The 57,671-nt window shown below is 41.7% G+C and carries 44 protein-coding genes and 1 tRNA gene (1 of these 45 running past the window's edge); 20 read left to right on the top strand and 25 right to left on the bottom strand.

Translation table 11 applies throughout. The annotated features are described in order from the left end of the window. Positions 1 to 1,164: 1,164 nt before the first annotated feature. The 5 genes from J6I44_RS00005 to J6I44_RS00025 form a co-directional block, all read right to left on the bottom strand. Positions 1,165 to 1,962: an aspartyl/asparaginyl beta-hydroxylase domain-containing protein gene (locus J6I44_RS00005; RefSeq protein ID WP_265763870.1), complete on the bottom strand. Its 798-nt coding sequence runs from the start codon at positions 1,960 to 1,962 to the stop codon at positions 1,165 to 1,167. A gap of 590 nt (positions 1,963 to 2,552) precedes the next feature. After that, positions 2,553 to 5,273 (bottom strand): cation-translocating P-type ATPase, encoded by a 2,721-nt coding sequence (locus J6I44_RS00010; RefSeq protein ID WP_265763871.1) that lies wholly within the window; start codon positions 5,271 to 5,273, stop codon positions 2,553 to 2,555. Positions 5,274 to 5,319: 46 nt separating this feature from the next. After that, entirely contained in the window at positions 5,320 to 5,865 is a 546-nt protein-coding gene (locus J6I44_RS00015; protein ID WP_265764418.1) for a universal stress protein, read from the bottom strand. Between the two features lie 278 nt (positions 5,866 to 6,143). Then, entirely contained in the window at positions 6,144 to 7,001 is an 858-nt protein-coding gene (locus J6I44_RS00020; protein ID WP_265763872.1) for a universal stress protein, read from the bottom strand. Positions 7,002 to 7,124: 123 nt separating this feature from the next. Further along, positions 7,125 to 7,388 carry a hypothetical protein gene (locus J6I44_RS00025; RefSeq protein WP_265763873.1) on the bottom strand — a complete coding sequence of 88 codons (264 nt, stop codon included), beginning with the start codon at positions 7,386 to 7,388 and terminating at the stop codon, positions 7,125 to 7,127. 144 nt (positions 7,389 to 7,532) lie between these two features. Between J6I44_RS00025 and J6I44_RS00030 the strand changes: the two genes are divergently transcribed. The 12 genes from J6I44_RS00030 to J6I44_RS00085 all read left to right on the top strand — a co-directional run bounded on the left by J6I44_RS00030 (position 7,533) and on the right by J6I44_RS00085 (position 17,357). Beyond that, entirely contained in the window at positions 7,533 to 8,021 is a 489-nt protein-coding gene (locus J6I44_RS00030; protein WP_265763874.1) for a MarR family winged helix-turn-helix transcriptional regulator, read from the top strand. A gap of 85 nt (positions 8,022 to 8,106) precedes the next feature. Further along, entirely contained in the window at positions 8,107 to 8,754 is a 648-nt protein-coding gene (locus tag J6I44_RS00035) for a hypothetical protein (protein ID WP_265763875.1), read from the top strand. A gap of 29 nt (positions 8,755 to 8,783) precedes the next feature. Next, positions 8,784 to 9,194 (top strand): DoxX family protein, encoded by a 411-nt coding sequence (locus J6I44_RS00040; RefSeq protein ID WP_265763876.1) that lies wholly within the window; start codon positions 8,784 to 8,786, stop codon positions 9,192 to 9,194. A 26-nt stretch (positions 9,195 to 9,220) separates the two neighbouring features. Beyond that, a complete protein-coding gene (wrbA, locus tag J6I44_RS00045) occupies positions 9,221 to 9,871 on the top strand; it encodes an NAD(P)H:quinone oxidoreductase (RefSeq protein ID WP_265763877.1) in 651 nt (216 codons plus the stop codon). Positions 9,872 to 10,413: 542 nt separating this feature from the next. After that, positions 10,414 to 11,679, top strand: coding sequence for a site-specific integrase (locus tag J6I44_RS00050; RefSeq protein WP_265763878.1), 1,266 nt, complete (start codon positions 10,414 to 10,416; stop codon positions 11,677 to 11,679). A 51-nt stretch (positions 11,680 to 11,730) separates the two neighbouring features. Then, positions 11,731 to 12,963, top strand: a complete 1,233-nt coding sequence (locus tag J6I44_RS00055; protein ID WP_265763879.1) for a hypothetical protein — start codon at positions 11,731 to 11,733, stop codon at positions 12,961 to 12,963. 72 nt (positions 12,964 to 13,035) lie between these two features. Further along, positions 13,036 to 13,332: a helix-turn-helix domain-containing protein gene (locus tag J6I44_RS00060; RefSeq protein WP_265763880.1), complete on the top strand. Its 297-nt coding sequence runs from the start codon at positions 13,036 to 13,038 to the stop codon at positions 13,330 to 13,332. Between the two features lie 102 nt (positions 13,333 to 13,434). After that, entirely contained in the window at positions 13,435 to 14,301 is an 867-nt protein-coding gene (locus J6I44_RS00065; protein ID WP_265763882.1) for a hypothetical protein, read from the top strand. A 69-nt stretch (positions 14,302 to 14,370) separates the two neighbouring features. Continuing rightward, the gene (locus J6I44_RS00070) at positions 14,371 to 14,973 is read left to right on the top strand and encodes a plasmid mobilization protein (protein ID WP_265763883.1); all 603 of its coding nucleotides are present in this window, start codon (positions 14,371 to 14,373) and stop codon (positions 14,971 to 14,973) included. Beyond that, complete coding sequence (locus J6I44_RS00075; protein WP_265763884.1) at positions 14,970 to 16,022, top strand: relaxase/mobilization nuclease domain-containing protein; 1,053 nt, start codon at positions 14,970 to 14,972, stop codon at positions 16,020 to 16,022. Before J6I44_RS00070 ends, J6I44_RS00075 begins: the two co-directional genes overlap by 4 nt. Further along, positions 15,994 to 16,398 (top strand): hypothetical protein, encoded by a 405-nt coding sequence (locus tag J6I44_RS00080; RefSeq protein ID WP_265763885.1) that lies wholly within the window; start codon positions 15,994 to 15,996, stop codon positions 16,396 to 16,398. Before J6I44_RS00075 ends, J6I44_RS00080 begins: the two co-directional genes overlap by 29 nt. Before the next feature lie 50 nt (positions 16,399 to 16,448). After that, on the top strand, positions 16,449 to 17,357 hold the full coding sequence (locus J6I44_RS00085) for a hypothetical protein (protein WP_265763886.1): 909 nt from the start codon (positions 16,449 to 16,451) through the stop codon (positions 17,355 to 17,357). Between the two features lie 246 nt (positions 17,358 to 17,603). Here J6I44_RS00085 and J6I44_RS00090 read toward each other — a convergent pair whose 3' ends face one another. The 12 genes from J6I44_RS00090 to J6I44_RS00145 all read right to left on the bottom strand — a co-directional run bounded on the left by J6I44_RS00090 (position 17,604) and on the right by J6I44_RS00145 (position 39,511). Further along, positions 17,604 to 18,095, bottom strand: a complete 492-nt coding sequence (locus J6I44_RS00090; protein ID WP_265763887.1) for an addiction module protein — start codon at positions 18,093 to 18,095, stop codon at positions 17,604 to 17,606. 440 nt (positions 18,096 to 18,535) lie between these two features. Beyond that, on the bottom strand, positions 18,536 to 20,575 hold the full coding sequence (brxL, locus tag J6I44_RS00095) for a BREX system Lon protease-like protein BrxL (protein ID WP_265763888.1): 2,040 nt from the start codon (positions 20,573 to 20,575) through the stop codon (positions 18,536 to 18,538). Between the two features lie 3 nt (positions 20,576 to 20,578). Further along, the gene (pglZ, locus tag J6I44_RS00100) at positions 20,579 to 23,080 is read right to left on the bottom strand and encodes a BREX-1 system phosphatase PglZ type A (protein ID WP_265763889.1); all 2,502 of its coding nucleotides are present in this window, start codon (positions 23,078 to 23,080) and stop codon (positions 20,579 to 20,581) included. A gap of 31 nt (positions 23,081 to 23,111) precedes the next feature. Then, a complete protein-coding gene (locus J6I44_RS00105) occupies positions 23,112 to 26,660 on the bottom strand; it encodes a cold shock domain-containing protein (RefSeq protein WP_265763890.1) in 3,549 nt (1,182 codons plus the stop codon). Positions 26,661 to 26,692: 32 nt separating this feature from the next. After that, entirely contained in the window at positions 26,693 to 28,387 is a 1,695-nt protein-coding gene (locus J6I44_RS00110; protein WP_265763891.1) for an AlbA family DNA-binding domain-containing protein, read from the bottom strand. 57 nt (positions 28,388 to 28,444) lie between these two features. Then, on the bottom strand, positions 28,445 to 29,929 hold the full coding sequence (locus tag J6I44_RS00115) for a DUF8370 family protein (RefSeq protein ID WP_265763892.1): 1,485 nt from the start codon (positions 29,927 to 29,929) through the stop codon (positions 28,445 to 28,447). A gap of 36 nt (positions 29,930 to 29,965) precedes the next feature. After that, positions 29,966 to 30,946, bottom strand: a complete 981-nt coding sequence (locus tag J6I44_RS00120; protein WP_265763893.1) for a hypothetical protein — start codon at positions 30,944 to 30,946, stop codon at positions 29,966 to 29,968. A gap of 5 nt (positions 30,947 to 30,951) precedes the next feature. Further along, positions 30,952 to 34,395 (bottom strand): BREX-1 system adenine-specific DNA-methyltransferase PglX, encoded by a 3,444-nt coding sequence (gene pglX / locus J6I44_RS00125; RefSeq protein WP_265763894.1) that lies wholly within the window; start codon positions 34,393 to 34,395, stop codon positions 30,952 to 30,954. A gap of 9 nt (positions 34,396 to 34,404) precedes the next feature. Next, positions 34,405 to 37,902: a BREX system P-loop protein BrxC gene (gene brxC, locus J6I44_RS00130; RefSeq protein ID WP_265763895.1), complete on the bottom strand. Its 3,498-nt coding sequence runs from the start codon at positions 37,900 to 37,902 to the stop codon at positions 34,405 to 34,407. A gap of 2 nt (positions 37,903 to 37,904) precedes the next feature. Continuing rightward, positions 37,905 to 38,489, bottom strand: coding sequence for a DUF1788 domain-containing protein (locus J6I44_RS00135; protein ID WP_265763896.1), 585 nt, complete (start codon positions 38,487 to 38,489; stop codon positions 37,905 to 37,907). Then, complete coding sequence (locus J6I44_RS00140) at positions 38,486 to 39,091, bottom strand: DUF1819 family protein (RefSeq protein ID WP_265763897.1); 606 nt, start codon at positions 39,089 to 39,091, stop codon at positions 38,486 to 38,488. The genes J6I44_RS00135 and J6I44_RS00140 overlap by 4 nt, the downstream gene beginning before the upstream one ends. Before the next feature lie 347 nt (positions 39,092 to 39,438). After that, positions 39,439 to 39,511 (bottom strand) — tRNA-Arg (locus J6I44_RS00145). Positions 39,512 to 39,732: 221 nt separating this feature from the next. On the opposite strand from J6I44_RS00145, the gene J6I44_RS00150 reads away from it, so the two are divergent. From J6I44_RS00150 to J6I44_RS00160, 3 genes are all read left to right on the top strand, one after another. Beyond that, complete coding sequence (locus tag J6I44_RS00150) at positions 39,733 to 40,764, top strand: SMP-30/gluconolactonase/LRE family protein (RefSeq protein ID WP_265763898.1); 1,032 nt, start codon at positions 39,733 to 39,735, stop codon at positions 40,762 to 40,764. A gap of 495 nt (positions 40,765 to 41,259) precedes the next feature. Beyond that, positions 41,260 to 43,671 carry a DUF5686 and carboxypeptidase-like regulatory domain-containing protein gene (locus J6I44_RS00155; protein WP_265763899.1) on the top strand — a complete coding sequence of 804 codons (2,412 nt, stop codon included), beginning with the start codon at positions 41,260 to 41,262 and terminating at the stop codon, positions 43,669 to 43,671. A gap of 121 nt (positions 43,672 to 43,792) precedes the next feature. Next, positions 43,793 to 44,320, top strand: coding sequence for a hypothetical protein (locus J6I44_RS00160; protein WP_265763900.1), 528 nt, complete (start codon positions 43,793 to 43,795; stop codon positions 44,318 to 44,320). 31 nt (positions 44,321 to 44,351) lie between these two features. Here the strand turns inward: J6I44_RS00160 and J6I44_RS00165 are convergent, their stop codons facing one another. From J6I44_RS00165 to J6I44_RS00180, 4 genes are read right to left on the bottom strand one after another with little or no spacing between them, the layout of a single operon-like run. Continuing rightward, on the bottom strand, positions 44,352 to 44,882 hold the full coding sequence (locus tag J6I44_RS00165; protein WP_265763901.1) for a hypothetical protein: 531 nt from the start codon (positions 44,880 to 44,882) through the stop codon (positions 44,352 to 44,354). A 59-nt stretch (positions 44,883 to 44,941) separates the two neighbouring features. Further along, positions 44,942 to 45,208 carry a GlsB/YeaQ/YmgE family stress response membrane protein gene (locus tag J6I44_RS00170; protein WP_265763902.1) on the bottom strand — a complete coding sequence of 89 codons (267 nt, stop codon included), beginning with the start codon at positions 45,206 to 45,208 and terminating at the stop codon, positions 44,942 to 44,944. A 16-nt stretch (positions 45,209 to 45,224) separates the two neighbouring features. Next, the gene (locus tag J6I44_RS00175) at positions 45,225 to 46,271 is read right to left on the bottom strand and encodes an ABC transporter ATP-binding protein (RefSeq protein ID WP_265763903.1); all 1,047 of its coding nucleotides are present in this window, start codon (positions 46,269 to 46,271) and stop codon (positions 45,225 to 45,227) included. After that, positions 46,268 to 47,791: an ABC transporter permease gene (locus tag J6I44_RS00180; RefSeq protein ID WP_265763904.1), complete on the bottom strand. Its 1,524-nt coding sequence runs from the start codon at positions 47,789 to 47,791 to the stop codon at positions 46,268 to 46,270. The genes J6I44_RS00175 and J6I44_RS00180 overlap by 4 nt, the downstream gene beginning before the upstream one ends. A gap of 237 nt (positions 47,792 to 48,028) precedes the next feature. Between J6I44_RS00180 and J6I44_RS00185 the strand changes: the two genes are divergently transcribed. The 5 genes from J6I44_RS00185 (at position 48,029) to J6I44_RS00205 (ending at position 52,365) form a co-directional block, all read left to right on the top strand. Next, on the top strand, positions 48,029 to 48,529 hold the full coding sequence (locus J6I44_RS00185) for an SPOR domain-containing protein (RefSeq protein ID WP_265763905.1): 501 nt from the start codon (positions 48,029 to 48,031) through the stop codon (positions 48,527 to 48,529). 45 nt (positions 48,530 to 48,574) lie between these two features. Further along, a complete protein-coding gene (locus tag J6I44_RS00190; RefSeq protein ID WP_265763906.1) occupies positions 48,575 to 49,504 on the top strand; it encodes an alpha/beta hydrolase in 930 nt (309 codons plus the stop codon). A gap of 326 nt (positions 49,505 to 49,830) precedes the next feature. Beyond that, on the top strand, positions 49,831 to 50,190 hold the full coding sequence (locus tag J6I44_RS00195) for an STAS domain-containing protein (RefSeq protein WP_265763907.1): 360 nt from the start codon (positions 49,831 to 49,833) through the stop codon (positions 50,188 to 50,190). An 8-nt stretch (positions 50,191 to 50,198) separates the two neighbouring features. After that, complete coding sequence (locus J6I44_RS00200) at positions 50,199 to 50,621, top strand: ATP-binding protein (RefSeq protein ID WP_265763908.1); 423 nt, start codon at positions 50,199 to 50,201, stop codon at positions 50,619 to 50,621. 7 nt (positions 50,622 to 50,628) lie between these two features. Next, positions 50,629 to 52,365 (top strand): SpoIIE family protein phosphatase, encoded by a 1,737-nt coding sequence (locus J6I44_RS00205; protein WP_265763909.1) that lies wholly within the window; start codon positions 50,629 to 50,631, stop codon positions 52,363 to 52,365. Here the strand turns inward: J6I44_RS00205 and J6I44_RS00210 are convergent. The 4 genes from J6I44_RS00210 to J6I44_RS00225 all read right to left on the bottom strand — a co-directional run. Next, positions 52,362 to 53,870 (bottom strand): MltF family protein, encoded by a 1,509-nt coding sequence (locus J6I44_RS00210; protein WP_265763910.1) that lies wholly within the window; start codon positions 53,868 to 53,870, stop codon positions 52,362 to 52,364. The two genes, J6I44_RS00205 and J6I44_RS00210, sit on opposite strands and share 4 nt — an antisense overlap. A 126-nt stretch (positions 53,871 to 53,996) precedes the next feature. Next, positions 53,997 to 56,429: a TonB-dependent receptor gene (locus J6I44_RS00215; RefSeq protein WP_265763911.1), complete on the bottom strand. Its 2,433-nt coding sequence runs from the start codon at positions 56,427 to 56,429 to the stop codon at positions 53,997 to 53,999. A gap of 102 nt (positions 56,430 to 56,531) precedes the next feature. Further along, complete coding sequence (locus J6I44_RS00220; RefSeq protein WP_265763912.1) at positions 56,532 to 57,443, bottom strand: DMT family transporter; 912 nt, start codon at positions 57,441 to 57,443, stop codon at positions 56,532 to 56,534. 23 nt (positions 57,444 to 57,466) lie between these two features. Continuing rightward, positions 57,467 to 57,671, bottom strand: partial view of a DUF4293 family protein gene (locus J6I44_RS00225; protein WP_265763913.1) — the 3' portion only. Its footprint extends 203 nt past the window's final position; the window shows 205 of its 408 coding nt (coding positions 204-408); its start codon lies off the right edge, out of view — the gene reads right to left on this strand; it ends in the stop codon at positions 57,467 to 57,469.

Here is a 57,671-nt window from a genome sequence, read left to right on the forward strand (position 1 = left end):
TGTTGGATCACGTCCAATTTAAATTCTTTGCTGTAGGTTCGTCTTTTACTCATAATAGGTATTGGTCATAAATTGCGGCGACAATCTATGGCTTAACTGGGTGTCCACCAAAATGTAGCAAGTTCATTAACTCCTTCCTTATAAGTATTTAGCAATATCACTTTTCACAAAGATGTTGATGCACACCGTTGGGATATGAGATATAATATATCATAAAATGCCGCCTCTCTAATTATAGCTATTAGGTACTTATCAACACTCTATTAAATACATATTAATTATATATTAGCTATACATAAGTGCCCTATGATTAGAATGACTTGTTCTGTATAGGTCAATCATCGTATATTATAAATAGTGATTCGAAAAAAGCTCTGCACCCGCAGGGCTTTTGTTTTATTATATCCAACTTCCTTCCCTCTTATTCATCATCTTTACATTTTTCGTAATCACAAAACTGAAATTATTGTGATTTCTACAACTTCAAGGTGGGAATTTAAGATGTGTATCGCTCTTTAGTCATTCCCCACAGCTGAAAGCTTGGCTTTTTTTCGGTCCGGAAATAATAAATTACACTCCCCACTCCAAATAGAACAAACAAAATATTTGTGAGGCTACCTACATAGGGGGATGTTTCTCAGTATTGCTATGATTATCATACCCAAAACTAAACCTGCGTACTGAGATGGGACGGCTACCTTCTCCCTGAAAAGAAAAATGACTTGATTACCCAATACCAGTGCAACCAGTAGATAACTTAGGAAAAGAGCGAAACCATATATCAAAGACGGCAGGATGGCCAGAGGTATAGTAATCAGCGATACAAATAGTAGTATGATAACAACCGGAATAACAATCAGGGAAATTACCCCGATACTCGTATGTCGCCATATACTTTGTACAGCCAAAACTTGCATCTTATCGGCAGTGACTGGGCAAAGCAGGCTACGGCAAGAACACAGCAATCAACACAATATTTTTTAGGATTCGATTTTGCTTCATCTTCTATCCTCTCTCTCCGTTTTTTACCAACCCCATTGAATCGCAAGTTTCCAATCCATTCCCCTTCACTTTTTGAACATCAACATGAGGTAGTAAGGCCCCTGCAGCGAAAGATCCGCAAGAAAATGTTATCATAACCAGCCAACCTGATTTTATCACAATTTACAAGAACGAAGAAGCGCCCAAACTAATTAGAATCATAAGGATCCAGCTATCCAGTGCAACCTCCCGGGAATATTTTTCTTCCCATTGCTCCTGGTTCTTTTTGGCATCCTGTATGTATGCAGACCGTTTTATTAGGCTTAATATCGCTGTATTTAGAATATTCCCCGGGAATTTAAGCGGTCGCAGTATATCCATAAAAAGTACGACTCGTATTTCATCGGAGCTATTCCAGGCTTCATGTAGGTAGGTATCATCAAAAATAAGGCTTTCTCCCTCCTGCCAATGCCGGGTTTCCCCATTGACCTTAATGCCACACTGTAATGGTGGCTGTGGTACCTTTACGCCTAAATGGTAACGGATAAATCCTTTATAAAGCCCCCGGTGTTCGGGGATATGTTTTCCGGGAGCCAGGATAGAAAAAAAAGCCGTTTTCATACCGGGAATACTTTCAACAAGCCTCGTGGTCTCCGGGCATCGGGCACAGTTTTGCTCAGCCTTATAGCCAAAACCATATAAGAAATAGGTTTTCCACTTGTCATCCGTCGTAATGGATTTCTGATCCGTAGAGATTTGCTGGAAATTGGGGATCTGTTCCAGATACTGCAACACCCCATCTAACTCTTTACGGATAATGGGTTGATTCTTTTCCAGTTGTTCGGTCCAATCAAACAGATCGGAGTCAAAGTACGGTGTATTGTCTACTTTCGAGGTTTTAGCAATCAGCTTTTCGATTGTCCAAAGCGCTTTTCCACCCAAATCTTTCATTATTTTCCGCTTTTTCTCCTTGAAATCCATAGTTGTAATCCTTAGTGATGAATTGACTATTAGTACCTACATATTTTTAAGAATATGAAAGATCTTATTCTCGCGTATAGGGAAAAACTTGATCTAAGATGAAGGGAATTTCATTACCTGCTGGTAAACCAAGCGAATTGCCTAACACTTTCAATATCCAACCTTAGCTATTCAAAGATATCATGGATATATCTCAATAAACTACCTCCCCTGTATAATGCTCAGTTGCCTCAAAAAAAGGAAAAGATCTCTTAAAGGACGCTGCCAATTACTACAACTTTTACTACTCCTGATGTATTTTATGGCATTTGATCTACTGGTAATTCTTAATAAGTGCCTTTATTTGGGCGAAGAAATCGCATTTAACCAGAATACATAAGATACGATTGTCTATACTGCTAAGGGAGTATAAATTACTAATTGCCTACGATTTATTTGTACTTATAATTGGGTATAGTAGTATGCGTTTTTTTAAAGAATAGAAATAGTTGCAAGTTATCTGAAATCTGGAACCATAAATTGCTACCAGTTTCTCACCTGTACTTTTCTACATCTATGTTGGACAAGAGACACTAGTAATCAAGTCAAACTCATCCAATGTGATTTTTACGCCAGCGATTGATAAACTTGTCAATTTCACCGCCTAAAATGACTAAAAAACCAACACCGATAATCAACATCCACTGATCACTGCTGAGTGGCATGGTACGGAATATGGCCTGCAAAAATCCTACTTGGAGCACCGCCAGATGGGCAAGCAAAGCGGCAACAAGGCTGACAAACAAAAACTTGTTTGAGAAGAAATTGATACGAAAAATACTCCTGTCTAGTGAACGACAGTTAAGAACGTGAAAAAACTGGAATACGACCATTTGGGTCATCGCTGCCGTTCGAGCCATATCCAAGTTACCTGTTTGTTGGTAAACCAACCAAAATATTCCTAGCGTACCTACAGCCAGAACAAGACCTACTCCACCGAGGCGCTCCATCAAACGGCCTGTCAGTATGCCCTCTTTAGTGGGGCGAGGTTTGCGTTTCAATATGCCCGGCTCCCCGGGTTCAAAAGCCAGGGCTATGTCTTGTAATCCATTGGTTACCAAATTGATCCAAAGAATCTGCACGGCAATAAAGGGGAGTGGCCAATTCATAAGAACCGCAACCAGTATTACAATCAGTTCACCCACCGCTGTAGAAAGCAGGAAGAAGGTCACCTTTCGAATATTTGAAAAAACAATTCTGCCCTCTTCAATAGCGGCGGTAATTGTTGCAAAGTTGTCGTCAGACAAAACCATATCAGATGCCTCCCGGGCAACATCGGTACCACTTCTCCCCATCGCCACCCCGATATGAGCAGCCCGCAGGGCTGGGGCGTCGTTCACGCCATCCCCGGTTACGGCCACCACATGATCCAGATTCTTCAGCCTGTCAACAATGCGGTATTTATGTTTGGGAGAAACACGGGCAAAAATATTGATATTCATCAGCTGAAGATCGAGCTCTTCATCCGAGAGCCGATCCAGTACCTTACCTTCCAGTGCTCCGTGCCCTTCGGGATCCAGGCCAAGCTGTTGCCCGATTGCTACAGCTGTATCAATATGGTCTCCCGTGATCATGATCACCCGGATTCCGGACTCCCGGGCGCTTTGCACTGCTTCTATGACTTCGGGTCGTACGGGATCTTCCATGCCCTGCAGACCTGTAAGCACAAACTCTTCATCCAAAACCGACATGTCATCAAGGTATTTAGATTCTGTACTCCGGTAAGCCATGGCCAGCACCCGGAGTCCCTGGGCTGCCATCTGTTTTGAAACAGCCTTAACTTTTTCGGGTTCAACGGGTACAAGCTGGCCATCCTTAAGTTGGTATTTGCACCGGTCCAGAACCGCTTCTGGGGCCCCCTTCATGAAAATGGTCTGGCCACTCTCGTCCTTGTTTAATGTGACCATAAACTTTCGTTCGGGTTCAAAAGGCAGGTAATCCAACTGTTCTTTCTGCAACCGGATATCAGACAGGCGGATACCTCCTTTATAGGCCGACACATGCAGCGCGATTTCGGTGGGATCGCCCTGCGGCTCACTTCTCTCAACAGCAGTTGTATTGGCCTCATTGGCCAGAGTTCCCGCCAGTAATGCTTGGAAAAGTCCGCTTTCGGTGGAAGGCGTTACCACATTACCATCTTTGCTAATCGTTCCTTCAAGCTGGTACCCCGCTTCGGTCGTCTCGTATAGTTTGTCATCAGCCCAAATTTGACGCACCGTCATCTGGTTTTTGGTAAGCGTGCCCGTTTTGTCTGAGCCAATGACCGTGGTACTGCCCAAGGTTTCAACCGCAGGCAAAGATCGAATGATGGCCCGCCGATTAGCCATCCTGCGAACCCCGATGGCCAGGGTTATCGTAAGAACCACTGGTAATCCTTCTGGAATAGCCGATACCGCCATAGCAACAACAGTAATAAAGATCTCGGAAGGATCCATGTTGTACAGGAGCCCGATCACAGCGATTAGCACTGCAAACCCCAGGATAAGATTGCCAATGTGCTTCCCCAGCCTGTCAACCTTCTCCTGCAAGGGTGTTTTTATAATACCGATTTCTTTGACGGTGGAAGCTATCTTCCCCAGCTCCGTTGAATCCCCCGTGCGTACCACAACCGCTTTTGCCCGGCCCTGGGTAACAATGGTACCGGCAAAAGCCATATTTTTCTGATCAGCCGGGACCAGATTGGCCTTTCGCAACGTATTTACCTGCTTGTTGACCACCTCGGATTCTCCGGTGAGCGCCGACTCATCCATCTCCAGTCCTTTTGACGTTATTATCCGCATGTCTGCGGCCACCCGTCCACCGGAGCTGAGCAATACAATATCACCGGGCACCAGGTCGCGACTCGGAACCTCAATCTCACGGCCGTCACGAATAACCTGCGCTTTGGGATCCGACAATTTGGAAAGTGCCCGTATAGCGTGTTGGGCTTTATTTTCCTGGATATAGCCGATGACAGCATTTAACAGGACCACCACCATGATCACCCCTGAGTCAATATAATCCTGGAGCACGAAGGTCACAAAGGCAGCTGCCAGCAAAATATAAATCAGCGGATCTTTAAACTGGTGAATGAGGATCTGCCAGCGGGTCAACCCGACTTCTGTGGCAATTTCATTGGGACCAAAAAAGCTTATGCGCTTTTCAACCTCCTTATCTTTCAATCCTGTTTCAGGAGTGGTATTAACGATCTCGCATGTTTTTTCCGGGGTAAGAGTGTACCAGGGCTGCTCGGAAATATTAACATCAATCGGGGCTTCCATTTGATCGACCATAAGATATAGACTCTCTTCTTTTGTTTATTTCATTTTAATTTAGGGTTCAATCACCTATCAATACCAATAATGGTATGTTAGAGTTAAAGACCATTTCATTAGAGTGGTTCTTTTCTACTAACTTCTCCCAAAAGGTTTTTTTATACCTGACCATCACCGGCAAGGAACATGGTTTGCTACTTAAGTAATCGGCCATGACTGGAAAAAAATCGGATCCATATTTGAGCTCAAAAGAAATATCCTCATAGTCAGTCTCACCTTTAACTAAGTCCCTGGACCCTCTAAATTTTATTTCATCTAACTGACTTTTCTGTTCCGATACATGTATTATCTCAATATTTGCTTCGAACAGCCTTGCAAAATTGATGGTCTGTTGTAAAATCTGCAAGTCTCCCTCATGATAGTCGGTGGCAAATGTAATATGCTTTATATCATCGGGCGAACCTCCCGGAGGTACGGCTAGTACCGGAACATCAGACATATTTATTATGCTGGAGGCAACGCTCCCAAAAATTATATTTCGTTCTCCGGTAGCCCCATTCGTTCCCAGTACGATCAAATCAGTGTTATATTCATTGGAGATTTCTAATATCCCTGCAACGGCTGCTCAGATTCTACTACTCTTGATATCTCAATATCTCTGTATTGTTCATCATTCTTGAGATCCCCGATAAGCCTATCGAATTGTTGATGGGCTTTATTAGCTACCTTCTCCTGGTCCTTTTAAAATCGGGTGCAAAATCCAAATCAACCTGGATTGCATGGAACAAAATTAACTTAGCCCTGGTGAGTGATGCTATTTTTGCCGCAAGTGGCAGCGCTTGTCGAGCATTGTTCGAGAAGTCTGGTGGGAAAAGAATGTTTTTAATTTCAATAGCCATGGTCTAACTCTCCATCTCCAATTAAAACAAGCAGCGGTACTTTAGTATAAAAAGCCATCTCTTTGGAGTGATTGTTTTCGACCAACTTTTCCCAAAAAGTTTTTTTATATCTGACCATCACCAACAGGGAATTAGGATTGTCAACAAGGTAGTCGGCCATAACAGGATAGAAATCATAATCATAATTAAGCTCAAAATTTATGTTTTCATACTCAGCATGATCTTTTACCAGATCCTTGAATCCTCTGAATTTAATTTCCGTTGACAGACTTCGCTGTTCTGCTACATGGATTACATCAACAGTTGCTCTAAACAGTTTTGCAAATTCAGTGGTTTGCAGTAAGGCCTGAAAATCACCTTCATGATAGTCGGTGGTAAATACGATATGCTTTAAATCATCAGGTGACCCTCCCGGAGGCACGGCTAGTACAGGGATGTCTGATCTATTTATGATACTGCCAGCAACACTTCCAAATAACAGACTTCGATTACCAGTGGCACCTTTCGTTCCCATTACAATCAAGTCAGCATTACATTCTCTGGCTTTTGCAAGTAGCCCAACCGTGGGATGTCCAGACTGCAACACCGTTGATACCTCTAAATACTTGTATTGATCATCTTTCTTCAGGTCTGCAATGAGCTCATCAAATTGTTGACTGGCCTCCCTAATCGCCTTCTTCTTTTGTTTTTCAAAATCAGGTGCAAAATCCAGAGCACTTTGACTGGCATGGAACAAAGTGAGTTTTGAACCCGTAATGGATGCTATTTTTGCAGCAATTGGCAGCGCTCGTTGAGCATTTTTTGAAAAGTCGGTTGGGAAAAGAATGTTTTTTAAATCGAAAGCCATAGCTAACTCTCCTGGATATAAAAAAGCTAATTTAAAATCAATATACTCAGCATATATTATCTTTTTTGTAGGGGCTTCCCTTATGGTTTACTTTACCGCAATAATCATTTCAAATACAATTATTTAGTCCTTTCTCTTTAAATAAAGAGCCCGGTTTTTGGTGGGAACAACAAAATAAGATCTGTGATATCTCCAGCGGTCGACCTTCTGGAACATGCTCAGCATACCGCTGGTTGCAAGCCTGACCATTCCAGTAAGGATCATCCATCCAATCTTGTTTTTTTCGGTAGCACGGGGACTGTAATATGTAATACTGCTAATCAGGGAATAATCACTGGGGTTTTTATATCGCTCCAGGAAGGAAGGCGTTTTGATCCAGCTCAGCATTTCTAAACCTTCTGCAGCTGTTTAATAATAAGTTTTTAAAAGTTTTTTGTATTCATTTTTGTAAAAACCAACAATATTTAAGTTATTACAACTGATGTAATAACAACAGTTGTTTAAACATAGTAATGATTAACGCCGGCAACTATGGAATTCAAACAAGCAATAAAACAGAAACGATTTCCCAGTCCACAAATGGAAGCAATACTGAATATGGTGTATAGCGCCAACCATTTTGAGAATATCATGCGAAAGCTGCTTCATGAATTCGATTTAAGCCACGAGCAATTTAATGTGCTGCGTATTCTCCGGGGTAATCATCCTGGCGCTTATGAGCTCAACCAAATTCGGGACCGGATGCTCAACAGCTGGAGTAATGTATCCCGGCTGGTTGAAAAACTTCGAAAAAAAGGATTTGTGACCCGGCAGCCCAAGCCCGAGAACCGGCGCAAAGTTGAAATTAAAATCACCCAAGATGGACTTGATTTCCTGGAACAAGTAGATGCCAACCTAACCACCGCTGAGCTCATGAAACAAACATTGGATGATGAGAAGGCCGCGCAGTTAACGGCCCTACTCGATGAGCTAAGGACGAACCTTGATAACGTTTTTAACGGCCCCGATAACTTAGAATAGAATATCAACACAACCTCTATTTATTTAAGAGGTTAGCAACTTTTCTACTACTAAACTGATTCCACAACAACAGTCGTACCAACAAATGAAACGAATTATTGTAATAATCACCGCCTTTACCGCCATAGCAAATATCACCACTGCCCAACATTTGCAGCAAGAATTATTGAGTGGAACCGAAAAGATGGTATTCCAGACGACATTCTCGCAGCAGTGGAATCAAAATCCCAACCTCCGGGTCAATGGACTCGCCTTTTTCAATCGGTTTTATGATTCGGCCGATAGAACATTTGATGAAGCGGTCGTCCTCACGTCGGTCACTGGCTCACTCTCGAAGCATTTCAGTGCCGGACCGAAGCTCTTTTACAGTAGTGTGGCCGGCTTGCAACCCGGACTATTACTGAACGCTCATACAAGGGTCGCGGGCATTGATATGAGGCTGACGCCCCAGGCGGCCTACAACGTAGCCAACCAAGCATTCCAGGGAGGCCTTGCCCTGCTGCTGCGGAAGATGGTGCCGATTAGTTCTCAATGGTCCATAGCCGCCGATGCCTTCCTGATGGGTTCCTGGCTGCGATTTGATACCCATGACCGCAGCAACATCCAGGCTCGCATTGGCCCTGTTTATAAAAAGCATTTTCAGTTTGGATTCAGCTACGACCTGGACCAGTACGGTCCGAAAATTTTGCACCGCGACCAGTTTGGGGCTTTTACTCGAATACTTTTCAACTAACTATTTCTAAATATCAATAACCAACCATTATGATGAATACTAACCAACGAAACATCCTACAGTTAATCGCAAGAATACTGCTGAGCAGCATCTTTTTCGTCTCCGTGATCAGTAAAATAACAGGACTTGAGGGAACCATTCAGTTCATGGCTGCCAAAGGCATCCCGTTGCCTTCCATCCTAATCTGGGGCGCGATCATTACCGAATTTGTCGGTGCCCTGGCGCTGATAACAGGCTATAAGATGAAAGAAGCAGCCACTTTGCTTGTGCTTTTCCTGGTACCAGCGACCTTCCTCTTTCACAACTTCTGGACGATGGAAGGCCAGCAGTTCCAGATGCAAATGATGTCTTTTATGAAGAACATCAGCATTATGGGCGGACTGCTACTCCTGGCCAGCTTCCCCGAAAACCACGTTGAACCAACTTTACAACAGCAATAATTAAATCCCAAAACTTACACTAACTTATGAGTACCGAACCAATCAACGTATCAATTATTTTCTACAGCATGTACGGTCACATTCACCAGATGGCCGAGGCCGTTGCCGAGGGAGCAAACTCAATCCCCGGTGTCGATGCCACGATCTACCAGGTCCCCGAACTTGTGCCCGACAAGGTCCTCAAAAACTCCGGCGCCTGGGAAATCAAACAGGCTTTTGATCACATTCCCGAAGCAACTCCCGCCGTGCTGGAAGAATCCGACGCCGTTATCTTCGGCACCCCTACCCGCTTTGGCATGATGGCATCCCAGATGCGGAACTTCCTGGATCAAACCGGCAAGCAGTGGGCCCAGGGAGCGCTCACCGGCAAAGTGGGTAGCGTGTTTGCCAGTGTGGGCGGTCAGCACGGGGGACACGAAACGACCATCCGGAGTTTCCATACGACGCTGCTTCACCACGGGATGGCCATCGTTGGGGTACCCTACTTTGAAGATCGGCTCAATGAGGTCGAAGAGATATCCGGCGGCACGCCCTACGGAGCCACGACGGTAGCAGGTCCCACCGGCAACCGCACGCCTACACAGAATGAACTGGAAATTGCTAAAACCCAGGGCAGACACGTAGCCCAAACAGCCCTCAAGCTGAGTGCCGAACCTTCCCCGGTCGCTGCGGAATAAACAGCCCAAAAACGTATTCATTCGTTGCTAAAGTATACTATATTGAAAAAAGGGAGCACCTATTGGTGTTCCTTTTTTCTTTTTAACACTTTTTCTAAGAGTAAAAAGTTTCCCCACGGGACAGCTTGACCAGCCGAGGATTGTTGGGACTATCCCTCTGGGCTTGGTAAGAAAAGAATAACAATCATTTCAAATTTTCGTCAATTAATGAAAATTTTGACAAAAGTTAGAAATTAGGTGCCTTATGGCTTACCTAAAATAGATTTTGGGATGGGTATACAATAAATGCGTTAAAATGCCGGATAGGAACATTAAAAAATGTATTAGAAAGCTTGAATTCATAATTCTTCATTTTTAATTCAGAATTCAAAAGTACCCCCACCCGGAATCGAATTTTGCACATCAAACAAAGCTTTTGGTGTTCAAAAACCCTCTTCAAATACCATATAGAGCATTTAATGGCCTTTTATTCAAATTAACAACATTCATTATAGGGACTTTAAGTTGTAATTTGTTAGCACCTCATGTTAGCACCTTGTATATTGGAAGAAACAAAAATCACCTACAGAAATCCTTATCCAATGAGTGCAACTTTTAAAGGGACATTAAAGAAAGACAAGAGAAAAAGTAATTTAGAGTATCCTGTTTATCTTAGAATTACATACAACAGAAATAACAGATACTATCATTTAGGGTTCAGTGTACTTGAAACAGATTGGAAACAAAAGACAGGACGGGTCAAATCTAAACACTATAGCTCCGAAGTCTTCAATAATCGTATTGAGAGAGCCGAACATAAAGGGCAAGTAGCTTTTTTTGAATTAGAAGATGAGATTGGTCGAGAAAATATTACTGCCAAAATGATCCTAGATCGAATGCACGGTAAAAATCATAATGATTTTTTTGAATATGCTGAGAAAAGAATAAAACGATTAAAAAACAATGATCAAGTTTCTCAAAGGAAGCAACATCGAACAGTAGTTAATAAGCTAAAACACTTCACTAAGAGCGAAGTACTTCCTTTTGAAAAAATCACACTCCAATTCGTTAATGATTTTGAAGACTTTCTATCAACTAAATATGACAATGCAGTTAACACAATTCACGCTAACCTGAAAATATTTAGACGAATCCTAAACTATGCTATAAAGGAAGACTTAATGGCTTTTGAGGATAATCCCTTCCACAAAAAGAAATTAAAAAAAGAGAGAACCGAAAAAACCAAATTATCTCTAGACGAAATTAAAGCAATTCATTCTGTAGAAGCCGAAAAAGGCACCCGGATTTTTGATGCCAAGAACCTTTTCCTATTCTCGTTCTATTGTGCCGGAATTCGCTTTAGTGATGTTGCTAATCTAAAATGGAATAATATTAAGGATAGCACCTTGAGTTATACAATGGATAAGACCGGAAAAACCAAAACGATTCCTTTGGTAATGCAAGCAATTGACATTTTAAACCACTACGGATATAAATCTAATAATAATAATTCTGACCATTACCTCTTCCCTCTCTTAGATAATAATGATGACTATACTGACTTTGCATATCAAAAACGACAAATAGGTTCCAAAAATGCACTCATTAATAAATATCTTAAGAAAGTGGCTAAAAGTGCCGATATAAATAAAAATGTTTCATTTCATATAGCAAGACATAGTTTTGCTGATTATGCCCGTAAAAGTAAAATGGATCTGTATACGATTTCTAAAGCCTTAGGCCATAGTAATCTTCAAACAACAGAGAAATATCTTAAAAACTTTGATCAAGATGGGCTCACAGAAGAAATGAATCAATTATTTAATTAACAATTAGCCAATATTATTATCAATAGTCTGAGAAAACTACTCCCAAAAAGAGTGACTAATTTCTTCTATGGTTTGAGCCTGAACTTTAAAAAAACCTTACAAGAAAGGGTCAAAAATGAAATTCAACTTCAACTCAATAATAATTGGACTCCATATCAACAATTTGAAGTTTTTTCTTATGATTTTGAATCACCAGAGGTAAAAGGACAAACCTATCCGAAGGAAGTTGTCCATTTTTTAGAATCCAGTCCTGAACTCAAAATCCAGATTGACAAAATTGACTTCCAGGATAATTGGAACAAAATAAACTCTCTATCCGAAGCTAACCTAATAAAGAAAAGAGCTTGTAATAGAAAAAAATTAAAAAATTTAGGATTTAAATATTATAAAACCCTAAATAATATCCCACCTAAGTTGGCAAGTATTTGTAAAGAAGAGATAAATAAAACTACTTCGGTCAGAAGAATCGAAGCCCAAACCTTAATATTAAATCCATTTTATAAACATAGGAAAAAACAGTTCAGACATGGGACGTTATTTAATCTACTTTTATTCTATGCATTGATACTTCAGCTTCTGATTTTAAGCATATTTAGTTTAGGTAGGCCAGCCCATTTCTTAACCTATTATGTTTTGGCTGGAAAAAATTATAAACGAAAAGAAAAACAGCTATTCAAAGACCTTCAAAAACTTTCTGAAAAAATGGCTATGGGGTATGACGGTTCTAACACAGTTCCTTCCCTAATACATTTATTTGGCGAAAAAGTGATCACAATACTTGAAGACGAGTTAAAACAGCTACATCAGATAAAAAGTAAAGCTTCCTCAATTTATGTGGATTACATATTGTCACAACTTGCAAGTAAGAGTTTCAAATATGTTCATGGAATATCCTTTGATAATGGGAAATATCAAGTCAAATTTAATACTTTTAATAAAGCTAATGATAAACAAATAATAGGCCTTTCACATTGGGAGACAGAAATTCGCAGAGGTATTCACGATGGACAAGGTCAATTCAAGGTATCAGCAACTTTTCGATTTCTACTTGAGTGGTTTAATAAAAACGAATTTTTACCTGGCTCAGAAAAAAGAGTCTATGATTTTATATCAGAACAATATAAAAAGAAAAAAATAGTCGACCGAAAACCATCACGTGATACCATAGAGAATAAAATCAAAAAACTTGCTAAGGCCAATACCCTGAGTGAAGTTTCAACCTATTTGCTTGATTTATTTGATAGATATTCTCAGGAAAGTTCAGGAAGCTTGAGGAAAAAATAGCCTTAGCCCATCTTGAGCCATTAGATTTGAAGCAGTTGATCGAACCAGAACCCCAAAACAACTGCTTCAAATATGTCTACAGAAACAAAAGTTATTGTTACTTCAGAAGAAAAAATTCATGAATTACTTAGAGTAACTATACAAAATATATTAGATGACGAACTTCCGCGAATTATCAAGAAAGCTACAAGAAAAGAATATTTATCGCTGGATGAGCTCAAATCATTAACAGGATTTTCATACGGAAAAATTAGATATTTACGCCAGTCTGGGGCAATTTCTCATGTCCGTTCCGGAAAATCTATTATCTATCCTACTGAAAGTATATACGAGTATCTTGAATCTAACAAGATAAGCCCTCCTGATTAAGCAAGTACCCTTCAAAACTTATAAGTGGTTAACTATATCTGACTCTATTTAGGAATAGTGACAGGGAAACTCCGAAACAGTATATAAAAATAAGATAACATCATGAAAGGTTGGATAAAGATTCACAGAAAAATTTTGGAAAGCCGTGTATTTAGTAATCCTGAGCTTTTCAAACTTTTTATGCTTTGCTTAATCAAAGCAAACCATAAGAAAAATTATGTGCATATAAATGGAATAACAGATCCTATTAAAGTTAAACCAGGACAATTCATAACTGGTAGAAATGCTTTACATAGAGAGTTTTATGCAATTCCTGCTAATGATGAAAAAGGGCCAAGGACAATTTGGCGCTGGATGAAGAGGCTAGAGAATTGGGGATCAATATCCATCAACTCTTCCAGCAAATATAGCTTAGTAACAGTAGCAAATTGGGAAAAATACCAAAATAGCACTTCGACTGTCCAAGAGGTTAGCCAGAAACCGACCAAAAGTAGTCCCCAAGCAAACCATCAGTCATCCACTGACAATAATGATAAAAGAAAAGTTAAAAATGATAAGAGTGAATACGCGCGTTTAAAAGAATTCACTTTTAACCTTCCTCCTGAACTAAAAGCTATAGATGATTTTCTGAATAACTATCGTAGATGGTGGAAGTACTTAATAATTACGCGTGACCAAACATTCAATGAGTTTGTAGTTGAAGAAGAGCTAAACTTTTTGGTGAAATGTCAACAAAAGGGACACCCTCCCAAAAAAGTAATAAGCCAGTCAATTAGAAATAAGAATAAATCACTGTATCAATTACGAGAACAAACGATGCATTTGAATGGAGGAGCTAAAAAATTATTTACCTATGCGGAAGTACAGAAATTAAGAGAAGCTGGAACTTATAGTGAAGAAGATTTCAAGATAAGACATGATAAAAAGGATGGACGTGGCAACCCTTTAAGGGAATTAATAAGCAATTGATCCTCTAATGGCTAAAGCCAGAAATATTATTTCTCTTAATCATTCTACCAGAAAAATAGAAAACAGCGTATGAAGTCAAGAATTATTTCAACCCCATATTGGTCGGAGTTTTCAGAAGAAAAAATTCTTGACTTCATGGAAGCTTGTTTTCAGAACCTGCGTGTAGAAGGATTAAGGGAAATAGTAAAAACCCGGTTACAAGCTGCTACAGGCTGCCGGGAGAAGGATGGCAAGCAAGTACCTTTGGTACCAGATTCGCGAGGCGAATTGGCCAAAGGTAGGGGGATTTTTCGCATCTGCGATGCTCTAAATGTAAACCAAAAAAACAATCAAGCTATGGAAAACGACAATAATATCAGCCACAAAAAAGAATCAAATCATAGGCGTGATTATCTGCTAAAGATCTACCTCACCAAGGGAGAAAAGGCCCGGATTAAGAAAATGGCGAAAACAGTGGGAATTAAGTATTCAGCTTTTGGAAGGTCCGTTCTGCTGGATTATGAATTTCCCAAAGACCTGCTTGATCTTCGGAAGATCCGATACGAGCTCAACAAGATTGGGGTCAATCTCAACCAGATAGCAAGGGTGGCCAATCGGAACGGACAACTTCCCAGTGCCAAGCAAATCACTCAGATCGAACATCAATTACTCACAACCTTAGAGGAGTTATGATCGCCAAAGTTGGAGGTTCTACCAGCATCTTACAAACCCAGCATTATTTAGTCGAAAAAGATCCCACCCGCTTGGCCTGGGAGCATCCCCGGCATCTGGCCAGTACGGACCGCGAGTTTGTAATCAGCCAAATGCGGGAGGTGGCCAAAGACAGCCGGACGAATCAGCCCATTTATCATTATAGCCTATCGTGGGACGAATCAGATAATCCCACCCGGCAACAGATGATTGAGGCGGCGACACAAACCCTTAGAGACTTAAGACTCGAGGAGCACCAGGCGCTGCTTGTTGCTCATAATGATCATGACTACAAGCACCTTCATATCATGGTTAACCGCGTACACCCGGTTACCTGTACGGCCTGGGATCGTTATCGAGATTATATCAAGCTCGAGAAAAGTCTGCGGAGGATTGAGCGCAAGTATGGATGGAAAGAAGTACCAGGACATCATCACCAGCTGGACGGCCAGCAAGAGCCGGAATTTGGGAACAGTCTGAACCAATTCGAATGTGCTCAGATAAAGAAAGGCCAAACGCCTTTATTCCTGCTTATCCGGGAACAGGCGGGGCATGACTTCCGGGAAGCCCAAAGCTGGGAAAACCTTCACCATCGGTTAGCGGAAAAAGGGCTCACCATTCAGCGAGGAAGCCGGGGCACCGGCGGCAAAGTCACTGATGGCTTTGAATATACAAATCTGTCGAAAATACACCGGGACTTTTGCATGGGACGATTGGAGAAGCGCTTGGGCCTATTTCAATCGTTGAAGGAGGTACAGCAAGGAAAACAATTAACCGATATACAGCGTGCTTTCGCGCGTTACGAGCGAGCCCACCGGCTTGGCAGGCCCGGCCAGGCTCGTTCGTTTAAAAACGGACTTCAAAAAACACTGAAGGCCTTGGGAACCGCTCGCAAGATCCAGAAATCCCTAAACACGCTGCTGGCCATTAGCTCTCCCGGCAACCCGGCTTTTAAAGCGGTGAGCATGATTGGGAAAACAATGATTAACCACATAAAACAACATGAGCAATCCAGAGGACGAGGATACTAGTATGGCACAAAATATGAAGCAACGACTCAGAGATCAGAAAAAACAAGACCACGAAGAATTCCGCCAACAGATGGTCCAGGATGTCATGGAACAGCTGACTGAATGGAGGGAGGCCACCAATTGCATCATGGCAAAGAACCATAGGGTTATAAAAGATGCGGTCAATCAGATGAAGATCTATGAGCGCCGAGTTAATGAAGTTGGTAAGAATTTGAGCAGTATCGAATATAAAACCCTGACAGAAATTAAACGATTTAAACGGGGCCGAAGTTGGAAGTTTTTCGCGGCCTGCCTGCTGTCCGCCATCATTGGTGGATTCACCACTGTCGTTATTTGGGCGAAGTATTGGGGTACCCTGCGATACCTCTTAGAGTGATAAATAGTGTCTTATACCATAAAACCAAAACATAATACATACATCTTACTATGCTATTTGCTTTTGCCGATTTACAACCCCGCTACATCTATGCACTCATTGAACCGACTAATTTTTTACTTGGCTACGAGTATAATGACCTTCTTAAACCGACATGCTATATTGGAGTAGCCAAAGATCCTTTTGCCGATGTCAGTGATTTAATTAATAAGGCATCTCGAAATAGGAACAAACTATCAACATGGCTTCAGGAATTAGATGGAATTCTTGAAGCTCGTCCCGAATTGGTGATCCTTGAATCGACCATTTCAACCTATACCCATGGAGATGCCCATAAGATACTCAAAGCTTGGCGTTGGGCGGGGTACCTGGCGGGGTATAACCTTGTTTCCAATCAGCGAAGTTATTATAGCCAAGAAAACTTTCACCAGGAAAATTTAACCGTCCGAGAGATGGCTATTGATCGGGAAGTAACGGTTGGTAGCCATACCTTGAGTGTATTTAAAAACATCCTGGGCCTACAGTCCCATAAGAGAACAATAGCATCCATTAAGCCTTATTTTGGCTATTCGTTAGTCTGTGACAATGGTAGTATCCACTACTATGAGGCTCAAGAAGAGCGTTCCGAGGCGCTGAAGCAATATATGGACAACAGAGAAGCCAGACGCATCGAGAAGGATCCCGTACAGTATAAACAGCACTTAGCCATTGTGGATGAACGGGCAGAGCGATGCCACCCATTGAAACTAGCTAAATGGAAAGCCCGGCCTATTATTAAGGAAGCAAGTAGCTGGGAAAAGCTTGAAGAGGAATTATGGGAGTGGCGGTGGACTATTCACCGACTGCCTCGGGGTGGGGTTCTGTTTAATGGAAAATATCCGGTTCGGTTGAAGAAGATTCATCCAGATTTCGCTTTAGAAAAGCTTGAAGAACGGTTTGGACAGGTTTTAATGGGATAATATAGAATAGACATATCATATTGAGCGATAAAAAGAAGGTTCTGTTCACCAAATAATTACCCTAATGACAGGAACACACCCGTTCTAAAATTTTTGTAATATGTAATAGGCTTTCTAAAATCAACTCATCAGACTTTTCTTTATTTAGGCATGAGTATCGATTCAGTAATCGATCCCAAAAGATGGAAAGAAATAACAAAACCTTACGAGCAAAGAACTTTGGCTTCAGAATGAAAAACCTATATTTCATTCTGACAAGCGTTCTCTAATAGAGCGAATTACCTGGTCTCCCGGTATTGTTTCGACCTCACCATTTTCTATCTCGTCCAACCTTCGGTCCGCTTCTTCGGCCCACGCTTGTTCAATCTCAGGATCAGGTGGACGGAGCGTTTTTTGAATGGCTGTTCTTATTTTAATCCGTTCGGTGTCGGAATAGGTTGCTATTTCCTCGATGACTTCTGTTAAAGTCATGGGCTCCTTATTGGTGAATTGCTGCCGAGTATCTCCCGTTTTTTTGTCTTTAAACAAGCGATATAATGTGTTATGTATGTCTTCGCTGGGAATGAGCGCACAAGAGCCGTGATGAACACTATCAATGCGTCGTTGAACTTCATCTTCCCAGGTTTCTTGAATGTCAGAATCATATATAGACAGGCTTTCCATAATATATTCAGAAAACAGCAACAGATAATCGATGGGAAGCATATCAAGAACGTCAAGGACTTTTTCTTTGCTCATGATTCTGATAGTTAAAAATTGCCTGATTTATTCACACTGTTTAGTAAGCTAAATAACAAGATCACCGCTTAGAAACAAAATTTGAGACTTATTTTTAATAAGCATCTAAATATGGATTTTTTTTGCGCTTTCAAGCTCCAGTAGATAGTCTCCAAAAAATGTGATTTTTTTGTCATATGTTTAATGACATCTCTACTCAGTAGTCTCTTAGCCAAAATAATTTAAGCCAACTTTTGACCGACCATAAAGTGCCTGTTTGGCTTAACGACTAAAAGTTAATTGCCCTCAACAATAATCATAACTGAATTAAAAAATTTTCTTTTGTTGTTCTTTACTATCTCTCCAAATTTGAAATACCAGCCAAAGTAAAGCTAATGCAGCTATATAGAAGCCTACATTTTCTGAGAATTTATTCATTTGATACATATCAATATCAAGGTTTAACCTTCTTTTAAATAAGTGATTTCACAACCCTTACACTTTCTAACTTCCTGGTAATGGTCCGCGATATCATACCAGCCGTTTGTTTTTTGGAAAATATCGAGACCTCTACCTAAGATTATTTTCCATCCATTATCTAATTGAATTGAACGGTCATGAATTTCCTCATCAAATTCATAGGTAAACTGAACCCCGATTGGGTCAAGCGAATCCATCATATCAGAGAAAGCCTCTTTGGCATTCTCAATGTAATCCTCATTGTTATTAGTCTTTAAATGGATACTAACCTCCTCTTCAGGCTGTTTCAGATCTGCTACTAAGCGTGCAAACTCCATGAAATTCTTCAACTGGTAGGGAAGACGAATGTAGGGATCAACTACCTCTATCTCTGAAGCTCCTTTTAGATAAATACCGAATAGCTTTTTATAGCTGATACCAGTCTGATTTTCTCTGATTATCTTTTGCCCCGCTTCCGGTTGGACCGTTTCTTCTTTTTCTTCATTGGTTGATTGAGCAGGAATATTCTCTCCGTCTTCACTATCCCCTGCGTCTCCACCAGCCGGTATATCTAGTTTAAAGTCCCCGTATTCAATAACTTCCAAGGTTTCTGTCTTATGGACTTTCCCGTCAGAAGTCTCGTATTGGAACTTAATTATGTCATCATTAAAGGTTTCGTCCATTTTCCGAAGCTGGTCCTTAACCCGCTTTCGACATTCAATCGCGAAATCAAGCAGTTCTTTGCCTTCTTTTTCGTCAAACTCCCCATGAGGATAAATGACTTTTACTAATCCAGAAAAAGTCTTCTCAATAGCCGTTTTATCCCGGGTGGTTATGCTATCAGATAACTCAAAGAATTGTTCATAGGACTTCATGTAATCTTCTTTACGAAGTTCCTTCATGACCTCAGCGAGATAGTCAACTATAAAACCATAGTCACTGGTAAACATTTCATTGCGTAGTTTCTGGACCTCCCAGCCGGGTAAATAACAGTGAACACGGTCAAGGAATGCTGAGTCGTAGTATTCTTCGGGAAGTGCCTCAAAGAGATCTGCATGACGTAACATGTAGGGTACTGAATGATTCGTATTACCTACATAAACCATCGAAGCTTCTGCCTGAAAGACCTGAGTACCTCTTGAAAATGACTTATTAGCCATGTAGTTCTTCAGAATATCAACCAGGGCTCTATCTGTTCGTTTCTTCTTACCCGCGAACTCATCATAAGCAACGACATCCCAATAACCCACGAGCCCAATTTCACCAGTGTTATTGTTGATAAAGAGCTTGGCCTTAGTAACTTCCCCCCCTGAAATGAGGATCCCATGAGGAGAAAGCTCAGAATAGAGATGTGACTTACCAGTACCCTTTGGACCAAGTTCAATTAGGTTGTAGTTCTTCTCGGCAAAAGGTACTAAACGTGTTAACTGGAGAAGTTTAGAGCGATTCGAAAACCCCTCTGGGTTTAATCCAATGGACTGCATAAGCAGATCCATCCATTCCTCTTTGGTAAACTGCTTTCGAGCTTCTTTAAATTCTGAAAGATCAACGCCTGAAACTTGTATAGGCTTGAGCTTCTCAACAGTCCACGGTAACGAATCTCGCTCTTCAGAAACTTGATACCCCAAGGTGGCAATACACCAAACGCCGCCGGTGAGAAGCTTCGGGTGCTTTTTTATAAAAGAATCATTGATAGGAATCTGTTTTAACCCAAGATTCCCAAAGTAGGCTTCATACTGATCTTTTTTGTCATTCAGCTTAACGGCCACCTTATCAATTATGCGATGAGCTCCACGTTCTCGTACAGTCGACTTGATAATCTGGGCCTCATCTCTGTGGACAAAGTGCTTTGTAATAATACTCTTAACCGTTTCAACGCCCTCCTTAATCGTCTCCTCATCATCTGTGGCACAGTACTGACCCAACAGATACTCCAACACATAGGTTGGGATACTCGCATTACCCTTGATCAGACTTGTTAGATCCTTCCTAACGACTCTGCCTGCGAAATGTTCGTTTATTTTGTTGTTGAATGCATCCATTATTTAAAAATCATCAAAGTCATTCGTGAATGAAATATTAACAGTATATGGGAAGCGATCATACTCGATCCACTTGTTACTTCCTTCCACCTGTTCTTCCAGTGTCAAGTAAATAGTTTCATTTTTATATTCATTTTTTGCCTTACTGGAAAGGCGGAATTTGTACTCATACTCTCGATCTTTAGCATTTTTCGAGTCAGAGTCAAATGTATAAGTCATTACATCACTGAGGGTTTCGCCACTCTCACTCTTAAACTGAACCTTTAATGTTCGTCCGAGTATCTTCTCCGAAGTAGGCTCATGCTGATAAAAACTAACACGCTGAATATTAGTACTTATCTTATTATTCCGTTTGTTTAATACATCCACATCGACCTTTTCAACAGTATCTTCCCGCTTTTTCTTGATATGAATCAAAGGTACAATTGTCTCCTGCAAGGTGGCTCCGCCGTGGACAAACCGAGACCCGGCTCCCTGAACACGTAAACGATTTATGCCTTTTGGAATTAAAATCTCAATATCTCCTTCAATACCTACTTCCGAAGAGTCATACTTAAAAACACTTTCATTATGAGCGAGGTTATTGCCAAGAACAAATCTGCGGTTTGTTTTTATGATATCACCTGAGACCTCCGCATCAGCAAAGTCACTCTCCTCTAACACATCATTTTGATAGATAAAACCGTGATCAGCAGTTACAATAATATTATACCCTCCCATATTTGTGGCCTTCTTGACAAGATCTACGAGAAAGCTGATTTCATCTTTTGCAGCACCAATTACCTTTTCTTCTGAGCTTTTATCGTCTCCAAGCTTATCGATTCGATTATGGTACACGTATATCAAATCGTGACTGGTAACCAGCTCTCGGGCCTCATCACTTTTTGATGCCATTTTCATCATATCTTCGGCATCAATGACAGTGGCATCAACACCAGAATGGGATTTCAGAACTTTCTCTCGTTGACGAGAGCCTTTGGTACTGTCTCCATCGATTAATATGTCATCCGATTCATCAAACGAAAGCTTATTGTGTGGAAGCAAGAAAGCCATTCCAAGCTTTGTATAAGATGGTAGGGATGTCACCTGATGGTCTAGCGAGCTGTCAAAGCGATTTTCTTTCTGCATCAACTCATGCAAAGAAACACCACATTCATAGCGAAGGGCATCAGAAATGATGACAAACAAACGTGTATTCTTATTGATAAAAGGTTTGACGTCTCGCTTAAAGAAGCTTGTTTGAGCGTTATTTGAAACGGGCCATCCTTCCGTTTCATCCAGTGTTCGTTGCCAGGCATCACTGATATTAAGCAGCCAGTTGTTACTGTATGCTTTGTTCACCTCTTTATACAGAGGATTAAGTACATTATTCTGATTCGTGGCACGGTACTGTTCAATAAAAATTCGATAATATTGATCGATCTTATACCACTCAGAGGTATATCTTTCCACACCTTCATCAAAATGAGATATGACTAACTGTTCTGTATCATTTACTGCTTCCAGCAGGTTAAATCCAACAGTAAGAGCGTTATAGAAAGCTTCATAGCGGGAAAACCAATACTTTGACTCTCGCTCTTTGATAACTGCTTCCAATCGTTGCCTATCCACACTGTCATCGAGAATACCGCGAATGAGCTCTGATATAATTCGTTGATCAATGAGTTCAAAGAGATCGTCATCAATGACTTCATCCAAACTAACGTCATTGAGGATATCTTCGATATGCAGATCAAATTGAATCCGATTAGAAATCGCTTGAAAGTCATCCTGAAAAGAGAGTGTATCCTTCCAGGTAGAAATCATGACCTCAGACTCCTTATTTACCACGGATGAAGAGGCTGTAGGAGAGAAATTCTTTTGGAATACTTCAAGTAAGAAGTCATAGATAGAAGGCTCTTCGTGGGTATATCCAAACTTTTTGGCTACTTCATGCCAAAAAATATCCTTGAGTTTAAATCGCTCCAGTTCTCGTTCTATAGATTCATGCTTTTCATTGACAAAGGCCGAAGCGTAATTACGTAAATACTCATTCAGGGATAACATCTTTGCCTGAAAGACTACCTGAAGTAGTTTCAAAGAAAGGAGATGATCCCCATCCTCTTCCTGAGCAATTTCTTTAAAAGCAGCAACCCGTTCTTTGTTTTTGAAGAATTCCAGATGCTTACTCATCCACTCTTTGTAATGATATCCTAAACCCACCTCCTGCAAGTAAAGAGCTTCTTGATCGGTGTGGTAGACGTGGTGAGCTAACTCGACATCTAATAACCAGTTCTCCTTATTCTCGGGTTTTTCTTTAGGTATATACAGCAAAAACTGTTGGCCAGGCTCTTCTAATAAAACCTGGACTTTTACTTCCAGCTCATTGCCCTCTACTTGTACCTTTTGAGCATTAGAGAGTTCAAGGCCTTCGTACTCTTTTGTAAAAGCCTGCTCTGCATCGTACCAGATTAGGATACGATGTTTATCAAGTAGCTTTTCTATAGATTGTTTAATCTTATTCATTCAACCTTTTAAAACTCATCTTTTAACGTGATTAGTACTGTACATACTTTGGATCATGATTTGCGCCACAACCACATTTGCCGCATTCCACATTATCACAGATTAGCCAATTACAATTATTGCAAGTTTCGCATTCTCTACTGTCCAGGATTTTCTTACATCCGCGGCAGTGTGTAAATCTAATAGGGTTTCCATGGTTTTCACAACTACTATTTACACAATTAAATAATGGAACCGCATAGTACCCAAGTTGATTAGGGACATAACTTTTGGGACGCAAAATTTCACCGCACGAATAGCAATTTAGCCTATCAAGAATTGTGTTCATTCTATTCAGCCATCCAGCTAAATAGATGAACACCAATCGATCTAATTGCTTATCAAACAATTCATTCAATTCATTCAATTCATTCAATTCATTTAGTGTCCATTCCTTAAAAGGAAGTGACAAATCCACATTATCATTTACCCCCACACATAAATCATTCTGACACCAATAAAGATTACAGGATTCACCGGTGGGTTTATTTGAATCACTGTCATAAAATTGTTGTTCCTTCCAAAATCTCCCCTCACAGTAAATATCTAATGTTGCACCTTTACTTATATAATGGTTTCCATCTGTGTAATACCTCGAAATATTTTTCCGCTGCCATAATTCAGCTCCACGAACTTTTTTTCTACTATTGCATTTTTTAACGAGCCCTTTTAATGAGAAAATCTGATTAAATGCATCCTGGGTTAAATCTTCGCTTTTTAAGAGGTTGAAATGCTCTTTTAAAACCCGATTCATTATATTCATAAGTTGATTACGATTTTTAAATTCATCTGTAATGAATTTTCTTACTAACAATGAACTGAGTTGCACAGTATCAATTGATTTGAGTATCTCAACCAAAAACTGCTTAGGGAGCTTCCCATTATGATGGAGGGAAATCAGATACTTAAATAGCGTAAGCTGAATTGAATATTTCTTTCTTTTTAATAGCTCATTTAAACTCTCAATATTGGAACTTTCGTTGTAATTCTTTAAAAAGTTCTTAAGAATAAAGAAGTCTGATTCAGCACCAGATACTTCAAAATCGACAACCTCTTCATCAATAATAGTTATTGTGGACGTAATGTTTCCCTTATTTATCTCAATTTTGTGTGCGAGACTCTCGGCTAAATCAGGATAATGTTTTACTACAAAGTTTATCACATCATATGGAAACTGGTTTATAATATTACCTAATACTCTTTCCATTAATGATGCAGAAAGCCTTCTTAAAGAGTAACTCCCTTTTAGAAGTTCTAATAGCTTCCCATTCTCCTCAAATTGATAGTGTTCTAAGGCCTTTTCGATCATTCTTGGAGAATCGACCTTATCAATAATATTTAAGAGAGGCAGTTTTTCTTTCTTCTCTTTTATCAATTGTACTAAACCTTCAATACATGCTTTCTCATTTACTGATTTTACCTTCTCAACTTGAGTAAGCAAAGTATCCAAATCATTTAGATTCAAACTTGAAATGAAATTTGAAATAAATACCTCAGGAAACTTTGATTTCTTACTTGAAAAGACTTCTAAAGTATCTAAAAAATCGTGTATAGATATTTTAGCGGGATCTTTAAAAAGCTCTTCTAAGATGACGTTTTTTTCGGTTTCACTTAGATGTTCAATTAATGATTTATACTTATAAATCTTAGCAGGAGGAATACGATGAAGTAATTCCTTTTTAAGAAAATCGAATGGAACTAAATTGTATAGTTCTTCTACTTTTAAAAGGCTTCTCTCTTGATCAAGAGTATAACCATAATGCTCTTCTAACACCTTATACATTTTAGGTGTAACTTCAGCATTTGGCTTGTTTCCAATTTCAAAGCCTTCTTTTGAGAGGATTTCTAAAATTGAAGTAGTAGAATCGTTAAACCCAGAGGCAACTTTAAATAACCGTTTAGACTCATTTGTAGTTAAACTTAAAAAGTCATCAAAATATCTAAGGAAAGCTTCTTTAAAATTTTCATGAGCATTTAGGATTTCAAATGGAATAATTTTAACTAGTTCTTTTGTAGAATTATTACTATCAAACTCCCAGTTTTGGATCGTAATATTTTGAACTTCTGCATTTGGCCATTTCTTTAAAAGTATTAATTTTTCTTTGTCACTTAACTCTTTCGCATACTTTCTAAAGTAGTTTAAACGCTTGTCCTCTTCTAATCTCTCAAAGACAGGAAGTCCATTCTTAACTGCTAGGCTGGGTTCAATTTCTTCTAAAGCTTGTTCAAAAAAGGAGAGGTATTTCTTTCGCTTGAGTTTATTGTGAAGGTCAATTATCTGTAAACATGAAGTGAGAAATGATTCTGAGGCATTCTCAAGTAAAAATTCTGCTGAATCTTCTAAACAGCAATCAATAAATATTTCCTGCACCTTTCTTTTTTGTTCCTCATCCTTAATCTGCTGTATAGCATAATATTTCTCTTTAGGGACCTGTAAACTCCCATTTTTACTAAGATTGTCGGATATGACAGTCACTAATATTCGATCAGAATCATTATAAAGTCTTGAGATTCTCTTAATTTCGCTTATAGTCAGTCTTTCAGAAAACTTATATAATATGGATTTATTTATTTTATAATCACCGGAATAAACCCTTGAAATAGTTTTATTAGCAAAATCTATTTGAACACTTTTAGTTACCCATGCTTCAAAAAAAAGCTCATCATCAAAATCATGTTCGATTTTGCTAAATATTTCCTCTTTAAGATGATCAAATGTTTCAAAGACTTTCACCAAGCCAAGTAGATCTTCCTTTGGAATCCCATTACTTTCGTATTTCTTTTCAACTATCCTTATCAGAGTTTGATCATCAAAGTTATAATCATTGAATTTCAAAAGATTCTTTAAAGAAAGTAGATGAGCATATTGAATCAGATGTTTTTGTTTGAATGGAAAATCTTGTCTTGGGCGTAGCCAATCAAGTTCACTCCAGCTTCGCATTTTCTGACTCCTTTCTTTCCTTATATCATAAAATCCCTCTTTCCAAAGTATTACTGATGTTTCTGTATCAACATCTTTTTCTATCTGTTTAAAAATCTCAAGGATTTCATCCTTGTCAAAAAGAGTATATTTTCTAATTAGATCATTTACCTTTGTACAAAAAGGCGATATTAAATCAGTATGGTTATTCTTAGCAAATTGAAGGTTCTTTAAAATTAAATGATGAATTTCTTCTTTCGATTTTTTCCGGAAAAATAATTTTAAAGCTTGGGTAAAAACATCCAGACTTCTTTTTCCTCCGTACCTTGTCTTCCTTCGGTTCCCTTTTATTATTATGGTCGAATCTTTACTCAGAAGGGTAATAATACTATTATATTGATCCGTATCTAATGGCGTTACTTTATATGCCATTTTTTTATCCCTCTTTTCGTCGTATCCCTTCTCAAAATGAACAACCATACCCTTTTTAAATGCTGTTTGGGGATCAACTGCATTAGTATAATATAGAAAATAATCTTCCTTATTGGGTGCTCCAATAAGACCAAACTTTTTCTCTCGATTAAACCATTTGATAATGCCTATTGCTTTCTCTTGACTCATATGATCCTCTTTCTACGGAGTTCCTATCTTATTCATTCTGATACTAAGTTATGTCCTCCAAGAAACAGTTTCCCTTTTTCCGTAATCACATATTTCTGATCGGGAGACTGAGGCTTATCGGGTATCGTCTTTGTCACAAATTCTACGTTTTCCAAGGGATCCAGATAGTTTCCCCGAAAGGTAGCCCTATTCTTATATCCAATAGCAGACATCATATCATCCAAAGAAATAGGGGTAGAAGTTAGAGTTAGTATCTGGATTAGATACATGACTTTCTTATGCAGTAGCTTGGTACCATTTGTAGTCCAGCTTGGTACCTCTTTAATATCTTCCTCTTTATAAAACTGCTTATCAGGCCAATCAAGGCGTTCTAGCTTGGTACCTTTTTTATGCCAGCTTGGTACCAAGTATAGAAGAACCTCGTTCCATGAAGCACCTATAAGGTCCGAAGGAAGCAGTACTTCTTCTAGTCCTTCCTCTATATGTTGAGAAAGTTCTTCAGGGAGATCCAACAAGGTTATCCATTTGTTCACATAAGTACCAAGGTGGGCAACTTCTAACGGAATAATAGTTTTGAAAACGTCATCCTCAATAAACAGTGGCTTGGCATTAGGGACATACCGGGGTAGCCACTTCGTAGTGTTGCGAATACCCGATCCTATTTCGTCTGTCCACCCAAAAGAAGTAAAGAATTTACGGATATTAGGGTTTTTGGGATGGGGATTAAAGCTTGATGGATCGATAGGACCATGGAACAGGGCTTTGTTGGGATTCGTAATCGTCACTTCATTTCTACCTATAATCAGGTTAGTAGAAAGAGCACTCGTATATTCCCGGTGCACAACAGCATTGCCAATTACCTCACGAAAGATGACATCCCGCAGATCGATGCGTTGATCACCCTCCATGTGGAATTTCTGAGAGAGGTGCTTATACACAAATTCTTTAAGCTGCTGGTAAGTATCGATTAGGTTTGTCCGTAGCGTAATTCGATCATCCCAACGATCCAGGTTTTCTCGTCGAACCATGGCCTCTACCTTATAAGCTGGTAACAGACTCTGAATAGTTTGGTCTTTACCAAAAATTAGGGCAGCGGCAAGGGTAAGTCCTTCCTGACCGGTAGTAAAATCTTTCTTATAAAGAATGGAGGCTTCCAGAAGCTCTTTATCATCCAAGACAATCCAGGGATGATCACTTTGATTCGCTCGAATCAGTTTTCGGGCTTTATCAAACAGCGAAGAATCCAGATCTTCAAACGTTAGCTCAGGGTAAATCTTCGTTTCGGTAAAGGCAGTCCGCTTTTTTTGATAGAGATCTGATAATCGCTGCTGATTATTTGTTATATCGGTATCACTTTCTACATCCCGCAGATAAACTTTCCCTGCATGCTTATGTACCTGAGAACTGTTGGGTATGGTAACTGCTATGACCTTTCCCTGGTCGGTATCAATCGTTTGTGGCTGTACATATACAGGTGGTTCAATACAATCTGGAGAGTTAAGGGCAGTTACAAAATCACTTTTTAATTTGAGCTCGTCATCTTCGTTGATACCCATAATTTCTCCAGCATCATCTATCCCCAGAAGAATAGTACCTCCATTGGTGTTGGAAAAACTGGCCACGGTTTCATAGGCGGAGGAGGGAATACTGTCACTACATTCTTTAAATTCTACACGGTCATTTTCGCCGCCCTCCACCATATTATGTAATTGTTCTTTATCAATCATTGTATCCTACTTCCTTCTATCCATTTGATTTCTTTAATTTTAAATGTAGTATTTAGCTCAATTTTCAAATAAAGTTACGTTTGATGCAGAAGGTTTTCTGCCAGCATCAATGAGGATGATATTCTCCTTGCCACCTAAACTAAGATCATTAATAATTTTTTGAACTCTCTTAAGCTCTTTGCCATCAAAATATAAAATCACTTTAATTGACTTATTTGTAGCATTTGCTTTTTTATACACCTCAACCTGCTTTGCCAAGTTTTGCTTTAACTTTGTATTTTTAGCTAACTTGAATTCAATCAGCGTTTTGTCCCCTGCCCCTTTTGATATTGCATAGTCAACCGGCCCACGGCCATTATTGGGCTCTCTATTCACATCAAAGTCACTTGCAAACCATGTAAGTCGATAGATAACTTGTAAGTCTGATTCTCGTTTTATTGGTTTTCCGTCAATATAGAAGAGTTTATATCCATCATTATTTTCAATGACATGTTTTAGGTATTTAATACGATTCAATGCTTCATCATATGATGAAATCGGTGGGATTTCATAAAAATTAGTTTCTTCCTGAAGCAAAGAAACTATCTCTTTTACATTGTCAATAAATGCAGACTTCACCAACTCCACTTTTTTCTCAGAAATACTTTTTGCCATCTCTCCTTGTTCCTCCTTATGGGCAATGTAATAATCAATCAAGTCAGGATATTTTCTTATGGTTGCATGAATGGCTTCTGAAACTTCTTTACTGGTATTTGTTCTCCCTTTTTTAGGTTTTGGTAGTTCTTTTTTAAAATAATTTACTACTTCACTTCTAAGTTGGTCATTCGGAATGCTATTACAAACCCTACTAAAATCCCCTTTAAGATCATGGTTATTAATCCAATTCTCATCCTTAGTTAGAATGTCTTTGGGTGTCAATAAAATATAATCACCAAAAATAAATGGTAGAGTAAAGGTTTTGGGCATCCACCTTTCAAGTTGATAATCAAAATATACTCGCTCAATTTTTAGCTTTTCGGTTTGGTTATCATTAAGATTAGCAAGGGCAAAGTTCTGAGTATATTCCAATAAAAACTCTTTAATCAAATTGGTAGTAAAATCACTGATATTATCTTTTCCTACACCAATTTCAAACAATGTTGCTTTTTCTAAATGAGAGGATTCGGTAATTGTTTCTTTACCTAAATCATCAAATAGAGCCTCTATGTTTTGAGAAAAGGCCTTACCAAATTTCATCCCCAAACCGCTACCACTGTTACCAACTTTGCTATAGCCAAACCAATTTTGTTTGACTTCTGAAAATTTATACCAAGATTTAATTTTAGCTTTATTGATATTCTCTGCTTCTGATTTTGATTTTAGAAAAGCGATATATTTCAGAATGCTATCATGAAGCTTTTGGTACTCTTCTTTTTCACTACCAAATAACAGAAATGGATCTATGAATAAAGGCAAATCGTTGATCAGTGAAATATTAAAAGCCCCATAGCCTTCTAATACTCCAGGGTCAATGTTAAAAAAGTCTGAGAAGTAAATATTCATAGATCCAATATTTGGTTACATTATTTTTCCCATCTGTTAATCATTATTGGAAGAACTATTCCCCTCAAGAAGTTCAACTTTAGCATCAGCTTTATTGAAATATTTCTTAATCCATCTAAATGATTCCAAATTATCGTTGATAATTGATATTGTTAACTCAATTTTCTTCTTATTATCCCTTATTTGAATAGCATCATTCCCAAAGATATCACTATACTTTTCTCTATTTGCGATAAGATTTTCATAGGTATATGTTGCTTGATGAAGATAAGGCAAAACTTTTCTCGCTTCTTTATGAGGAATACTTTTTAAGCTAAGTTCTTTTAATGGGAGGATTAGTTCCTTGTATGTCTTTGTAGTATCAGCATCATCCCGGTTATTCACCCATTTTAAAAGAATTGCATCAAATGCTGTGAAGAAATCATCTTTCTTGCTTTCATCTTCCTCAACCTTTCCTAATAGTTCGTCATAAAAACGAAAGATTTTGTCTGTCGACTCTACCCAAGACAATTCATTCCTATATGCATTAGTACTAAAATTGTTGTGATTAATAATAGCATGTTCCATTTGGCTATTAATACCATTTACGGCTCCACTCAATTTTTTGATTATTTCAAAGCTTTTTGGTTCATGCTTCTCCAATATTTTATGAACATCTTCAATTATATTCTGACTATAAAACGCAAAGCTCATTTCCGTAACTTTATTGAAAACATAATTTCGTTTACTAATATCTTTTAGTTGTTTTGAGAGCTCTTCAAATTCTTCAGCCTGCTTTTCTATTGATTTTAAGGTCTCATCAAGTGCCCCAATTAGATAATTTCCCCTTTGTTTTAATCTTTTTTGTTCCTTTCTATACTCATAAAAAACAGTTAGAAACCACCCAAGAGAGAAGATTCCTATTGATACAAGGACTGAGAAAACCGTATCAGAACTTAAGTCACTAAAATAAGTTTGCGCTGAAATGATTAGCCATTCAAAGAATCCAGCATCTTTATTTTGGAATATTAAATACATAAAGATCACCGTACCCTACTCCCGTCTACCCAATCAAAGTCTGCTACTTTCTTTTTCTTCTTTTTATCGTTGACGCTTCTAATCTCTTCTACGGCCTGACCGAATAAGTTATAGTTCACCAATACCCCATCATCCAGATCCATCTCGATACGTTCGGAAGCCAGGGGATAAAGGATCTCCCGCTCGTAGGTTTTGCAGTCTTTGATCATCTCATTGAGCTTGTCAATCTCTTTGGTGGCACTTGCTTTTTCACCGGTAGACCCTGACTGCTCTTGGTGTTTCATTCGTTCCTTTCGGGTCTCAAGTTTTTCGATAAACTCCCGCAGATAGTTGTTTAAAATATTGTTGAGGGTATCAGGGGTATAGCGATGCATATACACAAGCACGCTAAAATGTCCCTTGGGAGAAGTGAACTTCCAATAAATGGGACGCTTGCTGTACCGCTTGTAGTGATCTCTATAAAAGCTTCTATCAAAATATTTGCGAATATCTCCTTGTTTGATATTTTCTTCCACAAATGCCAGGTTCTTTTGGAAATTTTCCTCGCCAAAACTGGCTTTCAGAAATTGATGGAACCGGGACACGATATCATCTTCAAACCATTCGTCGTCGAGGACGGGAATGATATTGTCATCATCAGACAGGTAGGTCACTTCGTCTTTGGACTTCTCCACCTTATTTAGATAATCCTCTAACGTCTCTCCCTGGTTGGCTAAAATGAGCCCCTCTTTGTCTAAGGAGTATCGGCCAAACATGCAGCCAACGGCATAGCTGACAAATTGGGCTAAGACTTCTTTTGGTTTAAAAGACAGAGTCCCATCTTTTATTTTTGTTTCACTTTGCTGAATGGTGATTTCCTTCAAAGGTATTTCAGGACTGATTTCACCATTTAAACCATATATCTCAATGAATTGCCGATTGAGTTGTTCTTCTCTACCGTGAAGTTTCTTAAATCTATTAGACCAATATTGCGTATAAAGATCGAGTGTTTCTTCAATATCAACCTCAACAGGTTGTTCACGTTTTATTCGAATTAATTCATTTTGTTTAAAACCCCATGTAGTCTCGTTTGAATACCAGTCTGATTTTGCTATTGATATACACGAATTTACAAGACTGATAATATCAACAGAGTGATTTTCAGAATATTTAAAAGGCAACCTATTAATATCCCCAACTTGAAAAGCCAAAGTAGGATTTATTGTTTTTAAAAACTCATGCGCCAATTTTGAACACATAAAACCTAATATGTACTCTTTTGAGTACTCATCATCTTCTAAAAACATCGACATTCCATTCACATCGAAAGCAGCTCCATTTTCTAGTATTCTAACTCCAAAGAACGAGGAGCTGAGTAATGTCCATGTAATCCCTTCCTTAAAGTAGTATGATGTATTTCTAGTTATAGAATTTTCATAATTTTTTATAATGGCTCCATTGTCAGTCCAGTTTAAAACATCAATAATATTGCCATACCATTTTCTAAACTTACCTCCCTTATTATAAGGCACCCATTCGCGATCCATATTGTTATCTGAATTAATATCAGACCTAGTAAGATTTATTGCTGAGTCATTTACCTCATACCATTTCCGTAAGAAACGAGCATTTTTCCCAGTAGTCATTCCATTTCTTGAAGTAGTTACCTCTGATAATGGAGGGTAGGTTTCAAATAAGTCAAAGACTTTTTCAGTTACCCAATACCCAATAGGTCTTCCAGGTATCTTCTCAAAATTCTCTTGGTCTGCAACATGGAACCAATAACAATCAGGATTATTTATAGCCTCAAGTGTTTTTAGGGGCTGATTTTTTGCGCCTTTAAAATCACTTAATCGGATGAAATTTCCTTCATTATTTTTAAGTTGTTCTTTTCTGATCGTAAAAGTACATACAGGAACTGTCGCCCCGTCAAATCCTGAATACTCTAGTTGTATCAAACTATTTATGCAGTGATTATCAATGATCTTCGTACGAAGATCTTCATAGCTTGATATAAACATCCATACAAAAGGAGACATGTAACCAGTAAGACCTTCTTCCTTTGCAAGTTCTAAGCATCGGACAATGAAAGTAGCAAATAGGTCAGATTTTGTTTCTGAATAGTTGTTTTCCAGAAAGTTCTTCAAAGTTTTATTCATTCTTTTACCACCAACATAAGGAGGATTGGTAACCACTAAGTCATACTTTCTACTTAAGTGGTCATAAATCTTTGCCCGATGACTATCCTGTTCTTCAAATATCGTACCCTCCCGAATCTCTAAGTCGTCCGCTTCTTCCTCGGTTATATTAATAAGAGAGCCTAACGAATCCGCACTTTCTAATTTCTCATCATCCTCAAAGGATGTTATGTGAACAATATTCGGTACCACACCTTTAGAAAAGAAGCGTCGCTGATATTCCCGGGCTTTAAACATAAGACTGAGTGAAGCAAGCTGCGCAGCCCGTTCATCGATTTCTAAGCCGTAAAGGTTATTTTTAATAATCAGTTCTGGAATTTCGGAAGGGGGATATCCTTCTTCTTCATACATGCTGTAGAAAAGATCAAAAGCATAAGACAAAATGTGACCCGACCCTGCACAGGGATCCAGAAACGTAATCTCTTCAATTTTCTTGGTATCTCTTTCAGGGATCTGTTCCGGAGATGGAGGTTTAATATAGAAGTCCATTTTATCCTTCAACGATGAGGAAGGATGCATCTCAAGCCAGTATTGGCCCAAGGTGTTGTCCGTCATATACTCCACGATCCACCGGGGCGTAAACAGTTGGGTAGCCGGACCTATTTCTTCAGGCTTGTACTTTTTCTTTGCGCTAATCAGCTCTGAGTTTTTCTCCGAGATATAGTATTGATACAGCCAACCTAACACCTCAACCTGCTGGCAATCTTCGGCAGACATGCCTTCTACCACATCACGAATGATGGAAAACTCACTAATCAGATCATCCGGTAAAAGTAACTCGGTATAGTCATCAATAGGCTCAAACAGAAATGGAAAAATCTCATGGAGATGGTTACAGGCCCCAATCAATAACAGCCGGTAAGCTTCATTTTCCGGATTACTGGTACTCGTGCGCCCATCCAGGATATCCATGACCTGCTGTTGATCGACCTTCAGCTCTCCTGGAATATGTCCGCCCATGGCTTCCTGCAACAGCTCTGGACTTACCTGTCCATTCTCCGGTGTAAGAACCGACAGTTGGAATGGCTGAAATCCATTGGCATCCATATAGCGCAGGGCTACAAAGCGGTTAAACCAGGTATAGGCCATTTTGTCAATTAATTGCTTACGGCCATACTGGCCCAAGTCTTTTTTGAGATCCTCAATGATAGAGGCTTTTGCACGTAATTCACTGGTATCCCCCTCTAATACATGATCTAATTTCGCTTCAACTTGTTTAAGCAGTTTACGGCGTGTCTCTTGTGCAAATTTTTTGAGTTTCTTAGTGTCCATAGATGAAACTTAGTCCAACAGTATATTGTGATTCTTATTAATGTGATCGATCATTGATTTGCGTAGCTCTTTCAGGTAGTCATCCACATCCTCTTCGGTTTCCAATTCCTTCTTAGGAAAGGAAGGATGGAGGTTAGATTGCTTGATGAACATGCGCTTTGGTTCATCATCCTCTTCCGGCTGGGCCAGTTCGATCATCAAGTTGAGCTGATCCGTATATAAATGATTGCTAAGGCGACTACGCTGGTCCCGCAGGTTCCCGATAAAGCGTTCGTTTTTAGCTTTCTTCAACTCCTGTTGCAGTGGCCCCATGACCTCTTCTTTTTGCGCGTTGGAAAGTTCAGAAAACTCGTCCCGGCTTTTCAGATCCTCAATGGCTTCTTCATACCGTTCAATAGTCGCATCCTTTTCGCCCTTGAGCTCCAGCTTCACCCGTTCCTCCAGGGTATCCATCGCCTCCTTGGCTTCCCGCATGGTGGTCCCACGATACGGTGTTGAGTCTTCTTTGGCTTTCCTGAGTACTTCTTTCTCGTGGGCATCTACATAATCGAAATTCGCCTGATTGTAGGAATCAAACTGATTGAGCCGATCGTAAATCTCTTTCTGTCCGCTGTTCATGAACTGCTTAATCGGATCAAGGTTGTCCTGCTTGATATCTAACAGGTCATCCTCCATGGATCCGATTTCTGTAATCAGCGTCGCATAGTCCATCTCTTTAATCTTGCGCAGCTTATCGGCCATCGGTTGTAGCTGTTCCACAAACGGATAGCTCTGCTTTTGAGCGATGAGGTTACTTACTGTCTCCAGCTCATCTATGGCCTTCTCCTTAAATAAAGTAGCAGCATCCTTAGCTTCATTATGTGGATTGGATTCGTTAAACAGATCTTGGTGGATCTTTTTAAGCCTGCGCACCTGCCCTTGATCAAATTCAATCTGTGGATAGACCAGGGTATTGGCATGGCTTCGATTGTTCATCAACGCACTTTCAAACTCGGAATCCTCAATGATATTGGAATCCTGTTTTGCAATAATTTTCCCACGCTTAAACAGCATGGCCACCATACACCAGATCGCAAAATCAGGCCAACCATAAGGTTTCTGGGAAAATTGTTCTTTCAGATTGGTTAGCGTCGTGCGTTCATTCATTTTCTTCCGGCGCTGAATAAAGTTCATAACCTCATTTTCCGGCGGAGTCATAGATGCTTCATCTTCTCCAAACAGATCATCCTGCCGACCTTTCATAATGCTTTTTAGCCTGCTTTCATCAAAGGTCGTATCCCCGAGCATTTTGAGCTTGCTGTATGCCAACTTCACCAGATCCTGAAACGCATAAATCACTTTGGTCTTCCCATCGCTGGTTGAGGATACCTGGTGCTCAGTCCCATTCAGATAAACTGTCGATTGGGCTAGCATTTCATTCAGGGTATCCAGCATTTCCCGTTTACGCTCTTGGTTTTGCTGACCCTGTTCAAAGAGGATCTGCTTTACCCGGTCCTTATTAGAAGTAGCCTGATTCTGTTTGATATATTTTTCGGTCTGCAGATAAAGACGCGCTTCTTTTACAATGCGATCATCCGGGGCCAACTTCATCAGCATATGGGTCTGATTGCCCATAGAAAGTCCCTGGAAGTAGCTTTCGTTATCGTAGTTCTCACTATTGGGCGTAACCAACTCAACGGTAAGCTCCTTCTCTCTTCCGTAGAGGGTCCCATCCACCTTGCGAGTATATTCGTAATACTGCTTGTTATCCTGAAACTGCAGACGGGTTTCTTTAATCGTACCATCAAAGAGAAGACTGCTAAAGAGGTCCGTTACATCTGAGGAGTTGATCTCTGTATTCTTGATATCCTGTTTGATATCCTTCTCGATATCGGTCATGAATTCATAGGTATCCCCGCCCTTACGCTCAATATAATTTTGTTGCTCCAGCAGGCTCAGGGCTTCTTTCACCTCTTCCTCATGGGTATTCGGATTCACATTGAGGTGATTCAATGTGAGTACCAATATATTACGAATCGTCGTTTTAAAGCTGTCATAATACTTCACTAAGAAGAGCGCTTTAAGGATACGAACCGCCAAGGGGCGATTAGACAATTGCCGCTCGGCCAAGATAATAGAGTTCTGTATCTCTGTCCGCATGGTGGCTCTAAGCCCTTCAAAGAGCTGATCAAAACTGATTAAGCTACGCTCATCAAAGCCATCAATATCTTTAAGCACCTCTTGGAATACACCCAGCATGGACCGCTCACCTACAGAAGCATGCTTCCCCTGGAATGCGTTATGCTTGGCAAGGGTTTTTATGGACTGCTGAAACAGATCAAACTGGTATGGTATGAAGGGGTATTTCGCAATAAACTCTTCTTCATCTTCATAGTTCTTAAACTGGACCCCCGCTTCAGAGAATGACAAGAGGGTGGCCAGATTATCTTTTTCTTTCTGCCAGACGCTTGAAAGTTGAGACTCCCCTTCTGACCCTTTAGCTAGTAGCCGTTTCTCAATGACTTCATCCACATTTGCAGAAGTCAGCGGCAAACGAATTTTAAACCGTCCCTGAATCTTCGAAAAGTCGTCAGATTGTGTAGCCGATTCATCCCCAACCACGCTTTCGAGATCCTCCTGTGAGGTCACTACAATCCACGAACGACCATCACACTTCGTAGCCAATGACTCTGCTATTGTTTGCAGGTTCAGCATCAGCTTGGTGTTATCTGCAATATACTGGCCCACTTCATCTACATAGAAGTTCAAGCGAAAGTCATCCGGCTTCTTCTGTAAATACTCATCGACCTTATGGGCAAAGTCCTCAATGGAATACTTTCGGGTATCTTCGAATTTGTCCAGAATGCCTTGGTACTTGGATGGATCCGCATCATAAATATCACCACATACCTCTGCAATGGCATCTTCAATCATGGGATCTACATAGTCATTCCGAGCATCTTCCCAGGGTTTACCAAACTCATTTTCGAAGCCCTCCTTAAAAGCCTCATAGTTTCCTTCTTTACTTAACCACCGCTCAAATTCAGCAACATGGGGTTGAAACCCATAGAAGCCTTGATGCTCGTAGAGCACCTTATAAAAGACTTGCAGTATAGCGTTATCATCTTCCTTGGAAGTGATTTGAGCCTGCTGGTCAATATTGAAAAGGATACTTTCAGATGGGATCCGGGTCCCGTTTAATATATCTCCTTTAAGTTTGGCATCACCCTCTACTTTATTAGCAAACAGTTCACCAAGGTGCGTACCATTAACCGTGCGGTCTTCAAGTACGTAACTTAAGATCTTCAGTAGGTGTGATTTACCACTTCCAAAGAAACCCGAGATCCAGACCCCGTTAGCACCCTCATAATTATTATACTGCTCAAAGAAATCCGCCAGTTTCAAGGAGATTTCATTGGTTATAACGTACTCTTCTACCTCTTGCAGAATATGAGATTTATCATCAGCCTTGATGACCGTTTCTATTGGCCGAGCAAAGTCGTCTGCGAATAGTTGTTTAAGTTCCATAGTCAAAGTTTATAATCGTCGATATTAAAAGCTCTGTAGTAATTGTCGTCTTTTAGCAGCCCAAAAAGCTCAAGTGATTCCCCATTAAATACTCCTGGAAAAAACATAAGTGTTGGAATGTCTTTTACCGAACTCTGTAAATTGTTTAGTACCGTATGAGAACGAATAAATGGGAAGGTAGCCCCTACGCCGTGAATCATAAGCAGATCATGATCTTTTGATTCAACCTGTTCTCTAATAGCCGGTATTAAACGCTCGTGTATGTTGATGGTTGATTGAAGAGCTTTCTTAAACTTCTTTTTGCTCTTCCTCTTTTCCACCATCAACATTTTTTCCAGCCCGATATGCTTTTCAACAAGCTTAATTGATAATTCAAACAAGTTGATTACACAGGGGTTGATTCCATTGTTCTTAAGTCTCTTCGTCAGATTATGGATCTCTGTATTTACATCCGTTTCTTGCGTTGGATTATAAGTGGATATCCAAAAGGGCACTTCTCCCCCCAATGCTTCCATGGACAAAAAAGTAGGTGTCGAAATCACCTCAAAAATGTGGTCAAACTTTTTATGTAGCTGCTCTTCAATCATACTAATTCATCAATGCGATTCTGGTCATACAAGAAATATGTTAACAAGTTGGGATCTTCAGATATGACAGCCTGCTCAACCCCTGAATGTAACATAGGTGTTTGGATTACAGCCTCTGAAACTGAGTTCAATAAGCCAACCTGTTTAAGCATCCTGAATATTACCTGCTTTACCTTTTTCTGGGTGGTTGGGGCACTATCCTCTAACTCCGGATGATCTATCTTTTTACTACTAATAAAGGTATTGTAATCAAGATCTGTCAGTGAATAATCAAATACCTGTACTTTTTCAGCTATTACTTCAGTGACAAAGTCTTTGTATATACCGTAAGTCTTGCATAGAGCTAAATGGGTAATCTGTTTTTGTTCTTCTATATTCCCCGTGGCCAAAATTTCTATTTGATGAAGCGTAAGGTTTTTAATTCTATGTTTCAACTCCCGGAATTGGCGACGATTGGTCTCAAGCTTTTCTCTACCCATAGTTTTATCGTCAAGCTCATCAACTTGAGCACCTTCCACAACGAGTTGTGCTACTTTAATAAATTCAGGTATCATAGCACTAGCACCGGTAAAAGAGAAGCGGTATTTTGTTTGTGTTGCCATTTATAGTTATATGGTAAAGTCTGAAAAAGTTATGTGATGAAGGTATCAAACAAACTTTTAAAATATAAGTATGTTTTCATGGGTCATCTGCCTACTCACAATATTGAATTGTCCGAGCTCAATATCCCGTCTCCTGAAGTGGATTATTTTTCAAATCTATATTGTAAGGGCTAAGTAAGACCAAGCTGTAGTTTAATTTTTCCAGCCAGACAAGAAATATAGATTTATAAGGGAGGCACAATTAGACTATGTACTAAATAATGATAAGCTAATTGATGAATGTTAGCACTATAGTTAGCACCCATATTTATAAGATAAATAAAAACAAATACTTATGAATATTACTGTACCCCCACCCGGAGTCGAACCAGGATTTGAAGCTTAGGAGGCCTCCGTTCTATCCACTTGAACTATGGGGGCAAGAAAGGAAAAAGCCAAGCTGCTTTGGTAAAGCATATCAAGAATAGACATATTCCCAAAATTTTGGAAGTGCTTTTTCCAGATGCCCGATGCCGGATACCTGGTGCGGGACAGAACATCCGCCTCCGAACCCTACCCTATTGGCAATGGATCAAAAAAAGCAGTACTATGTTTTTGTTTGAACAGGGATTATATATAATTAAACCAACGACCGACGATCTATGATGCGATCACTTTTACTACTCCTTACGCTAAGCTTAATAATGGGCTGTGCCCAGACATCGGAACTCCTGGAATCTGAGGAACAGGAGAAGGCCCCGGAACCTAAGATGATCGGAAGCATCCAGCAGATGGAGCCGGAACTTAGCGAACTGCTGGATGTCAATGCGCGTCCGGAAGTAATCGGCGAAGGCTATGAATGGTCCGAAGGTCCGGTATGGGTCGAAGAGCATCAATTCCTGCTATTTTCGGATATCCCCAACAATGTAATCCACAAGTGGAAAGAAGGCGAAGGCGTTACCGAGTACCTGAAGCCGGCTGGCTATACGGGCACTGAAGAACGGGGTGGCGAATTGGGCTCTAACGGACTCATTATCGGGAATGATGGCTCTCTACTCATGGCCCAACACGGCGACCGCCGCATCGTCCGTATGGATGCTCCGCTTACAGATCCAAAACCTAATTTTGTGACGCTGGCGGACCGTTTTAACAACAAACGAATCAATACGCCCAACGACCTGGTGCAGCACAGCAACGGCAGTATCTATTTTACGGATCCACCCTACGGTTTTGAGCAGCGGGGCAACGACCCGGCCCAGGAGCTGGATTTCCAGGGCGTATACCGCCTTTCCCCTTCCGGCGATATTGAGCTGGTCACCGACGAGCTGTATCGCCCCAACGGCGTGGCCCTTTCCCCGGATGAGAAGACTTTGTATGTCGGTAATTCGGGCCGGGAAGAACCCATCTGGCTGGCTTTTGACGTAGCCGAGGACGGCTCGACCTCCAACGGGCGTGTCTTTCTGGATCCCCAAAAAGTTGTGGACCAGCCGGGCGGTCCCGACGGCATGGATGTGGATACCGAGGGTAATATCTATTCCACCGGTCCCGGCGGCGTATGGGTGATCAGCCCTGAAGCGAAGGTATTGGGTATTATCAACATAGACCGGCCGACTTCCAACTGTACCATCGGCAATGACGGGAAGGTGCTTTACATTACGGCGGATGACTACCTGCTGCGACTGTCCCTGAAATAATGGCAAAGGTAAAAATTTGGGGCTCTGCCCCCCTAAATAATAGAATCAGATTTTAGGGTGCAGGTATCAGGTTACAGATAGAACCTTGTAAATTATGTAAACTCGATATAAGGAATGGAAATAATCTCCCCTTGAGAGGAGTACGCCGTTAGGCGGGAGGGGTGTTTTTTATTAATACTGGCAGCATTGTTTTATTTGGATTTATTTTGACATCAGCTATTTGTACGTGCATTTTTTTAACGACAAAAAAACGCACCAAAAAAGTCGCCGGGGAATTGTAGATATTGTTCTGTCTAAAATATCCCTATCATCTTATGCTCTGAAACAATTTCAACTCTTTCCCCGTTTTTCCCGCAATTCCCCGGACCCCGATTGGAAGTATACTGAAATATTAAAGTCGATATCTCTCGAACGTAACATTGAGAGTGAAATTTGGGTATACTACCCCTGATTCAAAAATTATTCACAATGAGGCCTTTGCAAAACTAACTTGTCATGCCCCAGCAATTAACAAGAATAATCCTGTGTAGTATCTTATGCCTGATAACGACCTCTGTATTTGCCCAGAAGGTTATCCGGGGAACACTCACCGATGCCAAAACCGGCGAAACGCTGCCGTCAGCCAATATTTCTATTGAAAACACCTATCGAGGGACTATCTCTAACGAAAACGGGAACTATTCCCTTGTTATCCCTGACACCCTCCTGCCGGCCACCATCCAGCTGCGGTACATCGGCTACCAGACGCGAAGCATCACGATTACAGCAAGCAGTGCCACACAACAAGATATTGCCCTTATGCCTTCGGTCACCGAAATGGAGGCCATCACCGTCACGGATGAGGATCCGGGCATGCGGATTATGCGCGAGGTCATCCGACGGAAGCAGCAGTGGCGTCAACAGCTGGATACCTACAGCGCCGAAGCATACACCCGGCAGACGCTGGCCAACGATACCAGCATTGTCTCTATTACCGAATCGGCCTCACAGGTATACTGGCATAAAGAAGAAGGCCACCGAGAAGTGCTGAAATCGAAACGCCAGACCGCCAACATTGAGGCTTCCGATAACTTTGCGGGCGTCAGCTACCTCCCAAACCTCTATGATGACAATGTGGATATCGCCGGCTTCGATGTGGTCGGTATCACCCATCCCGATGCCCTGGATTATTACGATTTCGAACTGGTAGACCAAACCTCCATCGATGAGCAGACCGTATATAAAATTAAAGTCATCCCGGCCCGAAAGCTGCAGCCGCTGTTCAAGGGTACCGCTTTTGTGTTGGATGATGAGTATGCCCTGCTGGAAGTCGATCTCAAACCCAATGAGGTAGTTACTTTTCCGCGTCCCGTTAAATCATTCGCCACCTCTTATCAACAGCAGTTTAACAACTTTGGACAGGACTACTGGCTGCCGATCGACATGCGCATCACCGGGGATCTTAAAATTTCACTCATCGGTCTCAACTTTCCTCGTATTAACTTTAAGCAACTTTCACGGATTACGAACTACCAGGTAAATACCGACCTGCCCGACTCGTTATATCAACAGGATGATACCTTTAGTATTGACAGCCTGACCGTGCAGTCCGATTCCCTTATTGCCCGGCAAGCCAGCACGGTCCCACTCTCTGAGGATGAGGAAGAAGCCTACGCCACCCTCGACAGTACGGCCACACTGGAAAAAGCGTTTAAACCGAGTGGATTCCTGGCTCGTTATATCGATGATGACGAAGAGGAAGAAGAAAAAGATTCCAGTTCCGGTAACGGATTTCGTCCGTTTAAATACATTCCGGGCTCCATCACGCCGGATGGCCGCTATAACCGCGTAGATGAACTTTTCCTGGGATTAAAATATAAGGTCGAACCGCTTGACCGCCTCATCCTGCGGGGTAACGGGGGCTACAGTACCGGCTATGAGCAGTGGAGTTACGGCGGAGGACTTTCAGTTGAATGGTTGCAAGAAGGACCTTTAGAGTCAACCGTGGGATGGCAGTACAGCGCCCGAACCTCCACGCGCTATACCTCTCACATCTACAGCCCCTATTTTACGATCATCCCCAACCTGTTGGGGAACACGGGTTATTTTGACTACTACCGGTCAGAAGGATACCGGGCCTTTTCCAAATGGGAACTGCCGGGCAAAGAACTGGCCTTCGAAATAGGATTTAACAGTGAAGAGCATCAGTCGCTTCCCACCACAACCGCTTACGATCTGCTCGGGCGTAACGGCAACTATCGATTTAATCCCGCTATCAATGAAGGCCGCCTAAATGCCCTAAACTTCGTTACCGGTTACAACCTGGATGAAGCCTACAATTTTGGAGTCACCGGCCAGAAATATATCCGCTTTGAGGTTGAGCACTCCTCCGATGCCCTTGGCAGCGACTTTAACTTTAGCCGCTACGAAACACGGCTCGCCTGGTCATTCTCCACCTTCTATAAACGACGCCTTCTGCCCAACACCCTGGATGTAGGAGTCAAAGCAGGTACCTTCAGTGGCGACCTCCCCTATCAAAAGTTGGGCATTATTGACGGAGCCATTGGTCCGCTGGGCCCCTATGGAATTTTGCGGGCCGCCCGTGGACGTCCATACGAAGGCGAACAGTATGTAGCCTTCCATGCGGAGCATAATTTTCGGACCATTCCTTTCGAGGCAATTGGCTTAAAGCCTCTTGTAGATCGGGATATCGGCTTAATTCTATTTGCGGGAGCCGCCAAAACATGGGGACCTGATACCATTCCTCAACAATCGATGGACGGTTATGCTCTCCATGGAACAAATGGCACGCACTGGGAAGCGGGCGCATCGCTCAATGGTATCCTTGGACTTTTTCGTGTCGATTTTGCCGCCCGTATAGACCAGCCGACCTTGTTGATTAACATCGGAGTAGCCCGACTTTTTTAGGGAACCGCATCCATCGCTATACTCGAAGAGCAACCCTTAGATAGGCTGTGCTTCACAATTGTATTCTTTTTTCGCTATACTTTAAATTCATTTTAAATAAAAAGAAAAGAAATTTAGCGTCATGCCGATATTTCGGAAGGATACAGCAAGTATTTTTGGCATCCTGGGCCTCTTAACCGCGTCCATTTTACTGGTTCACTGCAATGCTGGTCAGGAGCAAAATCAGTCCCAAGAATCTCAACCGCCGCCCACCCAGCGGGCCATGGAGGATGTCCCTGAACTGGCGGATGCCATGGGACAACTTCAGTATTATACACACAAATATGCACTGGCCGTGGATGCCCAGAACCATGAACTTGCCACCTTCTATTTCCATGAAATACGTGCGGCAGCCGACGGTATTAAACAGAACATTCCGGGTTATGAGGGATATGATATTGCCCGATTTATGCGCTTAATGCTCGACCCTACCATCGAGCCCATTGAAACGGCCCTTGCCAATAAAGAGTGGGACAGGGTTCGACAAAATACCATCGATATGGTTGATGCCTGTAACGCTTGCCATAATGCCACCAGTCACGGTTTCGTGGAGGTTAACCCCGGCTTTGATAACAATCCATATAACCAGGACTTCTCTGCACCCGAGTAAATACATCCTGGTTTTGACTCACAAAACCGAATCATTCTGTTAATGTAATCCGACCCTGAAGGCTTTCATGTGTTACCTGTAAGTATCTTTCGGGTACTTCAGGAAGAATAATACTTTCACTATTCTTTATTTCAATCACAGTATTACTCTCTTTATCTCCGAAGAAAAAATCATAAATCATGATGAAGCCTTCATCTTCGGACCCAAGGTAGCGGTCGATTGACCGTAGTACATTTAGCATAGCCACATAGTCTGAGTAATTTTCTGAAAATTGAAGCAGCGATAACTCCCATTCACTTCCCTCTTTGTTATAACCGATACGACCGTTACCTGGAAATGAGGAATCCTCCAACCACCTTTCTAAATATTGACCTACGGTAAGATCTGGATAGTCGATATCCAACACTTCTTCGGCAGAAAGATTCCCATAATAATGTTGCCCTTCTAACCAAGGAATCCAATCATCATAATGAGAAACAGGGGGTATACTGCCCGCCAGAAAATATTTAAGGCTATTCTGGTCTATGGATATGCGTGTATACAGTGACGTTAGTTCTGCCATAGTTCTTTCGCACCTCTTTTGACTGAGGAGTCTTTATATATCTTTTGGGAAAGTTCAGCTTAAACGCGGCGTCCTCGTGTGATTAGCCCAATAGCTATGGCGAATAACGCTGATCCAAGAGAAGCCCAGATAACGGGAATACCCATAATTTCAATCACATGCTGCAATCCCAGCTGGGCAGCAAGCCATTTCCCGATAAAAGCTCCGATGAGTCCCACAACAATAGAGACCAGGCAGCCTCCCAGTGAATAGCCGGCAATACTTTGGCCAATGCCCCCGCAAATTGCGGCAATCAATAACAAAAGCAGAAATCCTGTAATCGACATAACGAAATAAGTTTGATTAATTTTTGCCTTCTAAAATAACAGCTGATTCTAATGGTTTTATTACAACCTCGTCGTTCGGTTCAAATATGACACGGTTATCAGTATGAACCAAATATTTTTCTTCTTTCAGTTGTACATGGTAAGTGATGTCATGGCCTTTAAACTCCCGTGCTACAACGGTTCCTATTTCATCCGGATGTTGGGTAGTCGGCTTTTCAAGCGTTAAATGCTCGGGACGGATAGAACAAAGAACATTCCCTTTTGCTTTGCAATTAAGGTTCATCGGTCCAAGGTTGGTATGTACTTCTGAACCTCCGCTGGCCCGGGCCCAAAAGAGGTTGGTACGACCTAAAAATTGTGCTACAAACTGGGTTTTGGGATGATAATAGACTTCTTCTGGTGTTCCCACTTGCTCAATTTTCCCCTCGTTCATTACGGCAATACGATCTGCAAAAGACAGGGCTTCTTCTTGGTCATGCGTAACCAGTAATGCACTCATGCCTGCCTTTTTAAGAATAGCACGAACTTCTTTGCGAGTCGATTCCCGTAGCATGGCATCAAGATTAGAGAACGGCTCATCCAAAAGTACAAGCTTGGGTTTGGGGGCTATAGCCCGGGCCAGTGCTACCCGCTGTTGCTGTCCACCGGAAAGCTCACTGGGATTGCGATCTTTATAATCTCCCATCCCTGTTCGGCAGAGTACCTCTTCGGCATAGACGTTACGTTTCTGTTTTGGGATATCGGTTAACCCAAAAGCTACATTATCGATTACCGAAAGATGGGGAAAGAGGGCATAATCCTGAAAAACAAAACCTACCCCCCGATCTTGGGGTGCTATATGTTTTGTGGGAGAACCAAGCATCTCACCTGCAATAGATACGCTCCCCTGGTCGATATGCTCAAAGCCGGCAATAAGACGGAGGCAGGTCGTTTTACCACATCCGCTGGGGCCGAGTAAAGCAAATATTTCCTCTTCTCTAACGCTAAAGCTAAGCGCATCCACCACGGGACCGCTTTCATCAAATGCTTTCGTTAAATTGGTTACTTCTAAAAGTTTCTTCATGACTTTTTCCACTCTTTCGAGAATACGAACCCTACAAAGAGGGATGAAAACAGCATAATTGCAAGGGCAAAAGGAGCGGCCTCTGCAAACATCGCCTCACCCGTATATGACCATACTTTTAGTGCCAGGGTATCGAAACCGATGGGTGATAATAAAAACGTTATGGATAACTCTTTCATTGCTGATAAAAAAACCAAAGATGTAGCCGCTACCATTCCACCACGTAATAATGGTAAGGTAACTTTAAAAAAGGACTTGATCGATGAATAGCCCAGTGATTGTGCTGCTTCTTCCAGTTCAGGGGGAGCCTGGTATAGAGCACTTCGAACCGGCCCAATAGCTTCAGCCAAAAAATGCAACGAATAAGCAATAATAAGTAACAGCAGCGTCTGGTAAAGGGCTGTAGAGACGTAAAGCGAGAAGAAAACCAGTGCCAGTGCAAATGCCAAAGGCGGTGTTGCATATCCCAGGTAGGCCACCCGTTCAATGGGACCGCTCAGTTTTGTCTGGTATCGTACCCCAATATAAGCCAGTGGAATAGCCAATATTGTAGTAAGTACTGCTGCTGGTGCTGAAGCTCTAACCGAATTCCAGAAGGCGTCCATAAGATCTCCCATCAACGAACCAACTGCCACCTCATTTAGCCAAAACCCAATGGACGAAACCGGCAATACAATGCTAATCAATAACAAAAAAAATATGAATATATAGGCCGGAACGGTCCATGGACCTAAATCAAGATATGTTTTGGCCTTTGCAACGCCGCGTCCAAGCCGGTGGTAGATCGCCTGTTTTAATAGTCGGTACTCGAGCACAAGGGCTCCTGTCGTAAGGCCCAACAGCATTAGGGCCAGCCAGGCGGCATAGATACGATCATAGGCAGAAATATATTGCAGGTACAGTGCATAGCTGAAGGTTTCAAACCTCATTAATGAAACCGTTCCGAAATCTCCGATCACGTGCAAACAGATTAACAGGCCACCGGCCAGCAATGCCGGTTTTAGTTGTGGCAATATGACTTTAATAAAGGTGGATTTAGCATCATGCCCCAGTGAACGTGAGGCTTCTTCTATTGATTGATCTAATCCTAAAAGAGCCGTTCTGAGGTTTAGATACAAATAGGGAAAGGTACAGATAGTAAGGACAATCAAGGAGCCGCCAAACCCACTAATTCGTGGAAAAGTCCACCCAAACCAAGCCTGGAATGTTCCATTGTATCCCCCGAGCCCCAGCAGCGCATAAGCCATAATGTAGCCCGGCATGGCAAGGGGGAGAACGCCCATCAGCGTAATAAAACGGCGGGCAACAACCTTACATCGTACGGACAGATAAGCTAATGGTAAGGCAATCAGGACATCCAAAGCTAACACACTGCCGGCCAACAACAACGTATTAGCTAATAGTCGTAGATTGCGAATCCTGAAAATAACATTGGTTAACATCTCTGTGGAGGCTCCAAAAGCACGAATCAAGAGGTAGACCAAAGGCAGAAGAACCCCAACAGCAATGATGCCCGCCACAATTAATAAATACCAAGGCGGGGATTTTTTATGTATTTTAATATTTATAATATTGGATTTGTACAGTGGAAGTGAAGCACTTTTTCAAAAGCTAAATAGAAACAAACTCTTAAGCAACATTCAACGGTCCGACCTGTCGGAACAAATTGCCAGAGATTGAGTTATAGGAATTCATTGTGAATAATAAATTAAGCCATCTCGCACATACAAATTTAACATTTCAATCAGGGGGTCATCATGGATAAGCGGATCATATTTTCACTCATCACAGCTGTAATGTTTGGCATCTTAACCGGATGCGGTCCTAGCGAGGAGGAAAGGCGACAAGCCGAACAAGCACGCCAAGATTCTCTCGAGAAAATACAAAAGCTACAACAGCTGGAGCAACAAAGACAAGACAGCATAGAACAAGCCCGGCTGGATAGCCTGGCGGCAGCCAACCAAAAACAGGAGAAAGAAGAGCAGCAGATTAGCGTCAATTTTGATCCGGATGGTTCTTATTCTGTTCAGGTAGAAGCCTGGCGATCTCGTGCCAAAGCCGAAGGTCAGGTGCAAAAATGGGTTGACCGCGGTTTTGAAAATGCTTTTGTCGTTAAATATGGGCAAGAAGAAACGGGTAATATCTGGTTCCGTGTACGACTGGGACGTCTCTCTTCGCGAGCAGCAGCTGAAAACCTTCGGGAGCAGATCAGTAGCCAATACGACGTGCCTTCATGGATTTCTTCCGATGCCGGATAGCCCGAGCGGGTACCGTTTTAACTCTATATTTTGTGCCTATAATGTATGGCTGCTCCTTGCGATGTACCTCAGAACCTTTCAGAGCTGGACTCTTTTCTCGCCGATCATGAGGCAACCTATGATCTGAAAGCCGGAACAGAGGCTCATATCGAGTGGCAGCCCAACAGCAAGCACCAACAAACAGAATATGCACTCGTTTATCTGCATGGATTTCGCGCCTCTCATCCGGAAGGCCATCCTGTGCACCGTGAAATTGCTGATTTTTTAGGAGCCAACCTCTATTTAAGTCGCCTTCAAGAGCACGGCATAAAGTCCAACTATCCTTTGATCGATCTAACTGAAAACAAGCTGTTGGAATCGGCCCGACTTGCGTTGACTATTGGACAAAAAATAGGAAAAAAAGTGCTTATCATGGGCTGTTCAACCGGTGGGTCACTTGCCCTCTACCTGGCGGCACAAGCAGATGATCGACACAATATTGCAGGGCTAATCCTATATTCTCCACTTATCCAATTTTATGGACTCAAAGGAAAACTGCTGCAGCATCCCTTCAGTCGAACATTGCTTAAACGTTTGATCCCCTCCTCCTACCTTATCACTACATCGGAGGTAAGCCAAGCTGAAAGTAAAATCTGGAATTCTTCTTATGCCTTGCGGGGAGCCCTGGCCCTGGGAGCATTCGTAGAGCACCAAATGCGATCGGAGCTTTTTGGAAAAGTAAGATGTCCGGTTTTTACCGGGTATTATTACAAAGATTCCAACAATCAGGATAACACCGTGTCTGTGCCGGCCATCCAAAGAATGCTTACTATGCTCGGAACTCCGACCGCTCAGGTCCATTCTGCGAACTTTCCGGAGGCAAAAAATCACGTTATTTGCAGTTCTTTGTTATCAAAATCGACAAAAGAAGTTATTTCTGAGACAAAAAACTTTCTAAAATACGTTGGCATGCAAAAAGATAGAACAACACCCTAAAATTAAATACCGTTTAATATTAACCCATATTTAATTTTAAGAAAACATTTGTGTAATAATGGGTAATTACTGTATATTACAGTGCGCTCAAGTAGCGTCTCTCTTGATGAATAGTCAGGGCCTCACACCTGATACGTGTGAGGCCTTATTTTTTTGAACCCTTCCTGCATTATTCTCGTATACTCCACCTACACATAGCCATAAAAGGCGAAGATTGGTATCCAGCAAAAATTAGATCGTCTTTTTACATTGGATGTTCTGAATTTTTTTTATGTTAGAAACTTCAATTTATCCCGGGAATAGATGTCTAACTTAAAACCGCAACGATGAAAAATTTTAGTATTAATCACAGAAAAGTAGAGACCTACGATGTGTTAGAGCTTACCGGTGAGCTGGATGCCCATACAGCTTCTCAACTTGAGACCAAGCTCAAGCGACTGATAGACCAGAACCAGCATCACATTATTGTTAACTGTGAAGAGCTGGACTATATAGCAAGTGCCGGCCTGGGTGTTTTTATGGCTTATATTGAAGATGTACGAACCCTCGGGGGCGATATCAAGCTTACGAATATGAACCCCAAGGTATATAATGTGTTTGACTTGCTGGGATTCCCCACGCTTTATGACATTGTGCAGCAGGAAGAAGATGCCATAAAGAAATTTGAACAAGACGAAAGCAACTAGAGTAAGCTTTGGCAAAATCTACAGCTACATATAAAATCACAGTACCGGCTTCGACGGAGCATCTGGCCGAAGTACGCAGTTTTGTAGCTGACCATGCCACCAACTCTGGTTTTAAGGAGAATGAGGTAGCCGACATCCGCCTTGCTGTTGATGAGGCCTATACCAACATCATTAAACACGCTTACAATAACGACAAACAAAAATCCGTCGATATTGAACTGGGATATGATAACACCGAATTTTGGGTAGCACTCTTGGATACCGGTGACGCTTTTGATCCCCAACGATATGATAAGCCTGATATTCGCCAGAAAATTAAAGAAAAAAAACGCGGGGGTGTCGGGGTCTACTTAATCCGTAAACTTATGGATGCTGTTGAATACCAGACGGATGACGCTGTTAACACCATACGTATGACAAAAAAAAAGTAAAGGCATTGTGAGTGACTCCTCCTTTCAGCAAAAAGATCGACAGTCACGGTTCGAGCTAACCACGCTATTAGAGACTTCCCGAATGCTCGTGGAGTCTCAGGACATGGAGTTTGTTCTTAATAACTTGCTCCTAATTACCATGGGTAAGTTGATGGTTAGCCGGGCGATGGTACTCATCCACCATCCTGCTAATGATACGTATGAAATATCCAAAGCCAAGGGAAAAGACTGCCCCAATGAAGGAGAGCATCTGACGATCAAGTTTGGCGAGAAGGTCCGCGATAAATCAGTTATCCGTTGCGGTATTGATGAGATTGATCTGCCAAATATACTGCCAGGTGATGACCATTGCACCCTTTTTAACCTGCAAACCAGCAACAATCATATTGGCTTCCTCTGCCTGGGGACAAAAGGCAACAAACAACCGCTTAGCAAGCATGAAATCGAATTTATTGAGAGTCTTTCTATTATCTCATCGGTAGCTATTGCCAACTCCCGGATGTTTACCGAATTGCGCCGCATCAATCGGATGCTTGACCGGAAAGTTTATGAGCTTAATACTCTTTTCGATTTGAGCAAGGATTTCAACATCATGGTTGATCGGCAGGAGATTATACGCATCTTCAAGTTTGCTATGCTGGGACAGATGTTAATCCGGAAATTTTTCTTTGTCCTGGAGCAGGACGGCAAACAACGACTGGTCACCACCAGTGGCATTCAGAAAGAGCCCAGCTCCGATGAAATTGATACATTATTCAACTTAGAAGAAGATTTAGTAGAGGTTGATGGTGAACTGGCGGACCAGATTCCTTTTCTCAAAGAGAATGACATCCGGGCTGTCATTGGGCTTCATTTTCAAAATGAGAAGATGGCGTTGGTCGGAGTAGGGGCTCGGGCCAACGGCGAGGCCTACAGCAGTTCAGATTATAATTTTTTGCGGTCACTGGGAAATCTGGCCCTTCTTTCTATCCAAAAAACATACCTTCTGGAAGAACGTATTGAGAAAGAACGGATGGAGGAAGAACTCAATATTGCTAAAAACATCCAAAAGGGACTGCTGCCGGATCCCATCCCCCAACATGAAAAGCTGGATATCGCAGCTACGAATATCTCTTCGTACCAAGTGGGAGGCGACTATTTCGATATCCTGGAAACACCCGCCAAGAAACTGTTATTTGCGATTGGTGATGTTACCGGGAAAGGCATGCCGGCCGCCCTGCTGATGGCCAACCTGCAGTCTATGTTACATGTACTGCTTCCCATTGACATCTCGCTGGCTGAGGCTTCGAACCAAGTCAATGATATTATCTACCAGAATACGCCAAGTGATAAGTTTATCACCTTTTTCTGGGGCATTATCGATCCGGATGAACTTACATTCCGATATGTCAATGCAGGGCACAACCCTCCCCTTTGGTTTAAAGCTGATGAGGAATCTCCGGAAGAGTTGCAGGAAGGGGGGCTCATTTTAGGCGCCATGCCTACTATGACTCCCTATGAAGAACAACAGATTAAACTCTCCCCGGATGACTTGCTGGTCTTCTATACTGATGGCGTCACGGAAGCTATGAATGAGAGCGCTACAGAAGAGTTTGGTGAGGAACGACTGCTGAAATGCATCCAGGAACATCGTCAACAAACGGCCAAAGCCATTGAACAGGCAATAATAAAGGAAGTGCGCTCTTTTTCAAATGGCCAGCAATCTGATGATATTACCCTGATGGTGATTAAAGCGAACCGCTAATTGAAGAATCCCAGCACGCCGGGCAGAGCTTCATCCTCATTGTAATCTTCCATCGCCATAATATTCTTATATACTTTATATCGACTGTTGATCTCGCGCACATACCGCACGGTTTCGATACCCCGGCAAAAGCCATAACGAGCATTACGGTAGTAACTACGATGCATTAGCTTAAGCAGGGCATCGGCTACATTATCCCATTCGTTGGGATCTTTATTGTGATCAATGGCTAATCGGCGGGCATCGGCCATATGCCCTTCCCCTGCATTATAGGCAGCCAAAGCAAACGACCACCGATCAGTACTGTCAATATATGAGTAGTGATCCAGATGATTATTGATAATCCGTACCCCCTCGCGCAGGTTAACCTCTTCGTTATACAACATGGTTGTATCAGTAACTTGCGAATAACGAGGTAAAATCTGCATTAATCCAACAGCACCGGCCCAGCTCTTAGCCATAGGGTCGAACTTGGTCTCCTGGGCAATGATAGAGGTTACCATCAGCCAATCCAGTCCGGCAGAATCAGCAACCGTCTGGATAAGCTCATCATATGGAGATAAGCTTCCGCTCTTCTCCATATCAGGACTGGGGCTATAGTATTCTGCCACTTGGCGCCCGCCTTCAAAATATCGCTGTTTCAACACATCCAGGAAAAGGGACCGCTTGGGATCCTTGCCCTCCGATCTAAACTGGAAATGATCAGACAAAAATCGATTCATCTCCTTTTTAAGCTGAGACGCATTCTTGCGAACGGCCCAGGCAATGGTATCATTTTCAGAAATGGTAGGTCCCTGCACTAATCCATCCATATACTTTGCGGAGGCCTGGAAGATATTATCATCTGCAACAGTAGCGCTATACTTTCCCCGGGATACATCGAATAAAAGCGATTCGGTATCTTTCTGATTGGGAACCAGGTTCACGGAAATGTTGGTACTGTCTTCCCAGAGATCCTGGATGCGATGGTAGTAGGAACTGTTGCTGCGCATTGTCACCGGAATGCCACTTAGGGCCAAATCGTCGACTGTGGGTGGTGGATCCCCAATTTCACTTGAATAAACGACCACCTGGTCCACTAAGTTATAAGGGTGAGTAAAATCGACGTACTTTTTACGCTCCGGGGTGGTAGTATAATTTCCGGCAATCAGGTCGCCTTGCCCGCTATTGAGCATATCATACGGATTTTCACCAACTCCAATGACCACAACTTCGAGCGCTACATCATGCTCTTTGGCAAAACGGCGAACTAATTCGTATTCAAACCCCCATTCCACTCCCTGATGCAGAAAATAGGTATTCGAACTATAGCGGGTAATCATCCGCAACACTCCGCGATCTTTAATTTCGTCGAAGTCGCGCTCAACGGGCTCTACAACGTTTACATCCAGACTATTACTAAGCTCCTGCTCCTCTTCCAGAGAGCTACATGCATCCAAATAGAGGCTGACAGCCATAATCGCGAGTATGGCACCGCTCAACGGAAAGCTAAATTTGTGTTTCATAATCTGCACGGTCCTTGCCTAAAGTCACCTACTGCAACTAAAAGTCCATCTACCGAATCTAAAACCTAAGATAGAAAAAATAGATTGAAATTGTAGTTTTTAGTCACAAGCTGCTTCATCCCTCATTTACAGCTGCGCGCGTAGTGCTACAGAAATATTACGGCCCGCGGCACTGATACCCGAAGAATACGGACGATAGTGCTTATCCAAAATATTCTCGATGCCTGCATTGATCATCACCTCTTCATTTACCTGGTACGATGCTTTCATATTCAGGGTAGCCCAGGCCGGCGTGCCTTCAGGAGTGTAAAGGTGTGGTTTATTTCGTTCGGAAGGAGAAAACAGATCAATATCCTTTTTCCCATTAAATTCGGTATAGGCTTCGACCTTAATCTGTTTTGCCTTATACGTAATTCCTGCAGCCCCAAATAACGGAGCAACGTGCCGTAGAGGCTCATCATTGGAGGTATCCTGCCCGCGGGTATAAGTGAGTTGAGAATCAAATGCCACATGGGGACTTAATTCCGCTGATAAATCTGCGCTCACACCATAAATATAGGCCCGTCCTGCATTTACTAACGCCTCCACTTTGCTCTGTGTGCCGTCATATTGGATCGAATCTTGCCCGTTAAACTGGAAGTTGCGGCGCACCATTGCATCCCGGAGCCAAGTGTAGTAGGTGTTTAGTTCAAGCCGCAGTTGCTCATTAAAATCTTTGATCACGCTAAAATCAACATTATAGGAATACTCCGGCTTTAGGTTGGCATTGGGAACAATAACTGTGCCCGGCTCAGAGTCAAAGACCTTGGCTACATCATCTATATTGGGAGCCCGAAATCCTGTGGACCCATTCAGGTTAAATTGAAGCGTTTTCGCCGGACGATAGGTAAAACCCAGACTCCCACTAAACGCGCCGGTGTTAAGGTCAATATCATCAAAGGGGAAGTCATAAAATTGATCACTAAACCGAGCGTCCAGCATCACATGACTATAGCGGGTACCGGCTACAGCCGTCAGGTTGGAGAAGAGGTCTTGTTTGTATTTCGCATAGGCTGCCAGCTGTGTATAGCCGCTTCCTTCATCCGGATAGCGCGTTGCAACCGGAGATTTGCGGCCCGTTTCCATCTGGGTTGCCATTGCCTCGGATGTTACGTAACTATGGATTCCTTCCAGTCCATAGAATAACTCCCGGGATGTTCCCCATTGTTTATCAAAATCGACATTGGCTGTATAGACGTCGATATTTTCTTCCCTGTTGCGCAGGGTGGGACTTCCAAAATCACGGTCGTTACGACTTTCCTGGAACCACTGCTGAGAAATCACGGCGCTCATCTTATCATACAACCCGGTATCGGCGAAATGATCCGCTTTTATGGTGTTCAGCATCCAAATTTGAGGCCCATAATACCATTCAGCATTTACCAGTGATCCCGCATCGCCTTCTGAGCGTTCTATCAGGCGGTCATAACGTGGTATATCGGTGGTAGTCGCATAATGCAATCCATAGCTTAGATCCCAGCTTCCGGTAGGCTTATAGCGAATTTTCTGCATCAGATTCAACTGCTGGTAGCCCGAATGACGCTGCATGGTTACATCATCATTCTCGACCACGGTGTCTTCTCCACTTTGGCGAACAACATATTCTTCACGCTTGCCGAAGGTTGGAAATTCGTCATAAAAATTTCCGCCGGATCGGAGGTCATCGAAATAGCTGTATGAGACGCTGCTTAGGAACCCCCACTGCTGTTTGCCATAACTCAGGTCGGCATGAAAGGTACGTTCGTTATTGGCGGAGCTGTAGCGGGCTAGCCCATTTACTTTCAAAAGGGATTGCTCCTCAGAATAAGAAAGCACCGGCTGCTTGGTTTGAAAATTCATTACGCCGCCCAGGGCATCACTTCCATATATAATAGATCCGGGTCCAAAAAGTACTTCCGTACTTTCCAGCGCGTTAGGGTCAACAGAAATAACATTCTGGAGGTTGCCACTGCGAAAAATGGCATTATTGATCCGAATACCATCAACCGCAATAAGGACTGAGTTAGCAGCAAAGCCCCGGATCATGGGGCTTCCCCCTCCCAGCTGGCTTTTTTGTACAAATACATTCCCTGAGCTCTGAAGTAAATCAGCCGAGGTTTGGGGATTTTGAAACTGAATATCATCCATTGGAATACGCTTTATCCTCTGGGGAATCTCTTCTAACTTCTGTTCCCGCTTGTTGGCCGATACAAAAATTTCATCCATTACTACCGGCCGTTCTACCAAGCTGATTGTAGGGCTATCCCCTTTTAACTGGTGGAAAATAATGACCCGGGGTTTGAAAGAAGGATGCTGAAAATGAAGGGTATCTTCGGCAGCAAACTTTGTCAATATGGCCTTGCCCTCAACATTGGTTGAGACTACTTTATTCCGGCTGTTATTAAAGATATAGACATCAGATATGGGCCTTAACGTAGTTTCGGCTATCACCTTTATGGTCTTCTGACCTAAAGCAATGCCTGAAGAAAAAGGGCCTGTAAATCCTATAAAAAATAGAATTAGAAATAAATGCTTTAGCATATTTAGGTCTTAGCTGTTTGTTAAAGGGATTCGCCAAGCTTTCTTGCGATTAATTTTGTGATGGTATAGAATTTACGACGAAGTCGAAATACCATGATCATGCTATACGCCACTATCCGGCGAATGGGCCTCACGTCGCCATGTCAGGCCTACGCCTGCCAGAATAATAGCCATCGCCACCATAGACGTTATCGGCGGCAACTCGGCAAACAGAAAATAGGCCAGTACGGAAGCCAAGAGTGGTTCTACCAGGATAAGTGTGGAAAGAAGTGTTGGAGATATAAATTTCACGGCATAATTCATAGATCCATGGCCCAAAATCTGGGGACCAAACGCAAGGCCTGCACCAGCCCAGATACCGATTGTAGAAATATTCAGCAGATCTTTGCCCACAATAACAGCAACTGCAACACAGGTAACGGCAGCATAAAAATAGACCGGGAACACATAGTCGATCCATGCCCGCTTTTTACGAATCTGTTGGCCTATCAGCAAATACACTACAAAGATGATAGCGGCAGTCAAAGCCAGTAAATTACCAAACAACGGATTGGCAAAGGGCTGGTCGATCTGACTGTCTGAGATACCTAAAAAGAGTGAACCTCCAAAGGCAAAGAGTACACCGATCCACGTGGTAGCAGCAAAGCTCCGCTTAAACCAGAGCCGCTCCACTAAAATCATAATAATCGGATGAATGGTAACCAGCACGGAGGCGGATGCAACCGAGGTATAATAAAGGGATGAAAGCCAACAGATAAAGTGAAGACCAAGACACATCCCAGAGAGGGCAATCCACCAGCGCTCCTTTGCTTTCTCTGGTGAACTTTGCTTATTGCGCATCCAGATCCATGCGGGAAGGAGCATCAAAACGGCAAAGACAGTGCGATAAACCACTAATACAAGCGGAGATGTATTGGGAGCAAGCCGCACCAAAATAGGAGCAAAACCAAAGGCGACAAGCCCTAAAAAAAGAGCTGTTATTACACCAATTTTCGAATACTGATCAGATGACATCCCGGAACTTTAAGTTAATGGGATTAGCGGATGCGGTCCATAGATTTGACCAGTTCGATATCGTCTTTAATTTTTTTCCGGGCAACAAGCTGTACCACCAAGGCTAACATAAGCAGCCCAAGACCGATCGTTTCATCCCAGAGGAAGGTTCCAAATCCACCCAGTGAAACATAAATTCCGCAACTAAAACCAAGGGTAATAAGCTGTGCAAGAAGTCCGATGTTTATC

The organism is Fodinibius salsisoli, assembly GCF_026229185.1.
In the GTDB taxonomy this organism is placed as follows: domain Bacteria; phylum Bacteroidota; class Rhodothermia; order Balneolales; family Balneolaceae; genus Fodinibius; species Fodinibius salsisoli.

Excerpts from the sequence above, each read along its gene's own strand:
- J6I44_RS00005 (WP_265763870.1), bottom strand. The coding sequence starts at position 1,962 with ATGGATTTCAAGGAGAAAAAGCGGAAAATAATGAAAGATTTGGGTGGA.
- J6I44_RS00010 (WP_265763871.1), bottom strand. The coding sequence starts at position 5,273 with ATGGTCGATCAAATGGAAGCCCCGATTGATGTTAATATTTCCGAGCAG.
- J6I44_RS00020 (WP_265763872.1), bottom strand. The coding sequence starts at position 7,001 with ATGGCTTTCGATTTAAAAAACATTCTTTTCCCAACCGACTTTTCAAAA.
- J6I44_RS00025 (WP_265763873.1), bottom strand. The coding sequence starts at position 7,388 with ATGCTGAGCTGGATCAAAACGCCTTCCTTCCTGGAGCGATATAAAAAC.
- J6I44_RS00030 (WP_265763874.1), top strand. The coding sequence starts at position 7,533 with ATGGAATTCAAACAAGCAATAAAACAGAAACGATTTCCCAGTCCACAA.
- J6I44_RS00035 (WP_265763875.1), top strand. The coding sequence starts at position 8,107 with ATGAAACGAATTATTGTAATAATCACCGCCTTTACCGCCATAGCAAAT.
- J6I44_RS00040 (WP_265763876.1), top strand. The coding sequence starts at position 8,784 with ATGATGAATACTAACCAACGAAACATCCTACAGTTAATCGCAAGAATA.
- wrbA (WP_265763877.1), top strand. The coding sequence starts at position 9,221 with ATGAGTACCGAACCAATCAACGTATCAATTATTTTCTACAGCATGTAC.
- J6I44_RS00060 (WP_265763880.1), top strand. The coding sequence starts at position 13,036 with ATGTCTACAGAAACAAAAGTTATTGTTACTTCAGAAGAAAAAATTCAT.
- J6I44_RS00065 (WP_265763882.1), top strand. The coding sequence starts at position 13,435 with ATGAAAGGTTGGATAAAGATTCACAGAAAAATTTTGGAAAGCCGTGTA.
- J6I44_RS00070 (WP_265763883.1), top strand. The coding sequence starts at position 14,371 with ATGAAGTCAAGAATTATTTCAACCCCATATTGGTCGGAGTTTTCAGAA.
- J6I44_RS00075 (WP_265763884.1), top strand. The coding sequence starts at position 14,970 with ATGATCGCCAAAGTTGGAGGTTCTACCAGCATCTTACAAACCCAGCAT.
- J6I44_RS00080 (WP_265763885.1), top strand. The coding sequence starts at position 15,994 with ATGAGCAATCCAGAGGACGAGGATACTAGTATGGCACAAAATATGAAG.
- J6I44_RS00085 (WP_265763886.1), top strand. The coding sequence starts at position 16,449 with ATGCTATTTGCTTTTGCCGATTTACAACCCCGCTACATCTATGCACTC.
- J6I44_RS00090 (WP_265763887.1), bottom strand. The coding sequence starts at position 18,095 with ATGAGCAAAGAAAAAGTCCTTGACGTTCTTGATATGCTTCCCATCGAT.
- brxL (WP_265763888.1), bottom strand. The coding sequence starts at position 20,575 with ATGGATGCATTCAACAACAAAATAAACGAACATTTCGCAGGCAGAGTC.
- pglZ (WP_265763889.1), bottom strand. The coding sequence starts at position 23,080 with ATGAATAAGATTAAACAATCTATAGAAAAGCTACTTGATAAACATCGT.
- J6I44_RS00105 (WP_265763890.1), bottom strand. The coding sequence starts at position 26,660 with ATGAGTCAAGAGAAAGCAATAGGCATTATCAAATGGTTTAATCGAGAG.
- J6I44_RS00110 (WP_265763891.1), bottom strand. The coding sequence starts at position 28,387 with ATGATTGATAAAGAACAATTACATAATATGGTGGAGGGCGGCGAAAAT.
- J6I44_RS00115 (WP_265763892.1), bottom strand. The coding sequence starts at position 29,929 with ATGAATATTTACTTCTCAGACTTTTTTAACATTGACCCTGGAGTATTA.
- J6I44_RS00120 (WP_265763893.1), bottom strand. The coding sequence starts at position 30,946 with ATGTATTTAATATTCCAAAATAAAGATGCTGGATTCTTTGAATGGCTA.
- pglX (WP_265763894.1), bottom strand. The coding sequence starts at position 34,395 with ATGGACACTAAGAAACTCAAAAAATTTGCACAAGAGACACGCCGTAAA.
- brxC (WP_265763895.1), bottom strand. The coding sequence starts at position 37,902 with ATGGAACTTAAACAACTATTCGCAGACGACTTTGCTCGGCCAATAGAA.
- J6I44_RS00135 (WP_265763896.1), bottom strand. The coding sequence starts at position 38,489 with ATGATTGAAGAGCAGCTACATAAAAAGTTTGACCACATTTTTGAGGTG.
- J6I44_RS00140 (WP_265763897.1), bottom strand. The coding sequence starts at position 39,091 with ATGGCAACACAAACAAAATACCGCTTCTCTTTTACCGGTGCTAGTGCT.
- J6I44_RS00150 (WP_265763898.1), top strand. The coding sequence starts at position 39,733 with ATGATGCGATCACTTTTACTACTCCTTACGCTAAGCTTAATAATGGGC.
- J6I44_RS00155 (WP_265763899.1), top strand. The coding sequence starts at position 41,260 with ATGCCCCAGCAATTAACAAGAATAATCCTGTGTAGTATCTTATGCCTG.
- J6I44_RS00160 (WP_265763900.1), top strand. The coding sequence starts at position 43,793 with ATGCCGATATTTCGGAAGGATACAGCAAGTATTTTTGGCATCCTGGGC.
- J6I44_RS00165 (WP_265763901.1), bottom strand. The coding sequence starts at position 44,882 with ATGGCAGAACTAACGTCACTGTATACACGCATATCCATAGACCAGAAT.
- J6I44_RS00170 (WP_265763902.1), bottom strand. The coding sequence starts at position 45,208 with ATGTCGATTACAGGATTTCTGCTTTTGTTATTGATTGCCGCAATTTGC.
- J6I44_RS00175 (WP_265763903.1), bottom strand. The coding sequence starts at position 46,271 with ATGAAGAAACTTTTAGAAGTAACCAATTTAACGAAAGCATTTGATGAA.
- J6I44_RS00185 (WP_265763905.1), top strand. The coding sequence starts at position 48,029 with ATGGATAAGCGGATCATATTTTCACTCATCACAGCTGTAATGTTTGGC.
- J6I44_RS00190 (WP_265763906.1), top strand. The coding sequence starts at position 48,575 with ATGGCTGCTCCTTGCGATGTACCTCAGAACCTTTCAGAGCTGGACTCT.
- J6I44_RS00195 (WP_265763907.1), top strand. The coding sequence starts at position 49,831 with ATGAAAAATTTTAGTATTAATCACAGAAAAGTAGAGACCTACGATGTG.
- J6I44_RS00210 (WP_265763910.1), bottom strand. The coding sequence starts at position 53,870 with ATGAAACACAAATTTAGCTTTCCGTTGAGCGGTGCCATACTCGCGATT.
- J6I44_RS00215 (WP_265763911.1), bottom strand. The coding sequence starts at position 56,429 with ATGCTAAAGCATTTATTTCTAATTCTATTTTTTATAGGATTTACAGGC.
- J6I44_RS00220 (WP_265763912.1), bottom strand. The coding sequence starts at position 57,443 with ATGTCATCTGATCAGTATTCGAAAATTGGTGTAATAACAGCTCTTTTT.